Origin of the sequence: Streptomyces sp. NPDC057617, assembly GCF_042800555.1 — a bacterium.
In the GTDB taxonomy this organism is placed as follows: domain Bacteria; phylum Actinomycetota; class Actinomycetes; order Streptomycetales; family Streptomycetaceae; genus Streptomyces.
On the sequence record NZ_JBHVGV010000017.1, the window covers coordinates 88,683 to 136,650 of the forward strand.

Below are 47,968 nucleotides of genomic sequence, written 5' to 3' on the forward strand. Positions count from 1 at the left end.
GCGGTGGGGGGGCAGAGACCAACAACGACACCACAACACCCCCGCACCATGTCCCCTGCTGGGGGCCCTCCGCCTCCCCCCCCCCCCCCCGGGACCCCGTCCCTCAGTCCTCGTCCTCCAACTCCCCCTCCGTTTCGAGGAAGACCTCCCTCAGCGCCTCCAGGACCGCCGGGTCCGGCTTGGCCCACAAGCCCCGCGACTCGGCTTCCAGGAGGCGTTCCGCTATGCCGTGCAGCGCCCAGGGGTTGGCCTGTTGAAGGAAGGCGCGGTTTTCGGGGTCCAGGACATAGGTCTCGGTGAGCTTGTCGTACATCCAGTCGGCGACCACGCCTGTTGTGGCGTCGTACCCGAAGAGGTAGTCGACGGTCGCGGCGAGTTCGAAGGCGCCCTTGTAGCCGTGGCGCCGCATCGCCTCGATCCAGCGGGGGTTGACCACGCGCGCCCGGAAGACGCGGGACGTCTCCTCGACCAGGGTGCGGGTGCGGACGGTCTCCGGGCGGGTGGAGTCGCCGATGTACGCCTCGGGGGCCGTGCCCTTGAGCGCGCGTACCGTGGCGACCATGCCGCCGTGGTACTGGAAGTAGTCGTCGGAGTCAGCGATGTCGTGCTCGCGCGTGTCGGTGTTCTTGGCGGCGACGGCGATGCGCTTGTACGCGGTCTCCATCTCGTCGCGTGCGGGCCTGCCGTTGAGGTCACGGCCGTACGCGTAGCCGCCCCACACCGTGTAGACCTCGGCGAGATCGGCGTCCGTACGCCAGTCGCGGCTGTCGATGAGCTGGAGGATGCCCGCGCCGTACGTACCGGGGCGGGAGCCGAAGATACGGGTCGTGGCGCGGCGTTCGTCACCGTGCGCCGCGAGGTCGGCCTGCGCGTGGGCGCGGATGTGGTTGGCGTCGGCGGGTTCGTCCAGGGAGGCGGCCAGCCGTACCGCGTCGTCCAGCAGCCCGACCGCGTGCGGGAAGGCATCACGGAAGAAACCGCTGATACGGAGGGTGACATCGATACGGGGACGGCCCAGCTCGGACAGCGCGATCGGCTCCAGGCCGGTGACCCGGCGCGAGGCGTCGTCCCAGACCGGCCGGATCCCCAGCAGCGCGAGGGCCTCGGCGATGTCGTCCCCGGAGGTGCGCATCGCGCTCGTACCCCACAGGGACAGGCCGACCGAGGCGGGCCAGTCGCCGTTGTCGGTGCGGTAGCGGTCGAGGAGGGAGTCGGCGAGAGCCTGGCCGGTCTCCCAGGCGAGCCGGCTCGGGACGGCCTTGGGGTCGACGGAGTAGAAGTTACGGCCGGTCGGCAGGACATTGACCAGTCCGCGCAGCGGTGATCCGGAGGGACCTGCCGGTACGAATCCGCCGTCCAGCGCGTGTACGACATGGTCGATCTCGTCGACCGTACCGGCCAGCCGCGGTACGACCTCGCGGGCCGCGAAGTCCAGGATGGCGGCGACCTGTTCGGGGTCGGCGGCCGGGAGGCTCGCCCCGGCCGCGTCGCCGGACGCATGACCAGTCGCGCTCTCCGGCCCGGACGCGCTACCGGACTCATGACCGGTCGTGCTGTCCGGCCTAGATACGCCACCGGACTCATGACCGGCCGCGCCCTCCGGCCCAACCGCGCCGCCCAGCGCCGCCACCACCCCCGGCACCGCCGCCGGGTCCCATTCCGCGTCCTCCATCGCCTGGACCAGCGCGCGGGCCCGCGCCTCCGTCTCGTCGGCGCCGGTACGGGTCGCGGCCGACTCGTCCAGGCCCAGTGCCTCGCGCAGACCGGGGAGGGAGGCCGTACCGCCCCAGATCTGCCGGGCGCGCAGGATGGCGAGGACGAGATTCACCCGCGCCTCGCCGGCCGGCGCGCCGCCCAGCACATGCAGTCCGTCACGGATCTGCGCGTCCTTGACCTCGCACAGCCAGCCGTCGACATGGAGCAGGAAGTCGTCGAAGCCGTCGTCGTCAGGACGGTCGTCGAGCCCCAGGTCGTGGTCGAGCTTGGCCGCCTGGATCAGCGTCCAGATCTGCGCGCGGATCGCGGGCAGCTTCGCCGGGTCCATGGCGGCGATCGCCGCGTGCTCGTCGAGGAGCTGCTCCAGGCGCGCGATGTCGCCGTACGATTCGGCGCGCGCCATCGGCGGTACGAGATGGTCCACCAGCGTCGCGTGCACGCGCCGCTTGGCCTGCGTACCCTCGCCCGGGTCGTTGACCAGGAACGGGTAGATCAGCGGCAGATCGCCCAGCGCGGCGTCGGGGGCGCAGGCGGCGGAGAGCCCCGCGTTCTTGCCGGGCAGCCACTCCAGATTGCCGTGCTTGCCCAGGTGGATCATGGCGTCGGCGCCGAAACCGCCGTCCTCGCGGGCGGCCTGGATCCAGCGGTACGCCGCCAAGTAGTGGTGCGAGGGCGGCAGATCGGGGTCGTGGTAGATCGCGATCGGGTTCTCGCCGAAGCCGCGCGGCGGCTGGATGAGGATGAGGAGATTGCCGCGGCGGAGGGCGGCCAGGACGATGTCGCCGTCCGGGTCCCCGCCCGCGGCGGCCCGGCTGCGGTCCACGAACATCTCGCCGGGCGGCGGGCCCCAGTGCTCCTCGACGGACTCCCGCAGGGCGGCGGGGAGCTGCCCGTACCAGCGGCGGTAGTCGGAGGCGGGGATACGGACGGGGTTGCGGGCGAGTTGCTCCTCGGTGAGCCACTCCTGGTCGTGGCCGCCGGCTTCGATGAGGGCGTAGATCAGTTCGTCGCCGTCGCCGGATTCGAGCCCGGGGACGGCCTCCGTACCGAAGTCGTAGCCGGCGTCACGCAGTTCGCGCAGCAGGGCCACGGCGCTGGCGGGAGTGTCCAGGCCGACGGCGTTGCCGATACGGGAGTGCTTGGTCGGGTACGCGGACAGCACCAGCGCGATGCGCTTGTCCGCGTTCAGGCGATGGCGCAGCCGGCCGTGGCGTACGGCGATCCCGGCCACCCGTGCGGCCCGCTCGGGGTCGGCGACGTACACCGGGAGCCCCTCGGGGTCCAGCTCCTTGAACGAGAACGGGACGGTGATGAGCCTGCCGTCGAACTCCGGTACCGCCACCTGCGACGCCGCGTCCAGCGGCGACAGCCCCTCGTCTGAGGCCTCCCAGTCGGCGCGGCTGCTGGTGAGGCAGAGGGCCTGGAGGATCGGTACGTCGAGCGCGGCCAGGGCTCCGGCGTCCCAGGCCTCGTCGTCACCGCCGGCCGAGGCCTCGGCGGGCCGGGTGCCGCCTGCGGCGAGCACGGTGGTGATGATGACGTCGACGCCGCTCAGCGCCTTCAGCAACTCCGGCTCGGGGGCGCGCAGGGAAGAGACGAAGACCGGCACGGCCCGGCCTCCCGCCTCCTCGACAGCCTCGCTCAGGGCGTCGATGAAGGCGGTGTTGCCGCTGAGATGGTGCGCGCGGTAGTAGAGCACCGCGACGATCGGCCGGGCGGCGCTGACGAAGGTGAGGGTCTCCACCCTGCGGTGGACCCGGCCCCAGGTCGGCGCGGCGGCCGGCGGCTCGAAGCCGTGGCCGGTCAGCAGGACCGTGTCGGAGAGGAAGCGCGCGAGCTGCTCCAGATTGGCGGGACCGCCGTGGGCGAGATACGCGTGGGCCTCGGCGGCGATACCGATGGGGACGGTCGAGGCCTCCATGAGCTGCGCGTCCGGGGCCTGTTCGCCGGTGAGTACGACGACGGGGGGACGGGCGGGGGCGGCGCGCAGGGCGTCGGCGAGGGGGTTCTGACCGGGATCCTGGCCGGGCGAGGGGTGGCGGTCGGGCGAGGGGTGGCGGTCGGGGGCCGTGTTGCCGAGGAGGAGGTCGATCCCGTCCTGCCAGGCGCGCAGCCCGCCCAGGAGGCGTACGACCACGAGGTCCACGCCCTCCAGCAGTCCAGGCAGTTCGTCGAGCGCGAGCCGGGCGGGGTTGGCGTACCGGTATGGAACCGGCCCGCCCGCCGCACGGGCGCTGAGCAGATCGGTGTCGGACGTCGACAGGAGCAGAATCATGCGGCGTCTGCCTTCCTCGGGGTCCGCGCCCCGGGCGGTAGGGAGGACGGCGGGAGTTCCTGGCTCACCCGGCGGCATACGCATGCCGGGCTCACAGTGGCGGGACCGCGCCGGATTCGCACCGGGCTTCCTCCCCTGACGCCGTCACTGGCGTTGACGGGCACGGGACCCGCCGTCTGCATAGTAGGTGCAGCAGGTCACGGGCGGGGAGGGCGCCAGGACGGGCCGGAGGGGGTGCGGGGGTACGTGGGTATGCTCGCCGCCATGCCGCCCACCTCGCCAACACCCGCGAACCGGGACGAAGCCCACCCGCGGGACGGGGGGACCGCTTCGGCCCGGGATCCGCTACGGGATCCGCCGCCGGGACCTGCCGGGGGCCCGCTCGCGGATCCTGTCAGGGGCCCGCTCCCGGGCCCTCTTGGGGACCCTCTTCGGGGTTCTCTTCGGGGTCCAGTGACCGGTGTAGCTCTGGGGCCCGCGGGTCCCGTCCGGGAGGGCGGTGACGCCTGTCCCGGTGCGCTGCGGCTGCACACCGCGGACGACGGACGGCTGGCCCGACTGCGGCTGCCCGCAGGACTGCTGACGTACCGTCAGACCGAGGCACTGGCGAGCGCGGCCGAGCGCCTGGGCGACGGACATCTCGACATCACCTCACGGGGCAATGTGCAGCTCCGGGGCCTGGGCGCGGCCTGCGGCGATGAACTCGCGGCGCTGCTGCGCCAAGCCGGGCTGCTGCCCTCCGAACGGCACGAGCGCGTACGGAACATCGTCGCGTCACCGCTCTCCGGACTCGACGGACACGGCGAACTCCCCGCTGAGCGCTTGCAGTTGTGGGCGCGCGAACTGGACGGACTTCTCTGTGCCAGCGAGCCCGCGACCGCCCTCTCCGGGCGCTTCCTCTTCGCCCTGGACGACGGCCGCGGGGATGTCGTGGCGCTCGGCGCGGATGTGACGTTGCTCGCACGGCGGGACGGTACGGCGATGGTGCGTACCGGGGCGAACCGGGCGGGCCTCCTCGTACCCGCCGCCGACGCCCCGAGAGCCGCGCTGCTGGCTGCGGAGACGTTTCTCACGGTGGCGGAGGCGGGTGGTTCCGGTGCCTGGCGGGTACGGGAGCTGCCGCCCGGCCATGGACTGGACGAGGCGGTCGCGGCGCGGCTGGCGGACGCGGGGATCGCGGCCGAGTACGCGGCGGGGGTCCCCGTAGCCCCCGTAACTCCGGCGGCGGGCGCGGAACCCCCGGCTCCGGGGCTGATCCGCTCCCCCGACGGAACCGTTGCGCTGTCCGTGTACGCACCGCTGGGACGGCTCAGCGCGGCACAGTGGCGGTTGCTGACGACGGCGGGGGGCGAAGCGGCCGGGGGTGAACTACGGGTCACCCCCTGGCGCGGCGTCATCGTCCCCGGGCTCGAACCGGCCGCCGCCGATGACCTGCTGGACCGTCTCCGTACCGCCGGACTGATCACCGACCGCCACTCCCCCTGGTACGGCGTCGGCGCCTGCACCGGCCGGCCCGGGTGCGCGAAGGCGCTCGCGGACGTACGGGCGGACGCGGCCGGAGCGCTTCGCCCGGCGCCGACGGCGGACCATGGTGGGGCCCTGCCGGTCTACTGGTCGGGCTGCGCCCGCCGCTGCGGCCATCCACAGGGCGCGCACGTGGACGTGGTCGCTACGGCCGGGGCCGGCTATGTCGTATCCGTACGGGACATTGTCCCGGCTGATACGGCCAGTACAGCCGACGCGGTCGCTACAGCCGGTGCAGCCCATGCAGCCGGTGCAGCCGGTGCAGTCGGTGCAGCCGGTGCAGTCGGTGCAGCCGGTGCAGTCGGTGCAGCCGGTGCAGTCGGTACGGCCATGGATACGGCACCGCAGTCGGCAACGACCGCGACAGGACCCGAACTCGCCGGCGCGGTGGCGGCGGCACGAAGACCCCCAGTGACGAGATGAGCGAGCCCACAGTGCCCAACGAGCCCACGGTGAACCGGCACATGGTGTCCGACCCCATGGAGTCGGACACCATGTCGTCCGACCACACAGCGTCCAGCCACATGGCGTCCGGCCACACCGTGTTCGCGTACGAGAAGGACGGCGCGGCCATATACCGCCAGTCCTTCGCCACGATCCGCGCCGAGGCGGACCTCGCCGGGCTGCCCGCCGATGTGTCCCAGGTCGCGGTACGGATGATCCACGCCTGCGGGATGGTCGACCTCGTACGCGATCTGGCCTTCACTCCCGGCGTGGTGGCCCGAGCACGCGAGGCGCTGCGGGCAGGGGCGCCGGTGCTGTGCGATGTGGCGATGGTCGCCAGCGGGGTCACCCGCAAGCGGCTGCCCGCGGACAACGAGGTGATCTGCACCCTGTCCGACCCCGCCGTGCCCGCGCTCGCCGCCGAGCTGGGGACCACGCGCAGCGCCGCCGCCCTGGAGCTGTGGCGCGACCGGCTGGAGGGCGCGGTGGTGGCTGTCGGGAACGCCCCGACCGCTCTCTTCCGGCTGCTGGAGATGGTCGCGGCGGGGGCGCCGCGGCCGGCGGCCGTCATCGGCGTACCGGTCGGGTTCATCGGCGCGGCCGAGTCCAAGGACGCGCTCGCCGGAAATCCGGCCGGACTTGAGTATCTGGTCGTACGGGGCCGACGCGGCGGCAGCGCCCTCGCGGCGGCGGCCATCAACGCGATCGCGAGCGAGGAAGAGTGAACGCGAAGAGCACGCCGACCGGGAACGCCGACGTGAGCGCAGACATGAGCGCCGACAGCCCCACCACGGGCACGAGCACCCGTACCAGCACGAGCCCCGGCACCACCAACGACACCCCCCTCGGCAAGCTGTACGGAGTCGGGCTCGGGCCCGGCGATCCGGCGCTGATGACCGTACGGGCCGTCCAGGTCATCGCCGAGGCCGACGTCATCGCGTACCACAGCGCCCGTCACGGCCGTTCGATAGCCCGCTCCATAGCTGCCGACCACATAGGTCCCGACCACATAGAGGAGCCGCTGGTCTATCCGGTCACCACCGGGACCACCGACCATCCGGGCGGTTACCGGGGCGCGATGGAGGAGTTCTACGGCGAGTCGGCCGCCCGGCTCGCCGTCCATCTCGACGCCGGGCGCACCGTCGCCGTACTCGCCGAGGGGGACCCGCTCTTCTACGGCTCGTACATGCACATGCACAAGCGGCTGGCCGACCGCTATCCGACCGAGGTGATCCCCGGTGTCACCTCGGTCAGCGCCGCCGCGGCCCGGCTCGGCACCCCGCTCGTCGAGGGCGAGGAGACGCTGACGATCCTGCCCGGCACGCTGCCCGAGGAGGAGCTGACGGCACGGCTGGCCTCGGCGGACTCGGCGGTGGTGATGAAACTGGGCCGTACCTTCCCCGCCGTACGACGGGCCGTCGAGCGGGCCGGACGGCTCGCGGACGCGCGGTACGTCGAACGCGCCACGATGAGCGGCGAGCGCACCGGCCTCCTCGCCGACACCGACCCGGACTCCGTGCCGTACTTCTCGGTCGCGGTGCTGCCGAGCCGGGCGGACGCGCGGCCGACACCCCGTCCGGCCGACACCGGTGAGGTGGTCGTCGTCGGGACCGGACCGGCAGGGCCGCTGTGGCTCACGCCCGAGACGCGCGGCGCGCTCGCGGCGGCCGACGATCTGGTCGGGTACACGACCTATCTGGACCGCGTTCCGGTCCGGCCGGGCCAGCGGCGGCACGGTTCGGACAACAAGGTCGAGTCGGAGCGCGCGGAGTTCGCCCTCGAACTGGCGCGGCGGGGGCGGCACGTGGCCGTCGTCTCGGGCGGGGACCCGGGGGTGTTCGCGATGGCCACGGCCGTACTGGAGGCGGCGTCGGCCGATCCGTACACCGACGTCCCCGTCCGTGTGCTGCCCGGCGTGACCGCCGCCAACGCCGCCGCCGCGCGCGTGGGCGCCCCGCTCGGGCACGACTACGCCGTCATCTCGCTCTCCGACCGGCTCAAGCCCTGGGACGTCATCGCGGAACGGCTGCACGCGGCAGCGGCGGCGGATCTGGTGCTCGCGCTCTACAACCCCGGCTCGCGCAGCCGCACTTGGCAGGTCGGCAAGGCCCGCGAACTGCTGCTGGAGCACCGTGCCCCGGACACCCCGGTCGTCGTCGGGCGCGATGTGGGCGGGGCGGAGGAGAGCGTACGGATCGTGCGGCTCGGCGATCTCGATCCGGCACAGGTGGACATGCGGACGATCCTGCTGGTGGGGTCGTCGCAGACGGTCGCGGTACGGCGCGGGGGCGGCGGAGCCGGGGAGGCCGGGGTCGGAGAGGCCAAGGTCGGGGAGGCCGGAGTCGGGAAGGCCGGGGTCGGAGAGGCCGGAGTCGGGGAGACCGGGGTCGGGGACGGCTCGCGGGGCGTCGGCGAAGAGGTCGTCTGGACGCCGCGCCGCTATCCGCCGAGCTGACGCACCCACCGAACCGCCTCGTCGGGTGTGGCCGCCACACATACCCCCTCGGGCGCCGGCGGACGGTGTACGACCACCACGGGGATGCCGGCCTCGCGGGCCGCGGTGAGCTTGGGCGCGGTGGCGGCGCCCCCGCTGTCCTTGGTCACGACGGTGTCGATGCGATGGCGGCGCAGGAGTTCCCGCTCGCCGTCGAGCGTGAAGGGCCCCCGGTCGAGGACCGTCTCCATGCGGGCGGGGTACGGGGGTTCGGGCGCGTCCACGGACCGTACGAGGAACCACGGTCCGTCGAGACCGGCGAAGGCCGCCAGGCCCATCCTGCCGGTGGTGAGGAAGACCCGCCGGGCGCGCAGGGCGGTCAGTGCCTCGGCGGCACCGGCCAGCGAACCGACCGTATGCCAGTCGTCGCCTTCGGCCGGGACCCAGGACGGGCGGCGCAGGGCCAGCAGGGGAACATGGGCGTCGTCGGCGGCGAGGGCCGCGTTCCGACTGATCGTCGCGGCGAAGGGATGGGTGGCGTCGATGACCGCGTCCACATGGTGCGCGCGCAGGTGGTTCGCCAGCCCTTCGGCACCGCCGAAGCCGCCGATCCGTACGTCCCCGGGCGGGAGTACGGGGCGGGCGACGCGTCCGGCGAGGGAGGTGGTGACGTGGATGGCGAGGCCGTGGCGCGGTTCGCCGTGCAGCAGTCCGGCGAGGCGACGCGCTTCAGTGGTCCCGCCGAGAAGCAGCACACGGAACATCTCACTCATCGGCGTCGGGTCTCTCCATGGCTGAAAGCGGGGGCGGCGGGCGCAGCGCCCAACTCAAGCACACGGGCCTGCGGCACGGCTGGACGACCGGTGCGTGCGCGACGGCCGCAACGAAAGCGGCATATACCGCGCTGCTGACGGGCGAGTTCCCGGACCCGGTGACGATCACCCTCCCCAAGGGGCAGACGCCGGCGTTCGCGCTGGCACGCGAAGAGCTGACCGCGGATCGCGCGATGGCGGCGATCGTCAAGGACGCGGGCGACGACCCGGACGTCACGCACGGCGCGCTGATAAGGGCGACGGTACGGGCGCTGCTGCCCGGCTCGGGGGTCGTCTTCCGGGCGGGCCCGGGGGTGGGTACGGTGACGCGGCCCGGGCTGCCGCTGGCAGTGGGCGAACCGGCGATCAACCCGGTTCCGCGTCAGCTCATGCGCGCGCAGATCGCGGAGGTGGCGCAGCGCCACGGCGGTACGGGCGACGTCGAGATAACCGTCTCGGTGGACAACGGCGAGGAGATCGCCCGCTCCACCTGGAACCCGAGGCTGGGCATCCTGGGCGGCCTCTCCATCCTCGGTACGACGGGCATCGTGGTCCCCTACTCCTGCTCCGCCTGGATCGACTCGATCCGCCGGGGCGTGGACGTGGCACGCGCGGCGGGGCGTACGCATGTGGCGGGCTGTACGGGTTCGACGTCCGAGCGGACGGTACGCACGGCCTACGCCCTGCCCGAGGACGCGCTGCTGGACATGGGCGACTTCGCGGGCGCGGTCCTCACGTACCTCCGCCGCCACCCGGTCCCCCGCCTCACGCTCTGCGGCGGCTTCGCGAAACTCTCCAAACTGGCAGCGGGCCACCTGGACCTCCACTCGTCCCGCTCCCAGGTGAACAAGCCCTTCCTCGCGACCCTGGCGACTTCAGCGGGCGCGGACGCGGCACTGGCGACGGCAGTCTCCGAGGCGAACACGGGCCTCGCGGCACTGGAGTTGTGCCAGTCCCAGGGCATACGTCTCGGCGACGCGGTCGCCGAGCGCGCCCGGGACGAGGCACTGAGGGTCCTGCGGGGCGCGCCGGTGGCGGTGGACGTGATCTGCATCGACAGAGCGGGCGCGGTGGTGGGGCGGAGCGAGGTGAGGTAGGAGCCCCGCGGACGCGGGGAGCACACGTGGCTCAGGGCCGCGCAGCACGGTGAGACGGGACCAGCCCCGCACGCGCGGGAAACGCCCTTCCTGGCCCGGCAGTTTACGAGCCGATCGCGCCCCCCTCGGCCACCACCGCCGAATTAGCCTCGCACGGCCGCTCCCGCTCCGCCGAGTACAGATGGCCCAGGTGAAGAGAGTTCTGCAGGCGTGCGCGCACATCTCCAACCATCTGGACTACTCGGCGGGAGCACACGCCCGCGAGGACGCGGCCATCGCCGCGGCTCGACGACGCCCACACCGAACTGCGGGGGTTGCGGCGCCGGGCCGAGGATCTCACGGCCGAGGCGAGGAGGGCCGGTTTCCTGGTCTCCGACGGCGAGTGCGGGCGTGTCACGGTGATGGAGGCGCAGTGCACCCCGGAGGGCCCGGGTCAGGCGAGGCTCGATCTGATGCGGTGGTACGCCGACACCCTCACCGGCATGACCAACACCACGGGTGCGGTCACCGTGGTTCCCGGAGCGGACGGCCGGCCCCAAGTAACCCTCGATTACCAGGTGAACGTGTGGGACCGGTACAACTGGGACGCCGGCAAGGCCACTCCGATCGGCCCGACCACGGTGACCGACGCCGACATGGCCCGACTGCACACCACGGGTCTGGCCAGGGAGTTCGACATGAGGGGCAGCGGTTCGACGCAGCACCTCCAACTGGGCTCGGAACCCGCGCAGTTGCCCGACCCCCCGGACCCGGGCCGCGAGGGGACACGTCAGGACCCGGGGCGCGAAGGAATACGGTGAAGAACAACACTGTCGGAGGTCCGATGAAGGCCGGGTCCCGGGCGCGCGGCGCGTCGGCCCTTGGAGCGATCGTCCTCCTGTGGTCCGCGCTGGCCGCCTGCTCCACCGCCGCCCCGGCAGACCCCGCCGACGCACGCCGCCAGGTGCCCGACTGGGCCGAGGACGCGACCCCGGCGAGCGTCAGCCGACAGCTCGGCGTCAAGATCCCCGCCAAGGCCAGCGACCGACGGGCCGCGTACCAGAACGGCTTCCAGGACGACGGGCTGCTACTGGCCTTTACGTTGCCCACCCCGGACGTGGACGCTTTCATCGGCGAACTCGCCCCGGAAAACGCTCTGACACAGCGGGACAAACCGCTCCAGCAGTCCTACGCACCCACGACGCCCTTCTCCCATCTGGGCCTCGCGGAGCCCGAGACGCTTCCGGAGGTCCGGGAGGGGCAGGTCTGCGCTCCGTGCGAGGGACAGCTCAACTCTCTTCAGGTAGCGGTGCACCCGCTCGACGACCGGAACAGCCGTGTCTATCTCAGGGGAGTCGACTGACGCGGCTCGTCTCCGGGCGCCGGCCCCCGGCAGCGCTGCCCAGCGGAACACCATGCGCGTCCGGCCCGGCCGCGGTGTCCCCGCACGCCGCGGTGACACCGCGCCTTCATGCCGCGGCGATTCGGCATCAGCGGGCGACGTGCTGCCCCGGCGCGCAGTTCCTCTCCCGCTCCGCCGAGTACAGATGGCTGTCGCGGAACTGTTCCGCCGTCAGCGTCCGGCCCACCAGGATCACCGCCGTCCGTACCACCCCCGCCTCTTTCACCCGGTCCGCGATGTCGGCCAGCGTGCCGCGCAGGATCAGTTCGTCCGGGCGGGATGCCATGGCCACCACCGCGGCCGGGCAGGACGGGCCGTAGTGGGGGAGGAGTTCTCGTACCACGCGGTCCACGTACCGCGCCGCCAGGTGCAGGACCAGGAGGGCTCCGCTGCGGCCGAGTGTCGCCAGGTCCTCGCCGTCCGGCATGGGGGTGGCCTGCTGGGCGATACGGGTGAGGATGACCGTCTGGCCGACCGTCGGCACCGTCAGCTCGCGCTTCAATGCCGCGGCCGCCGCCGCGAAGGCCGGTACGCCCGGGATCACTTCGTACGGCACGCCCGCCGCGTCCAGCCGTCGCATCTGCTCGGCGACCGCGCTGAAGACCGACGGGTCGCCGGAGTGCAGCCGGGCCACGTCCTGGCCCTCCTCGTGGGCCCGGACCAGTTCCGCGGTGATCGCGTCCAGGTCCATGCGCGCGGTGTCGATCAGCCGGGCGCCCGGCGGGCACTCGGCGAGCAGTTCGCGCGGCACCAGGCTCCCCGCGTACAGGCACACACCGCAGGCGGCGAGTCTGCGGGCGCCGCGCAGGGTGATCAGATCGGCGGCACCGGGGCCGGCGCCGATGAAGTACACGGTCATCGTTGTTCTCCTGAATGAACGTTCAGAGGTCCTGCGTGCGGCCCCGGAGCCGCGTCCGGATCTGGATCTGAATCTGCACCCGCGCCCGCGCCCGGACTCGGACCCGCACCCGACCCCTTCGTCACCGCCCACTGCGTCACCGGCATCGCCTGCCGCCAGCCGGTGAACCCGCCCACCGGTACGGCGTGCGCGACGGCCAGCCGTACCAGTTCGCCGCCGAAGCGGCCGTACCACCGCGCCAGCAGCGCCTCGGACTCCAGCGTCACCGTGTTCGCGACCAGCCGGCCGCCCGTGGGCAGCGCGTCCCAGCAGGCGTCCAGCAGGCCCGGCGCGGTCAGCCCGCCCCCGACGAACACCGCGTCCGGCACCGGTAGTCCCGCCAGCGCGCCGGGCGCGGCGCCGGTGACGATCCGCAGGCCGGGGACGCCGAGCGCCCGCGCGTTGCGGCCGATGCGCTCCGCCCGTATGGGATCCCGCTCGACGGACACCGCCCGGCAGGACCGGTGCGTACGCATCCACTCGACCGCGATCGAGCCCGACCCGCCGCCGATGTCCCACAGCAGCTCCCCCGGCGCGGGCGCCAGCGCGGCCAGTGTGGCGGCGCGGACATGGCGCTTGGTGAGCTGGCCGTCGTGCTCGTACGCCGTGTCAGGCAGGCCCGGTACGGCGCCGAGCCGCAGCGCGTCCGGCGCGCGACGGCACTCGACGGCCACCACATTCAGCGGATCAAACGCAGGAACAGAGACAACCCCGCCCGCCCAGTCCTGCGCGAGGCCCTCCGTCCGCCGTTCCCGTTCCCCGCCGAGCTGTTCGAGTACGTGCATACGGCTCGGCCCGTACCCCCGGTCCCGCAGCAGCGCCGCCACCTCGGCCGGAGTCGCCGCGCCCGCGCTGAGCACCAGGACCCGGCGGCCGTCGTACAGCGCTGCGGCGAGCCGCTCGACGGGCCGGCCGACCAGGGTGACGACCTCCGTGTCCTCCACCGGCCAGCCGAGCCGGGCGCAGGCGTACGAGACGGACGACGGATGCGGCAGCACGCGCAGCGCCCCAGCCCCGGCCCCCGCCACAGCCCCCGCTGCCGCCTCCGCCCCCGTAACTTCCATGAGCGTCCGCCCGATCCCGTAGAACATCGGGTCCCCACTGGCCAGTACGCACAGCCGCCGCCCGGCATGAGCCGCGAGCACCCCCGGTACGGCGGGCCGCAGCGGCGAGGGCCACACCACCCGTTCCGCCGCGCACTCGTCGCGCGGCAGCAGCTCCAACTGCCGGGCGCCGCCCACGATCACGTCGGCCGCGCGCAGTGCCGCCCGACCGGGCGCGGAAAGTCCGGCCCAGCCGTCGGCACCGATCCCGACGACGGTCACGGGCGACACCGGTGTGCTGGGTCTCAACGCGCGCTGCCCACCGGCGGCGTCACCCCGTCAGCTCCCGTCCCCGGTCCCGTACCCGAGGCGGCCCGCGCGGCCCGCGGCGCGAGCACCCGCTCCGCCAGCGCCCCGAAGATCAGCCCGAAGGCCGTCCACAACAGCGCCTGTACACCCAGCGAGGCGAGCCGGAATTCCCAGAGGAGAGCCGCCGGGAAGGTTTCCCGTACGGCATCGGAGTTGGCGGGCAGGACAAGACACGCGACCGCCACGGCGGCCACATATCCGGCTCCGGCGACGACGGACGCGTTCCAGTTGCCCAGTCTCGGAGCGAGCCTCCGGCCCGCGATGACGGCGATGACGGCCAGCAGCACACTGAGCACGATCATCAGGAAGAAGAGCGTGGTGCGCTTGCCGATGGTGTCCGGGTTGCCCACCGCGGGCGGGGTCGCCGGATACTTCAGGAACGGCACCAGATAGACCGTGGTGAAGGCCGCGCCCGCGACCAGCGCCGCGGTCGCCCTCGGCCCGAACCGGCCGATCCTGCCCAGACAGACGGAGAAGACCAGCGAGGCGATGCCGCCGAGGGCCACTCCGTACACCAGGACACCGGTGGCCAGCCCGAACGTCGACTGGACCGGCCTGCTGACCAGCTCCTCTTCCTCCTCTGCCGGCTGCTCCGCCGCGGTGTGCCCGGCGTGCTCGTGCGCCGCCGGTGCGGACTGGGTCTCCTCCAGCGCGATGGAGTCCCGTACGGAGGGCTCACCGGCCACATACGCCAGCGCGAACGCGAAGAGTCCGGCCAGCACGCCCGCGACCATGCCGCGGACCAGGAGAGTTCTGACGGTGGAGGCATGCATGTGCGTGATCTCCGTCAGCCGTCAGTGACAGGGGAATCCGAGCAGATGACGGCCGTCATGCACCCACTCGTGCACGCCCTCCCCCGAGAACACCGAGGTGGCACCCTGTTCGGCGCCGACGAAGTAGAACAGGACCAGCATCAGGGTGCCCACGAACACGGCCCACGGCAGCACCGCGCGCAGTGGAAGCGGTGTCACCGGAGCGGTGGCGCCGGCACCGGTGGTGACGGACGGAACGACCGGCGGCGCGATGGACTCAGCCATGACGGAACCTCCTTGGGGAACTCGCGTCCCATTCAGTGGAGCTCGAACGACGGCCGTCGGGTCTGACTCACCGGGCTCCGCACCGCCACCGCGCTGTTACGCGGCGGCCGGCACCCGGCATACAGTGGCGCGACCGTGCCGGACTCTCACCGGACTTCCGTCTTGCCGTCGTATATACCGACGTGAAGGTACCGCGATCCGGCAGACCGGCCAAGAGGCCCTCGGCGCGGCCCCGACCGACGGCGGGCCCGCGAGGGAACCCCGACCGGCGGACCGGCCCGACTGGGCGCCCCGCCCGATCGGGAGACAGGCCCAACTGGCGGGCCGGGCAGGCTTGGAGGGCGGGCCCGGCAGGCCCGGAGCGAGGAGAGCCGTATGACGACCCGGGTGATGTTCATCTCACCGGCCATCAGCACAGCGCTGCGCGAGGCCCGTTTCGCCACGACGGAACCTACTGAGGCCGTTGAGCCCGACATCGAGACCTCCGGGACAGTCACCGACACCTCCGGAACCGCGACCGCGACCGACGCCCTGGATCCGCTGGACGCCCTCGATCCGCTCGGGCTCCGGCAGGCCGAAGCGGTACGGGAGAGCTTCCCCCGTACCGCCACCGCCACCCTGTACGTCTCCCCCTCGGCGCGCTGCCGCCGTACCGCCGAGGTCCTCGGCCTGGACGCCGCGCCGCTGCCGGACCTCGCGCCCTGTGCGATGGGCCGCTGGCAGGGCCGGACGCTCGACGAAGTGACCGCCGCGGAACCGGAGTCGGTCGCCGCGTGGCTCTCCGACCCGGCCGCCGCGCCGCACGGCGGGGAGTCCCTGCGTACCTTCCACACCCGCGTCGCCCACTGGCTGGACACGCTGGGTTCCGAATCAGCAGGCAGTAGGCACGTCATCGCCGTGGCCGAGCCGGACATCATCCGCGCCGCCGCGGTCCACGCCCTCGGCGCCGGCCCCCGGTCGTTCTGGCGGATCGACATACAGCCGCTGTCCGCCGTCGAGCTCAGCGGGCGCGGCGGCCGGTGGAATCTCCTCGGCGGCCGCCCCCTGCACACGACCGCCCCCTGACCGGCCGGCGCACCCGCTACGGCCGGGCCCAGCCCGGGTCTCGGCCCATCGCGGCCAGCAGCGCATCGAACGGACTCGCGTCCTCCGCCACCGGCACCGGCTCCCCGAACACCCCCATCTTCCGCCCCATCGGCGCCAGAGCCCTGAACTCCTCCCCGACCACATCCAGAAGCACCCCGGCCGGCTCGTACGGCTGCCCCGTCGCCCGTGCCAGATCCCACCCGTGCACGGTCAGATCGCCGAGCACCATCGCGCCGACCGTCCTGGCCGGAAACCCCATGGCCCCCGAGGTGCCCTCCTCGGCGCCCGGCGCGTCCCACGCGTCGATGAGCCGTACGGTCTCCTCCGCGAACCGCTCGCGCCACGCTCCCTCCAGAGGCTCGGGCGGGACCCCGAAGTCGGCTTCCTTCTTCGCCGCCAGCGCCTGGAAGTTCACGACGACCTGGAGGAGATGGGCCGCCAGCGCGCGTACGTCGTACTCGCTGCACGGCGTCGGCGCGCCGAGCTGCTCATCGGTGATGCCACGGACGACGGTGACGGTACGGTCCGCCGCCGCCTCCAACAGTCTGCTGATCTTGTCGCTCATGGCCCGACCGTACGAACCGCCGCCGTCGGCCGTCTTGAACAAACACGACAGCAAACACGACAGGCCGCGGCGGACAAACGCGGCATAGGATCCGGCCATGGCAGGTCCGCGGCGCGACACCCGGGGCATCGTCGACGCCCCCGGACTTTTCGCGCGCGTACGGTTCCGGCGCCGCGAACCGGCACCGCCCCTGCGGCCGTATCTGGAGCACTACTGGCTGATCGACTGGGATCTGGCCCAGCCGTATGTCTCGCAGGTGGTGCCGCACCCCTCGGTGAATGTGGTCTTCCAGCGGTTCGGGTACGGGCCCGGCGGCTCGTCCTTCGCGGAGGTGGCGGGCATCGGGCTGGAACTGTTCAACCAGCGGCTGGAGGGGCGGGGGCGCGTGTGCGGGGTGCAGTTCAGGCCGGGCGGTTTCCGGCCGTTCGCGCCGCGGTGGCCCGTATCGGAGTGGACGGGACGGCGGGTGCCGCTCGGCGAGGTCATGCCGACGACGGCCGCGGACATCGAGACGGTGCTCGGCAACGGTGAGGCCGGTGGGTCTGGCGGATCCGGTACGTCCGGTGAGGCGCGGGAGGCCTGTGTGCCCGGGGAGTCCGGTGTGTCCGGGGACTCCGGTGAGGACGCCCGGGTGGCCGCGCTCGACGCGTATCTCCTGGGGATCGGGCCGCGCCCGGATCCGCAGGCCGACCAGGCCATGGCGCTGGCCGACCGGATCAGAACGGACCGTACGATCCGGCGCGTGGACCAGCTCGCCACGGCGGAGGGGGTCTCGACACGCTCACTGCAACGGCTGTTCGCGGCGTATGTGGGGGTGGGGCCGAAGTGGGTGATCCTGCGCTACCGCATCCATGAGGCGCTGGAGCGCGCCGAATCGGACGCGGGCGCAGACCCTGGCAGCAGCGGCAGCGGCACCAGCTCAGCGGTCGACTGGGCCGAGCTGGCCTCCGAACTCGGCTACAGCGACCAGGCCCACCTCGTACGCGACTTCACCGCGACAGTCGGCGTCCCCCCGACGGCGTACGCCCGCCAGGGGCCGTAACAGCTCCGCCGCCCACTGCCCGACCCGTCCGGCGCCCTGGCTCATCCGGTGCCTTGGGTTGTCCGGCGTCCTGGGTTGTCCACAGCCCCGCGCCGCTCCCCCGCCGATTCGGGCCGAATGTCAGACCCCCGTCCTACAGTGCGTGGCATGGAGAGCAAAGCACCGCGCGTACGGCTCGAACCATGGTCGGAGTCCGATCTCGATCTTCTGCGCGCCACGAACGCGCCGGAGCTGATGACCCACCTCGGCGGCCCCGAGACCGAGGAGCAGGTGGTCAAGCGGCACAGACGGTATGTCGACCTGAGCGCCGACCGGACGGGCAAGGGCCGGATGTTCCGCGTCGTGCTGCTCCCGGGCGGCGAGGCGGTCGGCACGATCGGGTTCTGGGAGCAGACCTGGCAGGGGAGGCTGGTGTACGAGACGGGCTGGGGCGTCCTCGCCGCGTATCAGGGCCGGGGCATCGCGGCCGCGGCTGCCGCCGCCGTGATCGAGCAGGCGCGCGCCGAGAAGAAGCACCGCTATCTGCACGCGTTCCCGTCCGTCAGCAATCCGCCGTCGAACGCGCTGTGCCGCAGGGCGGGCTTCTCCTTCCAGGGCGAATGCGACTTCGAGTACCCACCGGGGCAGGTGATGCGCTGCAACAACTGGAGGCTGGACCTGGAGCGGCCCGAAGAGGACTGACACCGGGGCTTGACGCCGACCGGAACGGCGTGCGCTCAGCCGTGGCACCAGGTGCGCTCAGCCATGGCGCACGACCCGAGCGGCCCTGAATCCCCTGGCCCGTCCCCCTCGTCCAATGACATCCTGACGGCGTGAACGGACCGGAGATCCAGATCAGCTTCGCCCCTGAGCTGCGCCTCTTCGTCGCGGCGGAGCGGCGGCAGGGACGTACGGCCGTGCTCACCGACGGCTCGTCCACGCTCGGCCATGCCGTCGAATCGCTGGGCGTCCCGCTCACCGAGGTCGGCCGGCTGGTCGTCGACGGCCGTGACGTGTCCGTCGCGCACATCCCGGCCGCGGGCGAGTCGGTCGAGGTACGGGCCGTGAGCCGGCCGCAGCGGGTGCCGGGCGCGCCCCTGCGCTTCCTGCTCGACGTCCACCTCGGCACGCTCGCACGGCGGCTCCGGCTGCTGGGGGTCGACGCGGCGTACCAGAGCGAGGACCTCGGCGACCCGGCGCTGGCCACGCTCTCCGCCGGTGAGCGCCGGGTGATGCTGTCCCGGGACCGGGGGCTGCTGCGGCGACGGGAGATCTGGGCCGGGGCGTACATCTACAGCGACCGCCCCGACGACCAGCTCCGGGACGTGCTGGAGCGCTTCGCACCGGCCCTCGCGCCATGGACCCGCTGCACGGCCTGCAACGGCGAACTGGGCGCCGCGGACAAGGACTCCGTCCAGGAGCAGCTCGAACAGGGCACCCAGCGTTCGTACGACGTCTTCGCCCAGTGCCGGGCGTGCGGCCGGGTGTACTGGCGGGGCGCGCACCATGCCCGGCTGGCGGCGATCGTCGAGGAAGCGGTACGGGAATTCGGCGACGCGGCGGCGTGAGCGGGACGGGGCCCGCGCGCTGAGGCCAAGCCGCCGGAGCCGGGACCAGAAGGCGTACCAAGAGTCACAAGGCGTGATTCAGAAGGCGTACCGGGGTCAGAAGGCGGTACCGGGGTTCAGAAGGCGTACCGGTCGCCCGTGTCCGGGGCCAGGACCCGGTGCTCGTTGTTGCCGGGGTTGTCGTCGCTCGCGCCGCCGTTCCAGGCCGTGCCGATCCGTACGACCACTTCGTCCGGCCGCCCCGCGGTCCTGAGGTCGAGCATGATCTCCGTACCGCGCTGAAGCGCCCGGAGGCGCCCCGTACGGCACAGCACCGTCCGGTCGCCGGCCCAGACGCACGCGGCCGGGAGTTCCTGGCCGGGCGGCAGGGGTGCCGAGAAGTCGAGCCGTACGGTCGCGTCCGGCAGCGGGGACGGGCCGTGGTTCTCGGACTGGAGCCGGACTCTCAGCCCGCCGTTCGACAGCGACACATGCCCGTGGTGCGCCAGATCGGCCTCGGGTGCGGCAAAACGTGCGGCGGAACCGGGACCAGGGGCGTCGGAGGCCCCGACCCCCGGATCCGCACCCGTCACCACCGCCGCGGCGGCCGCGGTCCCGACCAGCAGCACTTTGCCCATGACGCGCATGGCACACATGACACCCATGGGTTGAACATACTGATCATCACACCGTAATACCGACAAACCATAGCCCCGGCGCACCCCCGGTCACCCACATGGCACGCTGTCGGGATGCTCGTGCTCCGCTCCGCCCTCCTCTTCGTCCTCGCCGCCGTCTTCGAGATCGGCGGCGCCTGGCTCGTCTGGCAGGGAGTGCGCGGCGACGGCTCCGGCGGCGGTGGCCGCGGCTGGATCTGGATCGGCGCGGGAGTGATCGCCCTCGGCGCGTACGGCTTTGTCGCCACGCTCCAGCCGGACGGCGAGTTCGGCCGGATCCTCGCCGCGTACGGCGGGATCTTCGTCGCCGGATCGATCGTCTGGGGCATGGTCGCGGACGGCTACCGCCCGGACCGCTGGGATGTCACGGGCGCGCTGGTCTGTCTGGCCGGTATGGCCCTGATCATGTACGCGCCCCGCGGCCACTGAAGGGACCTCCGCACCACGGCCCCGGGGGTCGCCCGCGCCCCGGACACCGCAAGCACCCGTAAGCAGCAGCCCGTTCCCCCTGCCTATCCTGGCCCCACATCGATCACACGCGCGAGGAGTACGTCATGACCGCCGCGGGGACCCCCATCGCCGTCATCACCGGAGCGAGCAGCGGCATCGGCGCCGCCACCGCGCGGCAGCTCGCCGCGGCCGGCCACCATGTCGTCGTCACCGCCCGCCGCAAGGACCGTATCGAGGCCCTCGCCGCCGAGATCAACGCCGCGGGCCACCGCGCCACCGCCTACGCCCTCGATGTCACCGACCGCGCGGCCGTCGACGCCTTCGCCACCGAACTCGCCGGCTACCCCTCCGTGAACGTCCTGGTCAACAACGCCGGAGGCGCGCTCGGCGCCGACCCGGTGGCCACCGGGGACCCGGCCGACTGGCGCCGGATGTACGAGACGAACGTCATCGGCACCCTCAATGTCACCCAGGCCCTGCTCCCGGCCCTCACCGCCAGCGGCGACGGAACGGTCGTCGTCCTCTCCTCCACGGCCGGCCACGGCACCTATGAGGGCGGCGCCGGTTATGTGGCCGCCAAACACGGCGCCCACGTCCTCGCCGAGACCCTCCGCCTGGAAATCGTCGGCACCCCGGTCCGCGTGATCGAGATCGCCCCCGGCATGGTCAAAACCGAAGAATTCGCCACCACCCGCTTCCACGGCGACACCGAACGCGCAGCCAAGGTCTACGCGGGCGTCGCCGCCCCCCTCACCGCCGACGACGTGGCCGACACCATCACCTGGGCAGTAACCCGCCCCAGCCACGTCAACATCGACCTCCTCATCGTCCGCCCCCGAGCCCAGGCCTCCAACACCAAAATCCACCGCGAGTTGTAGCCGGGGCCATGCGCGCGAAGGGCTGAGGCGCGTCCCCCGGGTCGCGCCTCAGCCCCTCGCCCTCAGCTCTCAGCCCTTCACACAGATGACCTGCTTCAGCTTCGCGACCACCTCGACCAGATCCCGCTGCTGGTCGATGACCTGCTCGATCGGCTTGTACGCCGCCGGGATCTCGTCCACGACGCCCGAGTCCTTACGGCACTCCACGCCCCGCGTCTGCTCCTCCAGGTCCCGTGTCGAGAAGCGGCGCTTGGCGGCGTTGCGGCTCATCTTCCGGCCCGCGCCGTGCGAGGCCGAGTTGAACGACGCCGCGTTCCCGAGGCCCTTCACGATGTACGAACCCGTGCCCATCGAACCCGGGATGATCCCGAAGTCCCCGCTGCCCGCGCGGATCGCGCCCTTCCGCGTGACCAGCAGATCCATGCCGTCGTACCGCTCCTCCGCCACATAGTTGTGGTGGCAGGAGATGACCGGCTCGAAGGTCACCCTGGCCTTCTTGAACTCCTTGCGTACGACGTCCTGGAAGAGCCCCATCATGATCGCGCGGTTGTACTTCGCGTACTCCTGCGCCCAGAAAAGGTCGTTCCGGTACGCCGCCATCTGCGGGGTCTCGGCGATGAAGACGGCCAGATCCCTGTCGACCAGGCCCTGGTTGTGCGGAAGCTTCTGGGCCTCGCCGATGTGGTGATCCGCCAGCTCCTTGCCGATGTTCCGCGATCCGGAGTGCAGCATCAGCCAGACCGAACCCGACTCATCGAGACAGAACTCGATGAAATGATTCCCCCCGCCGAGCGTTCCCATCTGCTTTGCGGCTCGGTCCTGGCGGAATTTGACCGCGTCCGCCACTCCCCCGAACCGCTCCCAGAAGTCGTCCCACCCCGCCGTCGGGAAGGCGTGCAGGCGCGCCGGGTTGACCGGGGTGTCGTGGAGGCCTCGGCCCACCGGGATGGCCTGTTCGATCTTGGAGCGGAGGCGGGAGAGGTCGCCCGGCAGGTCGTTCGCCGTCAGGGACGTCCTGACGGCCGACATACCGCAGCCGATGTCCACGCCCACCGCCGCCGGGCAGACCGCGCCGTGCATCGCGATCACCGAGCCGACCGTCGCGCCCTTGCCGTAGTGGACGTCCGGCATGACCGCCAGGCCCTTGATCCAGGGCAGGGTGGCAACATTGCGGAGCTGCTGCATCGCGCCGTCGTCGACCGTCGCCGGGTCCGCCCACATCCGGATCGGTACCTTCGCACCCGGCATCTCTACATACGACATAACCCCTCGATTTCCCCGAAAATCCGAATAGCGCAAAAACCGGAACCGGGGCCGTCAAAAGAGACAGCCGACCAGCGTCGACGGCAGTGCGTGCGATAGACATTGTGTCCACCGACCGTCATCCGGCGGCAAGCAGTTTTCGCGCGGAACCCCGCGCGGAACCCCGTACAGAAGGGAGCCCGGGACCGTGCAGCCCAAGGCGCGTCACGTGTACCTACCCGGCCTGGCGGCGCTCCTCGTGGCGGTCGTCGCGGGGTGCTCCGGAGGCGGCGGCGACGGCTCGGCCGCCGACCCCAAGCCGGGCGGCCCGACCACCGCGACCGCCGCCGCGCCCGGCAAGTACCGCACGCTCCGCGAGCCCTGCGGGACCGTGCCGCGCTCCATGCTCCAGGATCTCCTCCCCGGCGCCGCCTCGCTCCCCGAGGACCAGCAGGCGAAGGTGTACGAGGGCACGGCGTCCGTCACGTACGACACGGACCGGCGCGTCGGGTGCAGCTGGAAGGCGGACGGCACCGATGCCTCGCACCAGCTCATGATCGACCTGGAACGTGTGGTGTCGTACGACCCGGAGGTCAGCGACGACGACCGGGCGCAGGACGTGTACACGCAGAAGGAGACCGCCGCCGAGCTGCCGCCGCCGAGCACCAGCAGCGGAAGTCCGTCCGGTACGCCCGCCGGATCGCCGCCCTCCACTTCCGGCACAGGACCCGCAAACGGCACCGGGGCCACCACCGGCGCCGGCACCACCACCGGGACCACCACTGGCACCGGGACCGGCACAAACCCCAACACCACCACCCAAACCGGCTCCGCCGCCTCCCTCGCCCCGTCCGGAGGCCCGTCCGCCTCCCCCTCCGAGACCCCGCCCGCCGAAGGCCTGGAGCCCCGCGTCCTCGACGGTCTCGGTGACGCGGCCTTCCTGGACGATGTCCTCGCCCGCTCCGGTTCGGCCGCGCAGCACCGCACCGTGAGCGTGGTATTCCGCACATCCAATGTGATCGTCACCGTCCGGTACACCGAGCAGCCCGCGTTCCCCGCCCTCGTACCCGACAGCGGAGAACTGCAGGACAAGGCACAGGCGCTGGCCAAGCGGCTCGCCGAGGAACTCGACGAATAGCGGTCCCCGTCCGTCCGCCCGGCGGGCCCCGCGCCGGGCGCGGACTCCGGTTCCCGGCCCCGCGGGTCCCTCTCGCCGGTTACCGTGGCCGATCTGACCGTACGAAAAAACGACTGCCTGACTGTACGCAGCACGACCACACACCACGCGGCATGACGACCGACCGAGTGACCAGCGACCGACCGAGTGACCGACTGAAGGAACCATGCACCGATCAGCCTCGCGACTCCCCCGCATACTCGCCTGCGCAGCCGTTCCGGTGATGCTCGCCGTCGCCGGCTGCTCGTCCGACTCCGGCGGTACGAGCGACGCCAACGGCTCCTCGACGAGCCCCAGCGCCAAGCCGTCCCCGACCGTCGCCCCCGCCAAGTTCACCGGGCTGCCCGACGCCTGTGCGACGGTCGGCCGCAAGACGGTCGACTCGCTCGTGCCGAAGGCCAAGGTCAAGGGCGGTACGGCCGGCAAGTCCAGCGATGTCGCCGCACGCGCGAGCTGCTCCTGGAACGGCCTGGACGACAACGGCGTCAAGGGCTCGCAGTACCGCTGGCTCGATGTCTCCCTCACCCGGTACGACTCCGATGTGACGCTCGGCAGCGGCGCCGAGCGCGCCACCGAGTTCTACGCCAAGGAGGTCGCGGGCGCGCGGGCCACCGAGGGCGCCAAGCAGATCAAGGCGGCCCCGGGGAGCGGGATCGGCGACGAGGCGACGACCGTCACGTACTCGCTCACGAAGACGGACGCGGACTTCTCGTACGCCACGGTCGTGGCCCGTACGGCGAACGTCGTCGTGACCGTCAACTACAACGGCGCGGGGTACGCGGGCGCCAAGTCGCCCGGCATCTCCGAGGTGTCGGCGGACGCGGTGAAGGCGGCCAAGGAGGCGGTCGCGACGGTCGCGACCGGCTCGGGCCAGGCACCCGCCGCGATCGAGCCCGCCAGCCCCAAGGAATCCGCCGCCGAATAGGCGCGTGGCCGCGGGCGCGTGGCCGCAGGCGCGCGGGCGAGGAGGCCCGGGTTCCGGAACTCGCTTCACCGCAGGGCGTTTTCGTCGCTTTTCCACGGGGTCCGGCCCTTCTCCGAGGGGCCGGCTCCGCTCCCCGCGCCACGCCATGCGCACACATGTGCCAGGCTGTGCCCGCCAGATGTCGGGCCGTCGGGTATCGGTTGTCGAGTACCTGACCGAGCGCCCGGTGTCGCACACGGTGTCGCACGGCGTCGCACGGCGTCATAAAAGGGGTCGATTACGGGAGGGGATCGCGGGTGGCCGCGATGCAGCTCACACGCACGCACCGAATACTCGTCGGGGTCGTGGTCTTCGGAGCGGTCATCATCGCCGCGATCGGCTTCGCGGGCTCGTACGCCGCCGTACGCGTACTCGCGGAGGAGAAGGGCTTCGGGAGGTTCTCGCTCGTCTTCCCGATCGGTATCGACGCGGGCATCTGTGTCCTGCTCGCGCTCGACCTCCTGCTGACCTGGATCCGGATCCCCTTCCCGCTGCTGCGCCAGTCGGCGTGGATCCTGACGGCCGCGACGATCGCCTTCAACGGCGCGGCGGCCTGGCCGGACCCGCTCGGCGTCGGCATGCACGCGGTGATCCCCCTCCTCTTCATCGTCTCGGTCGAGGCCGCGCGGCACGCGGTCGGCCGGATCGCGGACATCACCGCCGACAAGCACATGGAGGGCGTGCGTCTGACCCGCTGGCTGCTGTCGCCGGGGCCGACGTTCATGCTGTGGCGCAGGATGAAGCTGTGGGAGCTGCGGTCGTACGAGCAGGTCATCAAGCTCGAACAGGACCGGCTCATCTACCAGTCGCGCCTCCAGGCGCGGTTCGGCCGCAACTGGCGGCGCAAGGCGCCCATCGAGGCGCTGATGCCGCTGCGGCTCGCCAAATACGGCGTACCGCTCGCGGACACCGCGGGCGCGGGCCTGGCCGCCGCCGGTATCGAACCGGTACTGCTGCCGCCCGCGCCCCCGGTCGCCGAACTCCCGCAGGCCCGGGCCGAGATACCTGCCGGCGCGCAGGCCGCCAACACCCAGGCGCCCGGCGCCCAGGCACCGGCGCAGCGGCAGGACCCGCAGGAGCACCAGCAGGAGCGGTACGAGCAACTCCCCGCGCACCAGCAGCCCGAGCCCCAGCAGCAGTATCAGCAGCCGCAGGGACAGGCCCAGCAGCACCCGCAGCCCGAGGCCGAGCCGCAGACACAGCAACAGCCCCCGACCCACACGAGCCCGTGGTTCGCCGCGCCGCCGGTACCGGAGAGCGCGTACGAGGGCGCCTACAACCCCACGTACGTGGAGGGCCTGGAGCCCACCCCGGTGATGATCCCCTCAGGGCCGGGCCGCAGCCGCCCGCTCGGCGGGGTCGGCGTCCCGGGTCCCCGGATGGACGGGCCGTACGGTCCGCAGGCCCAGGCACCGGCCGAGGCGCAGCCGTACCAGCAGCAGCCGTACCAGCAGCCGCAGCCGCAGTACGCCGACCAGGCGCAGCAGCAGGCGGCGGCCCCCGGCTCCGGCGGCCCCGCCCAGGGTCCGGTCCCGGGCCCCGGAGGCCCCGACGACCGGATCCCGGAACCGGCCGAGCCGGCCGACGACGAACTGCCCCCCGGCGTGCCCGACGACGTCTCCCGCGAGGAGCTGTACTTCGGCGCCTTCCGCAAGTACGTCAGTGAGCACGGGGACTTCCCCAACGGCCGCCAGTTCGCGCTCTACCTGATGGATCTGTACGGCATCAAGGGCCGCACCGGCGGTCCGCTGAGCGAGACGTCGCTCCGGACCTATCTGCGCGACTTCCGCGCCCGCTTCCAGGCCGAACTGGACGAGGCGGAGCACATCGCGTAAGCCGGAGCGTCACCGCGTAAGCCGCAGCGCACCGCTCGCGGAACCGGGCCCGCAGGCAGGCCATAGGCAGCCCGCAGGCAGGCCCCGCCCGCCCTACGCCCCCAGCAGTTTCCGTACCCGGTCCGTGCCCACCGCCAGCAGCAGCGTCGGCAGCCGCGGTCCGGTGTCCCGGCTTACCAGCAGCCGGTACAGCAGCGCGAAGAACTGGCGCTGCGCGGCCTTCAGCTCCGGCGTCGGCTTCGCGTCGGGCTCCAGGCCCTCCAGCACCTTGGGCACCCCGTACACCAGCGTGGTCAGCCCGTCGAGCGACCAGTGGCTGTCCAGGCCCTCCAGCAGCAGCCGCAGTGACTCCCGCCCCTGCTCGTCCAGCGAGGCAAGCAGCTCCTGGTCCGGCTCGGACCGTACGACGGTGCGCGCCTCGGCCGGGACCTGGCTGGTGATCCAGTTCTCCGCGCGGTCCAGCCGGGGCCGCGCCTCGTCCAGCGAGGTCAGCGGCCGGGCCGGGTCCAGGTCGCTCAGGATCCGCAGGGTCTGCTCCTCGGCTCCGGCCGTGATGTCCACGACCGAGGCCAGCGTGCGGTACGGCAGCGGGCGCGCCGTGCGCGGCAGCTCACCGGCGGCCGTGCTCGTGGCGCGTGAGTACGCGGCGGCGTCGGCCGGCAGCACCGAACCGTCCGCGACCTTGCGCTCCAGCGCGTCCCACTCGTCGTACAGCCGCTGGATCTCCTGGTCGAAGGCGATCTTGAACGACTGGTTGGGCCTGCGCCGCGCGTAGAGCCAGCGCAGCAGCGGCGCCTCCATGATCTTCAGCGCGTCGGCCGGGGTGGGCACGCCGCCCTTGCTCGACGACATCTTCGCCATGCCGGAGATCCCGACGAAGGCGTACATCGGGCCGATCGGCTGCACCCCGTCGAAGATCTCACGCACGATCTGCCCGCCGACCACGAACGAGGACCCCGGCGAGGAGTGGTCGACCCCGGACGGCTCGAAGATCACGCCCTCGTACGCCCAGCGCATCGGCCAGTCGACCTTCCAGACCAGCTTGCCGCGGTTGAACTCGCTCAGCCGCACGGTCTCGGAGAAGCCGCACTCCGCGCAGGTGTAGGTCAGCTCCGTCGTCTCGTCGTCGTACGCGGTGACGGTGGTCAGGTCCTTGCCGCAGCCGCCGCAGTACGGCTTGTACGGGAAATAGCCCGCGGAGCCGCCGCTGCCGTCGTCCTCGGAGGCCGCGCCCGAGCCCTCCTCGGCCGCCAGCTCGGCCTCCTCGGCCTTCTTCTGCCCGCCCTTGGCCTGAGCAGCCTGCGCGGCCGGGGCCTTGGCCTGACCGCCCGGGGCCTGGCCCTTCGCGGCGCTCTGGCCCGTCCCCTTGTCCTTGTCCTTCGTCCGGTAGCGGTCGAGGATCGCGTCGATCTCGGCGCGGTGCCTCATCGCGTGCAGGATCTGCTCGCGGTACGCCCCCGAGGTGTACTGCGCGGTCTGGCTGATCCCGTCGTACTCGACGCCCAGCTCGGCCAGCGACTCGGTCATCGCGGCCTTGAAGTGCTCGGCCCAGTTCGGGTACGGGGACCCCGCCGGGGCGGGTACGGACGTCAGGGGCTTGCCGATGTGCTCCGCCCAGGACGAGTCCGTACCGGGCACACCCGCGGGCACCTTGCGGTACCGGTCGTAGTCGTCCCAGGAGAGCAGGTGCCTGACCTCGTACCCCCGCCGGCGGATCTCGTCCGCGACCAGGTGCGGGGTCATGACCTCACGCAGATTCCCCAGATGGATCGGGCCGGAGGGGGAGAGCCCGGACGCGACGACGACCACCGGAGCGGTGCCGGGTGAATGTTTCGCGCCAGACGCACGCCGCTCCGACTCGGCGATGACATCGTCCGCGAAACGGGAGACCCAGTCGGTCTCGGTGCTCTGAGCCACGATCGGCACGTCCTTCTTTCTGCTACGCCCTGCCTGAGAAACCGGCGGACCGGTGGTCATCCGGGTGGACCGGTGGTCATGAGGAACCGGTGCCCCTCATTGTCCCAGGTCCCTCGGACAGAGCGAAAACGCTTTGCGGCCCCATGGGATACTGGGGATTACTCACCGCACTCGACAGGAACGGCACCAGCCCATGGCCCCGGTCTCTTCCCTCGCTTCGACCGTCGATCAGCGCATCGCGGACGCCCTCTCGGCAGCCCTGCCGGAGGCCGGTTCCGCCGTTCCGCTGCTGCGACGCAGCGACCGGGCCGACTTCCAGGCCAATGGCATCCTCGCGCTCGCGAAGCAGCTCAAGGGCAATCCGCGCGAGCTGGCGGCCCAGGTCGTGTCGAAGGTCGCCGCCGGTGATGTGATCAAGGAGATCGAGGTCTCCGGACCCGGCTTCCTGAACATCACCCTCACCGACCAGGTGATCATCGAGACCCTCGCGGCCCGCGCCGCGGACACCCGGCTCGGTGTCCCGTACGCGGAGCAGCCGGGCACGACCGTGATCGACTACGCGCAGCCGAATGTCGCCAAGGAGATGCACGTCGGGCATCTGCGGTCGGCGGTGATCGGCGCGGCGATGGTCGAGATCCTGGAGTTCACCGGCGAGAAGGTGATCAGGCGCCACCACATCGGCGACTGGGGCACCCAGTTCGGCATGCTCATCCAGTATCTGATCGAGCACCCGCACGAGCTGGACCACAAAAGCAGCCGGGACAACCAGAGCACCGGCGTCGACGGCGAGACCGCGATGTCGAACCTGGACCGGCTCTACAAGGCCTCGCGCGCCCTCTTCGACTCCGACGAGGAGTTCAAGGCGCGCTCACGGGACCGGGTGGTGGCCCTCCAGGCGGGCGACGAGGAGACCCTCGCCTTCTGGCAGCGGTTCGTGGACGAGTCGAAGATCTACTTCTACTCGGTCTTCGACAAGCTCGACATGGAGATCCACGACGCCGACATCGTGGGCGAGTCCGGCTACAACCACATGCTGGAGGAGACCTGCCGGATCCTGGAGGAGACGGGCGTCGCCGTCCGCTCCGAGGGCGCGCTCTGTGTCTTCTTCGACGATGTGAAGGGCCCGGACGGCAAGCAGGTCCCGCTGATCGTCAAGAAGAGCAACGGCGGGTACGGATACGCCGCCACGGACCTCTCCGCGATCCGCGACCGGGTGCGGAACCTGGACGCGACGGCCCTGCTGTATGTGGTGGACGTGCGCCAGTCGCTGCACTTCAAGATGGTCTTCGAGACCGCGCGGCGGGCCGGCTGGCTGGACGACCGGGTGCACGCCTTCCAGTTGGCCTTCGGCACGGTCCTCGGCAAGGACGGCAAGCCGTTCAAGACGCGTGCCGGCGAGACCGTACGGCTGCAGGACCTGCTCGACGAGGCGGTCGAGCGGGCGACGGCGGTCGTACGGGAGAAGGCCGAGAAGGCCGGTCTCAGCGAGCCGGAGATCGTCGAGAACGGACGGTACGTCGGGATCGGTGCCGTGAAGTACGCGGACCTGTCGACGTCGGCCGTACGGGACTACAAGTTCGACCTGGACCAGATGGTCTCGCTGAACGGCGACACCTCGGTCTACCTCCAGTACGCGTACGCCCGTATCAAGTCGATCCTGCGCAAGGCGGGCGACACCGGGCCCGCCGCCCACCCGGAGCTGGAACTGGCCCCGGCCGAGCGGGCGCTGGGTCTGCACGTGGACGAGTTCGGGCAGGTCCTGGCCGAGGTCGCGTCCTCGTACGAGCCGCACAAGCTGGCCGCGTATCTGTACCAGCTCGCGTCGCACTTCACGACGTTCTACGACCAGTGCCCGGTCCTGAAGGCGGACACCCCGGCCCAGGTCGAGAACCGTCTGTTCCTGTGCGACCTGACGGCCCGTACGCTCCAGCAGGGCCTGGCCCTGCTCGGCATCCGCGCCCCCGAGCGCCTCTAGGTCCTGTGCGCAGTGCTCGCCCGCTGACCAGGCCGGACAGCGGGCGAGCACAGCGGGCGGGCATCAGCGGGCGAGCACTTCAGCAGGCGTTCAGCGGGCGAGTTTCCGCGCGACCTCCGTCGCCCAGTACGTCAGGATCATCCCGGCGCCCGCGCGCTTGATCCCGGTCAGGGTCTCCATGATCGCCGCGTCGCGGTCGACCCAGCCCTTCTCCGCCGCCGCCTCGACCATCGCGTACTCACCGGAGATCTGGTACGCCGCGACCGGCACGGCCACCTCGGCGGCGATCCGCGCCAGGACGTCCAGATACGGGAGGGCCGGCTTGACCATCACGATGTCGGCGCCCTCTTCGAGGTCGAGCGCCAGCTCACGCAGGGACTCCCGGACATTGGCCGGGTCCTGCTGATACGTCTTGCGGTCGCCCTTGAGCGAGGAGCCCACGGCCTCGCGGAAGGGCCCGTAGAACGCGGACGAGTACTTCGCGGTGTACGCGAGGATCGACACGTCCTCCTTGCCGATCCCGTCCAGCGCCCGGCGGATCACCCCGATCTGGCCGTCCATCATGCCGCTGGCGCCCACGACATGGACGCCCGCGTCTGCCTGGACCCGGGCCATCTCGGCGTACCGTTCCAGCGTCGCGTCGTTGTCGACACGCCCCTGGTCGTCCAGCACTCCGCAGTGGCCGTGGTCGGTGTACTCGTCCAGGCACAGGTCGGACATGACGACCAGTTCGTCGCCGGTCTCCTCCTTCACCGCGCGGATCGCGGTCTGGAGGATGCCGTCGGGGTCCGTGCCGGCCGTGCCCGCCGCGTCCTTCTTGGTGTCCTCGGGGACGCCGTAGAGCATGATCCCGGAGACGCCCGCGGAGGCCGCCTCCACCGCCGCCTTCCGCAGGGTGTCCAGCGTGTGCTGGACGACGCCGGGCATCGCGGTGATGGGCGCGGGGCGGGCGATGCCCTCCCGTACGAACGCGGGGAGGATGAGGTCCGCCGGGTGCAGCCGGGTCTCCGCGACCATGCGGCGCAGCACCGGGTTCACCCGCAGCCGCCGGGGCCGCGCGCCGGGAAAGGATCCGTACTGAGTCATCGTCTGTCGCCTCTTGAGTGTTCTCTCGGTGTCCGTGTTCGTCCGGGGTCCGTGTTCCGCTCGTGTTCGCGCTTCGCCGGGCGCCGGGCGGACCACCTTCGACCATAGCCCCGGGCGCCCCACTGCCTTACCGACACAGCGACCGGAAACACCGCCCCCAGGGCCGGACACAGCGATGGGGGCCCGGCCGTCGAGACGGCCGGACCCCCACCACACACCACGCTCGGCTCAGGTGGTCGTACGCCGCCTGCGACTTCCCGGCCTGCGCTCGCTCGGCCGTGTCACCGGATCACCGGCCTCCCGCGCCGACTCCCGGCGCTGCGTGCCGAACGCGGCCAGCGCCTCGGCCAGCTTGTGCACCGACGGCTCCGGCGCGAGGACATCGACCCGCAGGCCATGCTCCTCCGCTGTCTTCGCCGTGGCCGGGCCGATACAGGCGATCACCGTCACATTGTGCGGCTTGCCCGCGATACCGACGAGGTTCCGCACGGTCGAGGACGAGGTGAACAGCACCGCGTCGAAGCCGCCGCCCTTGATGGCCTCCCGGGTCTCGGCCGGCGGCGGCGAGGCACGCACGGTGCGGTACGCCGTGACGTCGTCGACCTCCCAGCCCAGCTCGATCAGCCCCGCCACCAGCGTCTCGGTGGCGATATCGGCGCGCGGCAGGAACACCCGGTCGATCGGGTCGAACACCGGGTCGTACGGCGGCCAGTCCTCCAGCAGCCCCGCGGCCGACTGCTCGCCGGAGGGCACCAGATCGGGCTTCACCCCGAAGTCGACCAGGGCCGCGGCGGTCTGCTCGCCCACCGCCGCCACCTTGATCCCGGCGAACGCGCGGGCGTCGAGACCGTACTCCTCGAACTTCTCCCGCACCGCCTTGACCGCGTTGACCGAGGTGAAGGCGATCCATTCGTACCGTCCTGTGACCAGGCCCTTGACCGCGCGCTCCATCTGCTGGGGCGTACGCGGCGGCTCCACCGCGATGGTCGGGACCTCGTGCGGGACCGCGCCGTACGACCTGAGCTGGTCGGAGAGCGAAGCGGCCTGCTCCTTCGTCCGCGGCACGAGCACCTTCCAGCCGAACAGCGGCTTGGACTCGAACCACGCGAGCTGGTCGCGCTGCGCGGCCGCGCTGCGCTCGCCGACCACGGCTATGACGGGCTGATGTCCCTCCGGGGAGGGCAGCACCTTGGCCTGCTTCAGCGTCTGCCCGATGGTGCCGAGGGTGGCCGTCCAGGTGCGCTGGCGCGTGGTCGTACCGGCGACGGTGACCGTCATCGGCGTGTCGGGCTTGCGGCCCGCCGCGACCAGCTCGCCCGCGGCGCCCGCGACCGACTCCAGGGTGGTGGAGACGACGACCGTGCCGTCGCTCGCGCCGACCTCGGTCCAGCAGCGGTCGCTGGCGGTCCTGGCGTCCACGAGGCGTACGTCCGTACCCTGCGCGTCGCGCAGCGGCACCCCGGCGTACGCCGGCACCCCGACGGCGGCGGCGATCCCGGGGACGACCTCGAAGGGAATCCCGGCGGAGGCGCAGGCGAGCATCTCCGTGCCCGCATCACCGTCGAGACCGGGGTCCCCGGTGACCGCACGGACGACCCGCTTGCCGCCCCGCGCGGCCTCCATGACAAGATTGGCCGCATCCCGGATCGCGGGAATTCCGGCGGCTGTTGACGCATCGTCGACAACCGTCAGTGCAGGGGTGCTCACTCCCGCCCTGGCATGGCTGCGTACCACAGCGAGCACATCCGGCTCGGCGATCAGTACATCCGCTCCCGCGAGCGCCTCGACGGCGCGGAGTGTCAGCAGACCCGGATCTCCGGGTCCTGCACCGAGGAAGGTGACGTGCCCCGATGCGGCGAAGGCTGGAAGGTCAGTGGTGGTGGGGCTCAATGTGCTCGCTCCCCCATAAGACCGGCCGCACCCTTGGCGAGCATCTCGGACGCGAGTTCGCGACCGAGCGCGATGGCGTCGCCGTGCGACGTGGGTACGGGACCGGTGGTGGACAGCAGCACCAGCGTCGAGCCGTCGAGCGTGCCGACGGCGCCGCGCAGGCGCATTTCGTTGACAACCTGTCCGTCGGCCAGCAGGTCGGCCAGGGCACCCACAGGTGCGCTGCAGCCGGCCTCCAGGGCGGCGAGCAGGGATCGCTCGGCGGTCACGGCGGCCCTGGTGTGCGGGTCGTCGAGTCCGGCGAGCAGGGCGGCGAGGTCCACGTTGACCGCGGCGCACTCGACGGCGAGGGCCCCCTGGCCGGGGGCGGGCAGGACGGTGTCGACCGGAAGGAGGTCGGTCACCTCGCCGGTTCTGCCGATCCGGTGCAGTCCGGCGGCGGCGAGCACGACTGCGTCGAGCCGGCCTCCGTGGACATGCCCGATCCGCGTGTCGATGTTCCCGCGGATCGGTACGGTCTCGAAAGCGAGGCCGTGGCTGCGTGCGTACGCGTTGAGCTGGGCCCTGCGGCGCGGCGACCCCGTACCGACGCGGGCGCCGGCCGGGAGCCGGTCGAGGGTCAGCCCGTCCCGTGCGATCAGCGCGTCCCTCGGGTCCTCGCGGCGCGGCACAGCGGCCAGCGTCAGCTCGTCGGGCTGGGCCGTCGGCAGGTCCTTGAGGGAGTGCACGGCGAAGTCGATCTCGCCGCTGAGCAGCGCGTCGCGCAGCGCGGTGACGAAGACGCCCGTACCGCCGATCTGTGTGAGGTGCTCACGCGAGGTGTCGCCGTACGTGGTGATCTCGACCAGCTCCACCGGCCGGCCGGACAGCTCGCGCACCGCCTCCGCCACCAGCGCGGACTGGGCCCTGGCGAGCGTGCTGCGCCTGGTGCCGAGTCTCAGTGCCTTCTCGGGCCTCAATGCCTTGTCGGTCATACTCGCCCTCTGCCTACACCGTCGGTGTCATTCAGGTCGGCCCGGCTGACGGCGGCGACCGTCTGCGGGTCGAGGTCGAAGAGTTCACGCAGCGCGTCCGCGTACCCGGCGCCGCCGGGCTCGCTGGCGAGCTGCTTGACCCGCACGGTGGGCGCGTGCAGGAGTTTGTCGACGACACGGCGCACGGTCCTCGTGACCTCGGCGCGCTGTCTGTCGTCGAGATCGGGGAGCCGGCCTTCGAGCCGCGCGACCTCGCTGCTCACCACATCAGCGGCCATGGCGCGCAGCGCGACCACGGTGGGCGTGATGTGCGCGGCGCGCTGGGCGGCGCCGAAGGCGGCGACCTCGTCGGAGACGATGGTGCGCACCTGATCGACATCGGCGGCCATCGGGGCGTCGGCCGAGGCCTCGGCCAGCGACTCTATGTCCATCAGTCTGGCGCCGCCGAGGCGGTGCACACCGGAGTCGATGTCCCGGGGCATGGCCAGGTCGAGCAGCGCCTGCGGAGCCGTACGGTCCCGGAGCGCGGTCCCGACGACCTCGGCGGTCAGCACCAGGCCGGTGGAGCCGGTGCAGGACACGACGATGTCGGCGTGTGTGAGCTCGGCGCCGACGGCCGCCATGGTCACGGCGCGGGCCCGGACGCCCGTGCCGCCGGGCTGGTTGAGGATCTGTACGAGCCGGTCGGCGCGGGCGGCCGTGCGGTTGGCGATGACGATCTCGGCGACCCCGGCGCGGGCGAGGGTGGCGGCGGCCAGGGAGGACATCGAGCCGGCGCCGATCACCAGCGCCCGCTTGCCTCCGGCCCAGTCCTCGACCGGCCGGCCCTCGGCGAGCTGCTCCAGACCGAAGGTGACGAGGGACTGCCCGGCCCGGTCGATACCGGTCTCGCTGTGGGCGCGCTTGCCGACGCGCAGCGCCTGCTGGAAGAGGTCGTTGAGGAGGCGGCCCGCGGTGTGCAGCTCCTGCCCCAGGGCCAGCGCGTCCTTGATCTGGCCGAGGATCTGGCCTTCGCCGACGACCATGGAGTCCAGTCCGCAGGCCACCGAGAAGAGGTGGTGGACGGCGCGGTCCTCGTAGTGCACATAGAGATACGGGGTGAGCTCGTCCAGTCCCGCGCCGCTGTGCTGGGCGAGGAGCGTGGTCAGCTCGGCGACCCCGGCGTGGAACTTGTCGACGTCGGCGTACAGCTCGATCCGGTTGCAGGTGGCGAGGACGGCGGCCTCGGTCGCGGGCTCCGCGGCGAGCGCGTCCTGCAACAGCTTGATCTGCGTGTCGGTGGGCAGCGACGCCCGCTCCAGCACACTCACCGGCGCGCTGCGGTGGCTCAGTCCGACGACCAGAAGACTCATGCCGGCATCACCGCCGGAACGTCCCCGTCGGGTCCCTTCCGGCTCGCGGCGCCTTCCACCGCGCCGTCCGCCGGGGCCTCGGCGGCGGTGTCGCGCTCGGCCGCCGCGGCCAGCGCGGCTTCGGTGGCGGCTTCCTCACCGGCCTTGCGCTGCTCGTGGAAGGCGAGGATCTGGAGCTCGATGGAGAGGTCGACCTTCCGTACGTCCACCCCGTCGGGAACGGAGAGCACGGTCGGCGCGAAGTTCAGGATCGAGGTCACTCCGGCGGCCACCAGCCGCTCACAGACCTGCTGGGCGGCGCCCGCGGGGGTCGCGATGACCCCGATCGAGACGCCGTTGTCACTGATGATCTTCTCCAGCTCGTCCGAGTGCTGGACCGGCATCCCGGCGACGGGCTTGCCCGCCATCGCGGGGTCGGCGTCTATCAGCGCGGCGACCCGGAACCCCCGGGAGGCGAACCCGCCGTAGTTGGCGAGCGCGGCGCCGAGGTTACCGATACCGACGATGACGACCGGCCAGTCCTGGGTGAGCCCCAGCTCGCGGGAGATCTGGTAGACGAGGTACTCGACGTCGTACCCGACGCCCCGCGTCCCGTACGAGCCGAGGTACGAGAAGTCCTTGCGGAGCTTGGCGGAATTCACCCCGGCCGCGGTCGCGAGCTCCTCGGAGGAGACCGTGGGGACGGAACGCTCGGACAGAGCGGTCAGCGCCCGCAGATACAGCGGAAGCCGGGCGACGGTGGCCTCGGGGATTCCTCGGCTGCGAGTCGCCGGTCGGTGAGTTCGGCCAGTTGCCACGGTGCTCCTGCGGGATGAGCGAGGCTGCAGGCGGCCGTATGTCCCAGGACCGCCCCGTCGAATGCAGGCTATGTCTTTGTGAACGCGTGCACAAAGATTGTGTCCACTTTGTCCGAGCAAAGTGACCGGGGTCACGCATCCCGATCGAGCAGTCCCGGAACCGGCGACCGCATCGAGCCGTTGCACACACGAAGGGGGCAAAACCGCACACACTCCTTACCCAGCAAAGCGCCCACGATGGTAACCGTCTTTTCGGTCAGCCCCCCAGTTCCCGTCGCAGCCGATCGGCGTCCACCCGCCAGAACGTGTGCTGTTCGCCGTCCACCAGCACCACCGGAATCTGCTCCCAGTAGGCGCGATACAGCGCCTCGTCCTGAGTGATGTCCTTTTCCTCCCAGGATGCTCCTGCCTCTGCGCACACGGCCGCGACCACCGCACGCGCATCGTCACAGAGATGACACCCCGGCTTCGAGAGAAGTGTCACCACCCGCTCGTCGGCTTTCCCGTGCGCATTCTTCGATTCCTTCGATTTCTTCTTCGGCGCATCGCCCGGCTCCGCCTTCGCCGTACGCCGCAACAGAGGACTCATGCGGCCCATTCTGCTCCCGGGCGGCCCCGGAGACGGCCCGCTGTCCACAGGCAACCCCTGATCGTCCGATTAACGCACCGGTCGGACAGAGTTCACCCCATGGCATCCCCACCCGTCAGGCAGTTCCGAACAGACTGGCTATGCTCACGCTATGGCCGCACTGGGATGGCTCACCCCTCGCAAGCGCTCCGCGACGGCGCGGAGCGTGCTCGCGGGCGAGGCCGCAGCCGAGGCAGGACTGAAGTCCACGCAGGAGACCCCGGAGCCGCGGGAGTCCCGCGAGGAGACCCCGGAATTCCCGGTTGTCGGGGACGCGCGCGCCGCCGCGTTCTTCGACCTCGACAACACCGTGATGCAGGGCGCCGCGCTCTTCCACTTCGGCCGCGGCCTGTACAAGAGGAAGTTCTTCCAGCGCCGCGAGCTGGCCCGGTTCGCGTGGCAGCAGGCCTGGTTCCGGGTGGCCGGGGTCGAGGACCCCGAGCACATGCAGGACGCCCGCGACAGCGCCCTGTCCATCGTCAAGGGCCACCGGGTCGCCGAGCTGATGTCCATCGGCGAGGAGATCTACGACGAGTACATGGCCGACCGCATCTGGCCCGGCACCCGCGCACTGGCCCAGGCCCATCTCGACGCCGGCCAGCAGGTCTGGCTGGTGACGGCCGCGCCCGTCGAGACCGCGACGATCATCGCCCGCAGGCTCGGTCTGACCGGCGCCCTCGGCACGGTCGCCGAATCGGTCGACGGCGTCTACACCGGCAAGCTCGTCGGCGAGCCGCTGCACGGCCCGGCGAAGGCCGAGGCCGTCCGCGCCCTGGCCGCCAGGGAGGGCTTCGACCTGGACCGCTGTGCGGCCTACAGCGACTCGCACAACGACATCCCGATGCTCTCGCTGGTCGGCCACCCGTACGCCATCAACCCGGACACCAAGCTCCGCAAGCACGCGCGCCGGCTCGACTGGCGACTGCGCGACTACCGGACCGGCCGCAAGGCGGCCAAGGTCGGCATCCCGGCGGCAGCCGGGGTGGGCGCCCTCGCGGGCGGCACGGCCGCCGCGGTCGCCCTGCACCGCCGCCGCCGCTGACGCCGGACCGTACCCCGCGGCCCGTATCCCCGCCGCTCCCGGACGCCTCGGCCGTGCCCGTACAAGGCCGAACCGGCCGTTCTCCCGCGCGCCCGGGCCGCCGGTCCCCGGGACCCGCCCGAGGCGCGACTCAGGTCATCACCCGCCACAACCCATCACGACACCAGGCAGATCTTGACGCAATCCGATCAATAAACGGTCACGATGTGCTACTTGATACGCCGCCTAGGCGTCACGGAAGCGACGTAATCGATGATTTGAGCAACTGGGTGTAGCACTGCCTGTACGAAGCGTTATTCTCCTCAGACGCATACCGGACCCCACACGTCGCCACGACGAGTGAACGGTCCCGCACTGCACGTGATGGAAGCTCTGCCTCTGGGAGTCCCGTGTACCCACACGTCGGGGTTGACGCCTCGGGCCTGGCTACGCTGCGCGCAACGGTCCTCGACCACTTGCGCGGCTTCGTCCCCACCGCGTACGCCGTCCCCGCCCTCGCCGCACCGGCCCCTGCCGTGAGCGGCCCTATCGGTCCTTGTTATGCCCTGGCGAACGGCGGTGCGGCGGTCGGCAGACGGGGAAGCCGCAGCGCCACCGCCGCCTCGACCCCCGCACGCCGCCCCACCGCCGACAGCGACAGCGCCCGCATGATGGAACTCGTCGAGCGCGCCCAGGCCGGCGAGGCCGAGGCCTTCGGCCGGCTGTACGACCAGTACAGCGACACTGTCTACCGCTACATCTATTACCGCGTGGGCGGAAAGGCGACCGCGGAGGACCTCACCAGCGAGACATTCCTGCGCGCCCTGCGCCGTATCTCCACCTTCACCTACCAAGGGCGCGACTTCGGCGCCTGGCTGGTCACCATCGCCCGCAACCTGGTCGCGGACCACTTCAAATCGAGCCGATTCCGGCTCGAAGTGACCACAGGCGAAATGCTCGACGCCAATGAGGTCGAGCGCAGCCCCGAGGACTCGGTCCTGGAGTCCCTGTCGAACGCGGCGCTGCTGGAAGCCGTACGGAAACTCAACCCGCAGCAGCAGGAGTGCGTCACCCTGCGCTTCCTCCAGGGCCTCTCGGTCGCGGAGACGGCCCGGGTCATGGGCAAGAACGAAGGAGCGATCAAGACCTTGCAGTACCGGGCAGTCCGTACGCTGGCCCGGCTCCTCCCGGAAGACGCCCGCTAGGTCCTGTCCGGGCCGCCTCCGGACATCAACTCACCCTCGGTGACGGCTTGATGACGCGCTGGTCGGATCATCCTTCGCGCGTAACCCATGTGCCGCGACGCTCGTTGTGCGAGATGCAGGCTCCCTGCGGTCACGCCATGCCCGCAGCCACTCACTCAATCGTGTGGATGTGCTCAAGGCGTGCAACCTTCCGGACCCCCAGGGGAGTCGATCGTCATGACGAGAGGAGGTGCCGCCAGTGATCGCGAACGTTTCGGCACACCGGCGGGCGAACGCCTTCGCCCAGGCCCTGGAAGACCAGACGGTCCAGGGCGCGGCGGCCGGACAACAGCCCGCCGAGTCGGCCGAACCGGCCGAACAGGGGCGGCTGTTGGCTCTGGCGAAGAGCCTCGGCGAACTGCCGAAACCCACGCTGGACCCCGAGGTCAAAGTGGTGCAACGGGCCCAGCTCGTGGCGGCCATGGAGGCCATGCTGCTGGAGGGCACGGCGGCCGGGGCGGTGTCCCCGGGCCCTACGGTCCCTGAGCAGCGGACCTCCGGCCGGGGCGCCCACCGGGCCTCCCGGTTCCGGAAGCTGCGCCCCAGATCCCGCTGGTCCAAAGGGCTCGCGGCCGGCGGGCTCACGGTCGGCGTGGCGGCAGGCGCGTTCGGCGGGGTGGCCGCGGCCAGTTCCGACGCCCTGCCCGGCGACTCGCTGTACGGGCTGAAGCGCGGCATGGAGGACTTCAAGCTCAATCTCGCGGACGGCGAGTCCGACCGCGGCGAGCTGTATCTCGACCATGCCTCGACCCGGCTCGGCGAGGCCCGGCGGCTGATGGAGCGCGGCCGCTCAGGCCGGCTCGACCATGAATCCCTGACCGAGATCCGGCGCACCCTCAGCGGGATGAAGCACGACGCCTCCGAGGGCCACCGCCTGCTCCATCAGGCATACGAACGGGACGGCTCGCTCGGCCCGATCGCCACGCTCTCCTCGTTCTCCACCTCGCACCGCGAGACCTGGAACGGACTCCGCGACCGGCTCCCCGTACAGCTCACGGATGTCGGGGACGAAGTCAGTTCGGTGTTCGACGCCATAGACGAAGAGGTCGCCCCGCTCCAGTCGCTGCTGCCCCGCGCCCCCGAGACACAGCAGGACACCACCCGCCCCGGCGCCACCCAGGACTCGGCCGCCGCCGACCGCCCCGACCGCCCCTCGCCGTCCTCACCGAGTACGAGCGGCGCGGGCTCGCACCCCAGCGAGGAGGCACCGCACCCGCCGGGCCAGCACTCGGAAAGCTCCTCCGAGGAAGGGCTCCTCGGCGGCAGTACGGGCGGACTGCTCGACCCGCCGTCGAACAGCGCCAGCCCGTCCCCGACCGAGAACCAGAGCGGTACGGACCGCCCGGGCCCGGATGTCACCATCCCGCCTCTGCTGCCGGATCTGCTGCCAGGACTGGGCATCAGGGCCGAGGACGCCGACTGACACGGCCGACACGCCGACTCGCGAGGCGTGGTGCTCCCCCGGCCCGACATGGGAGCACCACGCCTCGCAAGGGCAGCAGCAGCCTCAGAAGAACACCGAGCGGCGCTGCACCAGCAGCTTGTACAGCGTGTGCTGGATCTGCTCCCGTACCTGATCCGTCAGATTGAACATCAGCATCGGATCGTCCGCCGCCTCCGGCGGATAGCCGTCCGTCGCGATCGGCTCGCCGAACTGGATCGTCCACTTCGTCGGCAGCGGCAGCACGCCCAAGGGCCCCAGCCAGGGAAACGTCGGTGTGATCGGGAAGTACGGAATGCCCAGCAGCCGCGCCAGCGTCCGCGCGTTGCCGATCATCGGATAGATCTCTTCCGCCCCCACGATCGAGCAGGGCACGATCGGCACCCCCGCCCGCAGCGCCGTGGACACAAACCCGCCGCGCCCGAAGCGCTGGAGCTTGTAGCGGTCACCGAACGGCTTCCCGATGCCCTTGAACCCCTCCGGCATCACCCCGACGACCTCGCCACGCACCAGCAGCCGTTCCGCGTCCTCCGCGCACGCCAAGGTGTGCCCGGCCTTCCGCGCCAGCTCATTGACCACCGGCAGCATGAAGACCAGATCGGCCGCGAGCAGCCGCAGATGCCGCTCCGCCGGATGGTTGTCATGGACGGCGACCTGCATCATCAGCCCGTCCAGCGGCAGCACCCCCGAGTGATTGGCCACCACGAGCGCCCCGCCCTCCGACGGGATGTTCTCGATGCCCTTCACCTCGACCCGGAAGTAGTTCTCGTAGAACGGCCGGATCAGCGACATCAGGACCTGGTCGGTGAGTTCCTTGTCGTAGCCGAACTCGTCGACCTCGTACTCCCCCGTGAGCCGGCGGCGCAGAAACGCCAGCCCGCCCGCGATCCGCCGCTCCCAGCCGTCTCCGCCGCCCTGCTCCGGCTCGCGCTCCTGGTCCTGCTCGCGCACATCCCGCTCCCGTACGTCGTGCTCCGGTACGGGCTTCAGCGGACCCGCCGTACGCCCCGCACCCGATCCCGCCCCGGCCCCCGAAGCCGTACCGCCGCCCGCGCCCTGGCCCGCGCGCTTCGCCGCCGCCTCCTTGGCGTGTTGCGCGTGCTGCCGCCGGCCGCTGCCGGAGCCACGCCTCGACCGCGGCTCATCACCGAAGGGGATGACCTTGGCATCAGGCATGTCAGGTGCGCTCCTTGCTGACGAGACGGGCGAGATGGTCAAGCCGGTCGACCGTACGGGCCACCGCCTCCGGCGGCAGCAGCCCGGCGCCCCGGCCGCGCGCGAAGTCCGTGAAGGCCTCCATGGTCGAGTACGTCGGTTCAAAACCCAGTGTCTCGCGCATCTGGTCCGTACTCACCACCCGGCCATGGGTCAGCAGCCTGATCTGCTCCGGCGAGAAATCCGTCATCCCCACCGTGCGCAGCGCCGTACCGACCCAGGTCACCGCGGGCAGCGGCACCGGCACCGTCGGCCGCCCCAGCCGCCGCGAGCACTGCGACAGCAGCAGCACCCCCTCCCCGGCGACATTGAACGTCCCGCTGTTCAGCGTGCCGCGCCGCGGCTCGTCCGACGCGATCATCAGTACGTCGAGGACATCGTCCTCATGGACGAACTGGAGCCGCGGGTCATAACCGAAAACCGTCGGCAGAACCGGCAGCGACAAATACTCGGCGAGCGGGGAATCGGCCGCGGGCCCCAGGATGTTCGCGAAACGCAGTACGCAGACCGCCACATCGGGCCTGCGCCGCGCAAAGCCCCGTACATACCCCTCGACCTCCACCGCGTCCTTCGCGAAGCCGCCGCTCGGCAGCGACTTGGGCGGGGTGGTCTCGGTGAAAACCGCCGGATCGCGGGGCGCCGATCCGTACACACTCGTACTGGACTTGACGACCAGCCGTTTCACGGACGGCGACTTCTGACAGGCGCCCAGGAGCTGCATCGTGCCGATGACATTGGTCTCCTTGACCGTGGCCCGGCCGCCCGTGCCCAGCGGAGTACCCGTCACATCCATATGCACGACCGTGTCGACGGGATGCTCGGCCAGCACCCGGGCGATGGCGGGCCGGCGGATATCGGCACGGACGAATTCCGCGTCGCCCAGCTCATGAGCGGGCTCGACCGCGTCCACCGCGATCACCCGCTCGACACCGGGGTCGCGTTGAACACGCCGTACGAAACGGCCTCCGAGCTGCCGGGCCGCTCCCGTCACGAGCACGACCTTGCCCACGAATCAGCGCCTTCCGCTAGAAAAGCTCTCCCTGAAGGACTCCCCGAAGGTCTCCCTACGCGTCACCGTAGCGGGTCGGTATAACGCGGCGACGACCGTACGACGCGTCGCACAGTACTTTTACCGGCAAACACCACGGCCCTCCCACCGAGCCGGTGGAAGGGCCGCGAATGCGCGAACAGCTGCCGCTACTTCTTGTTGCGACGCTGAACACGGGTGCGCTTGAGCAGCTTGCGGTGCTTCTTCTTGGCCATCCGCTTGCGCCGCTTCTTGATAACAGAGCCCACGACTACCCTCGCTCACTTCTCTTCACTCGGTGCGGGGCGTCTGGGCCCACACGACCTACGTCGGCCCAGCCTACCCGTCACCGAGTGAGAGACGTAATCCGAGCCCTAGGCGGACTCAACCCCCACAAAGGACTCGCGGAGATACTCGTGAACCGCTTGCTCCGGAACCCGGAATGACCTGCCCACCCGGATCGCCGGCAGATGACCGCTGTGCACCAAGCGGTACACGGTCATCTTCGACACTCGCATCACCGAGGCGACTTCCGCCACGGTAAGGAACTTGACCTCGTTGAGAGGCCTCTCGCTGCCAGCAGCCATGACCCACCTGTACCTTCCGCACCCGACGGCCACCGGCTTCCCCTCCGGTAACTCTTCGTCGCTGTGCGCTCACATCCAGACTAGGGGCGGGTGATACGAGTGGGGAAGAGGAGCAGCCTCCGGCCGCCTACTGTGACAGACACGCCCGATTGAGTACATAGCGCGTCAGCGGCAGGTAGTAGGGCGACCGCGCGCCTCCCCAGAGCGGAACGGCCACCGACACGCGCCCCTCGGCCTCTCCGACGAACAGCGCTGGATCATCCGTATCGGCAGGACCGATGGCCTCAATGCCGAGCTGACCTGCTCCGCAGACCCATCCGTGATCCCCGACGACCAGTCCGGGAAGCGGCCCGCCGGACCGCGCCAGACCGTCCAGAGCGACCCGAACCGGCAGCGGCGAGCGGGTATGTGCGCCGGTCTCACGCCCGCCACTCCGCACGCCCGCCTTCCGCACCAGCGCGACGCCTCGTACGTAGTCCAGGCGGTACGTGCGTACGCCGAACCGGGTCGTTATGTCGATACATCGCCCCTGCGCCGGGGTGAGTACGAGACATCCCGCCGCCGACAAAGCGTCTGCCAGGGCCGCGTAGAAACCGAGCAGCCGGCCCGGGTGCCCCGTCCCCAGCAGCACCGGAGCCCCGCACTCCACGGCCGCGCGCAGCCGCCCCGCGAACGCGTCCAGCGCACACAGCGTCAGCTCGGGGTCGATCGCGTCAGTGCCCGTCACCCGGCCGGGATCGCGCGACACCCCGCACCTGTCGGCCATCAGACCGAGCACATCCCGCTCGCCCCATGCCCCTTCGGGATCGAGACCGAGCATGACACGCGGATCCCTCGCGGCGAAGAGACGGTAGCTGCGCAGGCTGTCCTCGCGCGAGGTCGCCACGGGCCCGGCCAGACCGGCCGCCAGCAGATGCGCCCGCAGCGCTCCGGTGCTCAACACCCTGCCGATGCTTCCGCGTCCGGCGCCCGCCCGGGCCGGAACCCCGCGTACACCCCACAGTTGGCGTAACGGACGGACGGGCCACCGAACGCCGGGCGGGCCGTTCCCCCGGCCTCTTGTCCCGCCTTTTCGCCCGCCATTTCTCCGGAGGAGCCGCGCCTACGGCAGCAGCCCCCGCAGCGGGAACACCGCCTTCCGAGTCGCCAGCACCGCCTGATCCAGCCGGTCCGCCGGATCGTACCCGGCCTCCCACGGCTGCCAGGTCGGCGTCCGCCCGTCCGTCATCCGCCCGGGCCCCAACTGCCGTGTCCGCGCGTACACCTGGCTCTTCCACGACTCCGGCACCTCGGACTCGGGGTCGACGGGCGCGTGCGCCGCGATCCCCACAAGATGCGTCCAGGAACGCGGCACCACATCCACCACCGCGTAACCGCCGCCGCCGAGCGCCACCCACCGCCCGCCTTCGACATACTCGTGCGCCAGCTCATGGCACGACGCCTGCACCGCGCGCTGCGCGTCCAGCGACACCGCGAGATGCGCCAGCGGATCGTCGAAGTGCGTGTCCGCGCCGTGCTGGGTGACCAGCGCCTCGGGCCGGAAGTCCGCCAGCAGTTCGGGCACCACCGAGTGGAACGCCCGCAGCCAGCCCTCGTCCCCGGTCCCGGCCGGCAGCGCCACATTCACCGCGCTGCCCTCGCCCGCACCGCCGCCGGTCTCCTCCGCCCAGCCCGTCTGCGGAAACAGAGTCCGCGGATGCTCGTGCAGCGAGATCGTCAGAACCCGCGGATCGTCCCAGAACGCCGTCTGGACCCCGTCGCCGTGGTGCACATCCACATCGATGTACGCGACACGCTCCGCGCCCAGCTCCAGCAGCCGGGCCACCGCCAGGGCCGCGTCGTTGTAGATACAGAACCCGGACGCCGACCCCGGCATGGCGTGGTGCAGCCCGCCCGCGAAGTTGACGGCGTGCGCCGCCTCCCCGCGCCACACCGCCTCGGCCGCGCCGACCGACAGCCCGGCGATCAGCGCCGAGGCCTCGTGCATCCCCTCGAAGGCCGGATCGTCCATCGTGCCGAGCCCGTACGATCCGTCAGCGGCCCGCGGGTCGAGCGAGACCCGCCGTACCGCGTCCACATACTCCTGGTCGTGGACCAGCCGCAGTGTCGAGTCCCCGGCCACCGGCGCGGAGGTCACCTCCACCGCTCTGTCCAGTTCGTACGCCCGCACCAACCCCATGGTCAGCGAGAGCCGTACCGGATCCATCGGATGGCTGGACCCGAAGTCGTATCCCGTTACCCCGTCATCCCACATCAACCGCGCGCGAACGCTCATGCCCGCCACCGTATCGGGCCGGATCCGCCCCGAACGAGCGGGCGTACGCCAGAGTCACCAGAACCATCACCATCGGTACGAGCATCGCGCCGCGGTAGCTCCACGCGTCCCCGACCGCTCCCACCAGCGGCGATCCCACCAGAAACCCCACATAGTTGAAGACATTGAGCCGCGCGACAGCGGCGTCGCTGGAGGCGGGAAACAGTCGCCCGGCCGCCGCGAACGTCTGCGGCACGATCACACACAGCCCGAGCCCCAGCACCGTGAACCCCAGGATCCCCACCCAGGCACCGGACGCCAGCGCCACCAGCCCGAACCCGGCCCCGGCCAGCAGCGACCCGCACCGCACAACAGCCACAGGACCGAACCGCCGCACCCCCAGATCCCCCACCGCACGCCCCAGCAGTGTGGTGACCATATAGGCGTTGTACGGAACGGTCGCCAGCTCCTCCGAACCGCCCAGCACATCCTGAAGGTATTTGGCACTCCAGTTGGACACGGTGGAGTCGCCGATATAGGCGAAGGCCATCACCAGACAGAGCGGCAGCAACAGCCGGAACACCACCGGCCTGGCGGCACCGCCACGATCGCCTTCCGCCTTTTCGGCTCCGGATTCACGGGCGGCGTCCGCGTACCAGCGGCTTCCGGCCAGCGCCGCCGGCAGCAGCACCGCCACCACCGGGAGGTACGACACGAGCAGCGGCAGATGCCAGTGCGCCCCCGCCCATGCCAGCGAGGCCCCGGCGATACCGCCCAGGCTGTACGCGGCGTGAAAACCCAGCATGATGCTGCGCCCGTACGCCCGCTGAAGGCTCACCCCGAGCATGTTCATGGACGCGTCGAGCGCCCCGACCGCGAGACCGAACACCCCAAGAGCGATGGCGAGCTGCCACACCGCGTCGCCGGCCCCGACGCCGAGCAGCGCGAGCAGGACAACGGGCTGGGCCCACCGCAGCACCACCGTCGGCCGCACCCGCGCGACCAGCTTCTCTGTGGCGACACTGCCGACGCCGGCGAGGACAGGAACGGCGGCGAGAAACAGGGGGAGCAGCCCGTCGGACACCCCGTACCGGTCCTGGATGGCAGGGATACGGGTCACGAGCAGGGCGAACGTCGCGCCCTGGACGAAGAAGCTCAGCGCCAGCGAGACCCGGCCGCGCCGCAGCCGAGCAGGCCCCTCCGCGTCCGCCGTGTCTGTCATGGCCGGACAGCGTAGGGCGCTCCCCTACCCGTGAATAGATGGATCGGCCCCTGGATCAGGCAATGGATCGGCCAAGGAGGCCGGGCAGTTCCGCCATGGCGGAGAAGTACGCGGTGGCGCCGGCGAGCTTCTCGGCCGGCGTCATCGCCGTGAACGCGTACACATCCATACCGGCCGCCCGGGCCGCCGCGACTCCGAGCGGGCTGTCCTCCACGACGGCACAGCGCCCGGGGGCAACACCCATCCGCTGGGCGGCGTACAGGAAGAGATCCGGCGCCGGCTTGCCCCGCCCGACATCCTGCGCACTGAAGACGACCCGGTCCTCGAACCAGCGGTCGAGCCCGGTCTTGCGATGCCCTACGCGGATACGTTCATGGCTCCCCGACGAGGCGACGCAGTACGGCGCACCGTCCGCGGCAAGCTTCCCCAGCACCTCGACCACCCCTTCGACGGGCTCCAACTCCCGCTCGAAAGCCGCGAAAACGCGGGCGTGGAGGGTGTCGTCGAAGTCCGCGGGAAGAGAGCGGCCGGTGCGCTCCTCGATGAGGTCGTGGACGCGATGGACGGCGGCTCCCATGTAGTCGCGGAGGGAGTCCTCGTACGAGGTGGGGTGCCCCAGCTCGGTGAGATAGGCGGCGAGGATGGTGTTGGAGAGGGGCTCGCTGTCGACGAGGACGCCGTCATTGTCAAAAATGATCAGTTCGTAGCGCATACTTCGACCTTAGACGCAGGCCGTAAACGCAGAAATGCCCTGTACCAGAGTCCTGGTACAGGGCATTCCTTATAAAGTTTGTTCGGCGGCGTCCTACTCTCCCACAGGGTCCCCCCTGCAGTACCATCGGCGCTGTAAGGCTTAGCTTCCGGGT

43 protein-coding genes and 2 riboswitches are annotated in these 47,968 nt (G+C 71.3%); of the genes, 19 read left to right on the forward strand and 24 right to left on the reverse strand.

Annotation, left to right across the window (positions count from 1 at the left end):
- Positions 1-103: 103 nt before the first annotated feature.
- Positions 104-3,991 (reverse strand): cobaltochelatase subunit CobN, encoded by a 3,888-nt coding sequence (cobN, locus tag ACFU9P_RS31610; RefSeq protein ID WP_384087463.1) that lies wholly within the window; start codon positions 3,989-3,991, stop codon positions 104-106.
- 33 nt (positions 3,992-4,024) lie between these two features.
- Positions 4,025-4,180, reverse strand: a riboswitch (cobalamin riboswitch).
- Between the two features lie 63 nt (positions 4,181-4,243).
- On the opposite strand from cobN, the gene cobG reads away from it, so the two are divergent.
- The 3 genes from cobG to ACFU9P_RS31625 all read left to right on the forward strand — a co-directional run bounded on the left by cobG (position 4,244) and on the right by ACFU9P_RS31625 (position 8,414).
- Positions 4,244-5,938 carry a precorrin-3B synthase gene (gene cobG, locus ACFU9P_RS31615; RefSeq protein WP_384087569.1) on the forward strand — a complete coding sequence of 565 codons (1,695 nt, stop codon included), beginning with the start codon at positions 4,244-4,246 and terminating at the stop codon, positions 5,936-5,938.
- A gap of 119 nt (positions 5,939-6,057) precedes the next feature.
- On the forward strand, positions 6,058-6,684 hold the full coding sequence (locus tag ACFU9P_RS31620; RefSeq protein ID WP_384087573.1) for a precorrin-8X methylmutase: 627 nt from the start codon (positions 6,058-6,060) through the stop codon (positions 6,682-6,684).
- Positions 6,685-6,716: 32 nt separating this feature from the next.
- Positions 6,717-8,414, forward strand: a complete 1,698-nt coding sequence (locus ACFU9P_RS31625; RefSeq protein WP_384087466.1) for a precorrin-2 C(20)-methyltransferase — start codon at positions 6,717-6,719, stop codon at positions 8,412-8,414.
- Here ACFU9P_RS31625 and ACFU9P_RS31630 read toward each other — a convergent pair.
- The gene (locus ACFU9P_RS31630) at positions 8,399-9,166 is read right to left on the reverse strand and encodes a cobalt-precorrin-6A reductase (protein WP_384087469.1); all 768 of its coding nucleotides are present in this window, start codon (positions 9,164-9,166) and stop codon (positions 8,399-8,401) included. The two genes, ACFU9P_RS31625 and ACFU9P_RS31630, sit on opposite strands and share 16 nt — an antisense overlap.
- Before the next feature lie 17 nt (positions 9,167-9,183).
- On the opposite strand from ACFU9P_RS31630, the gene ACFU9P_RS31635 reads away from it, so the two are divergent.
- The 3 genes from ACFU9P_RS31635 to ACFU9P_RS31645 all read left to right on the forward strand — a co-directional run bounded on the left by ACFU9P_RS31635 (position 9,184) and on the right by ACFU9P_RS31645 (position 11,644).
- Positions 9,184-10,302, forward strand: a complete 1,119-nt coding sequence (locus tag ACFU9P_RS31635; RefSeq protein WP_384087473.1) for a cobalt-precorrin-5B (C(1))-methyltransferase — start codon at positions 9,184-9,186, stop codon at positions 10,300-10,302.
- Between the two features lie 314 nt (positions 10,303-10,616).
- Positions 10,617-11,102, forward strand: coding sequence for a hypothetical protein (locus ACFU9P_RS31640; RefSeq protein ID WP_376377719.1), 486 nt, complete (start codon positions 10,617-10,619; stop codon positions 11,100-11,102).
- Positions 11,099-11,644 carry a hypothetical protein gene (locus tag ACFU9P_RS31645; RefSeq protein ID WP_384087577.1) on the forward strand — a complete coding sequence of 182 codons (546 nt, stop codon included), beginning with the start codon at positions 11,099-11,101 and terminating at the stop codon, positions 11,642-11,644. The genes ACFU9P_RS31640 and ACFU9P_RS31645 overlap by 4 nt, the downstream gene beginning before the upstream one ends.
- A gap of 127 nt (positions 11,645-11,771) precedes the next feature.
- Here the strand turns inward: ACFU9P_RS31645 and cobM are convergent, their stop codons facing one another.
- Genes cobM through ACFU9P_RS31665 form a run of 4 tightly spaced genes read right to left on the reverse strand, consistent with a single transcriptional unit; the run spans position 11,772 to position 15,030 of the window.
- Complete coding sequence (cobM, locus tag ACFU9P_RS31650; RefSeq protein ID WP_384087475.1) at positions 11,772-12,542, reverse strand: precorrin-4 C(11)-methyltransferase; 771 nt, start codon at positions 12,540-12,542, stop codon at positions 11,772-11,774.
- Positions 12,539-13,906, reverse strand: a complete 1,368-nt coding sequence (gene cbiE, locus ACFU9P_RS31655) for a precorrin-6y C5,15-methyltransferase (decarboxylating) subunit CbiE (protein ID WP_384087478.1) — start codon at positions 13,904-13,906, stop codon at positions 12,539-12,541. The genes cobM and cbiE overlap by 4 nt, the downstream gene beginning before the upstream one ends.
- 23 nt (positions 13,907-13,929) lie before the next feature.
- Positions 13,930-14,766: a CbtA family protein gene (locus ACFU9P_RS31660; RefSeq protein WP_376377711.1), complete on the reverse strand. Its 837-nt coding sequence runs from the start codon at positions 14,764-14,766 to the stop codon at positions 13,930-13,932.
- A gap of 21 nt (positions 14,767-14,787) precedes the next feature.
- Positions 14,788-15,030, reverse strand: coding sequence for a CbtB-domain containing protein (locus ACFU9P_RS31665; protein ID WP_384087481.1), 243 nt, complete (start codon positions 15,028-15,030; stop codon positions 14,788-14,790).
- A 39-nt stretch (positions 15,031-15,069) separates the two neighbouring features.
- Positions 15,070-15,228, reverse strand: a riboswitch (cobalamin riboswitch).
- Between the two features lie 177 nt (positions 15,229-15,405).
- Between ACFU9P_RS31665 and ACFU9P_RS31670 the strand changes: the two genes are divergently transcribed.
- Positions 15,406-16,095 (forward strand): histidine phosphatase family protein, encoded by a 690-nt coding sequence (locus ACFU9P_RS31670; protein WP_384087484.1) that lies wholly within the window; start codon positions 15,406-15,408, stop codon positions 16,093-16,095.
- Between the two features lie 16 nt (positions 16,096-16,111).
- On the opposite strand, the gene ACFU9P_RS31675 is transcribed toward ACFU9P_RS31670, so the two are convergent.
- Entirely contained in the window at positions 16,112-16,681 is a 570-nt protein-coding gene (locus tag ACFU9P_RS31675) for a TIGR03086 family metal-binding protein (RefSeq protein ID WP_384087486.1), read from the reverse strand.
- Between the two features lie 97 nt (positions 16,682-16,778).
- On the opposite strand from ACFU9P_RS31675, the gene ACFU9P_RS31680 reads away from it, so the two are divergent.
- From ACFU9P_RS31680 to ACFU9P_RS31690, 3 genes are all read left to right on the forward strand, one after another.
- Positions 16,779-17,723 (forward strand): DUF6597 domain-containing transcriptional factor, encoded by a 945-nt coding sequence (locus ACFU9P_RS31680; protein WP_384087489.1) that lies wholly within the window; start codon positions 16,779-16,781, stop codon positions 17,721-17,723.
- Between the two features lie 147 nt (positions 17,724-17,870).
- On the forward strand, positions 17,871-18,404 hold the full coding sequence (locus ACFU9P_RS31685) for a GNAT family N-acetyltransferase (RefSeq protein ID WP_384087492.1): 534 nt from the start codon (positions 17,871-17,873) through the stop codon (positions 18,402-18,404).
- A 131-nt stretch (positions 18,405-18,535) separates the two neighbouring features.
- Entirely contained in the window at positions 18,536-19,270 is a 735-nt protein-coding gene (locus tag ACFU9P_RS31690) for a Mut7-C RNAse domain-containing protein (RefSeq protein ID WP_376377698.1), read from the forward strand.
- Positions 19,271-19,386: 116 nt separating this feature from the next.
- Here ACFU9P_RS31690 and ACFU9P_RS31695 read toward each other — a convergent pair whose 3' ends face one another.
- A complete protein-coding gene (locus ACFU9P_RS31695) occupies positions 19,387-19,914 on the reverse strand; it encodes a hypothetical protein (RefSeq protein WP_376377696.1) in 528 nt (175 codons plus the stop codon).
- Positions 19,915-20,001: 87 nt separating this feature from the next.
- Here ACFU9P_RS31695 and ACFU9P_RS31700 point away from each other — a divergent pair, with 87 nt between their 5' ends.
- Positions 20,002-20,355 (forward strand): YnfA family protein, encoded by a 354-nt coding sequence (locus ACFU9P_RS31700; protein WP_384087495.1) that lies wholly within the window; start codon positions 20,002-20,004, stop codon positions 20,353-20,355.
- A gap of 125 nt (positions 20,356-20,480) precedes the next feature.
- Positions 20,481-21,254 (forward strand): SDR family NAD(P)-dependent oxidoreductase, encoded by a 774-nt coding sequence (locus tag ACFU9P_RS31705; RefSeq protein WP_384087498.1) that lies wholly within the window; start codon positions 20,481-20,483, stop codon positions 21,252-21,254.
- Between the two features lie 69 nt (positions 21,255-21,323).
- Here ACFU9P_RS31705 and ACFU9P_RS31710 read toward each other — a convergent pair whose 3' ends face one another.
- On the reverse strand, positions 21,324-22,517 hold the full coding sequence (locus tag ACFU9P_RS31710; protein ID WP_384087501.1) for an RtcB family protein: 1,194 nt from the start codon (positions 22,515-22,517) through the stop codon (positions 21,324-21,326).
- A 208-nt stretch (positions 22,518-22,725) separates the two neighbouring features.
- On the opposite strand from ACFU9P_RS31710, the gene ACFU9P_RS31715 reads away from it, so the two are divergent.
- The 3 genes from ACFU9P_RS31715 to ACFU9P_RS31725 all read left to right on the forward strand — a co-directional run bounded on the left by ACFU9P_RS31715 (position 22,726) and on the right by ACFU9P_RS31725 (position 26,472).
- The gene (locus tag ACFU9P_RS31715) at positions 22,726-23,634 is read left to right on the forward strand and encodes a DUF3558 domain-containing protein (protein ID WP_384087504.1); all 909 of its coding nucleotides are present in this window, start codon (positions 22,726-22,728) and stop codon (positions 23,632-23,634) included.
- Between the two features lie 205 nt (positions 23,635-23,839).
- Entirely contained in the window at positions 23,840-24,598 is a 759-nt protein-coding gene (locus ACFU9P_RS31720) for a DUF3558 domain-containing protein (RefSeq protein WP_384087507.1), read from the forward strand.
- A 296-nt stretch (positions 24,599-24,894) separates the two neighbouring features.
- The gene (locus tag ACFU9P_RS31725; protein ID WP_384087511.1) at positions 24,895-26,472 is read left to right on the forward strand and encodes a DUF2637 domain-containing protein; all 1,578 of its coding nucleotides are present in this window, start codon (positions 24,895-24,897) and stop codon (positions 26,470-26,472) included.
- 93 nt (positions 26,473-26,565) lie between these two features.
- Here the strand turns inward: ACFU9P_RS31725 and lysS are convergent, their stop codons facing one another.
- Entirely contained in the window at positions 26,566-28,398 is a 1,833-nt protein-coding gene (gene lysS / locus ACFU9P_RS31730; RefSeq protein WP_384087514.1) for a lysine--tRNA ligase, read from the reverse strand.
- Positions 28,399-28,582: 184 nt separating this feature from the next.
- Here lysS and argS point away from each other — a divergent pair, with 184 nt between their 5' ends.
- A complete protein-coding gene (gene argS, locus ACFU9P_RS31735; RefSeq protein WP_384087517.1) occupies positions 28,583-30,364 on the forward strand; it encodes an arginine--tRNA ligase in 1,782 nt (593 codons plus the stop codon).
- A 90-nt stretch (positions 30,365-30,454) separates the two neighbouring features.
- Here argS and hemB read toward each other — a convergent pair whose 3' ends face one another.
- The 6 genes from hemB to ACFU9P_RS31765 all read right to left on the reverse strand — a co-directional run bounded on the left by hemB (position 30,455) and on the right by ACFU9P_RS31765 (position 37,052).
- Positions 30,455-31,450, reverse strand: coding sequence for a porphobilinogen synthase (gene hemB, locus ACFU9P_RS31740; protein WP_376386510.1), 996 nt, complete (start codon positions 31,448-31,450; stop codon positions 30,455-30,457).
- A 228-nt stretch (positions 31,451-31,678) separates the two neighbouring features.
- The gene (locus ACFU9P_RS31745; RefSeq protein ID WP_376386508.1) at positions 31,679-33,340 is read right to left on the reverse strand and encodes a uroporphyrinogen-III synthase; all 1,662 of its coding nucleotides are present in this window, start codon (positions 33,338-33,340) and stop codon (positions 31,679-31,681) included.
- Positions 33,337-34,314 (reverse strand): hydroxymethylbilane synthase, encoded by a 978-nt coding sequence (gene hemC, locus ACFU9P_RS31750; RefSeq protein ID WP_384087522.1) that lies wholly within the window; start codon positions 34,312-34,314, stop codon positions 33,337-33,339. The genes ACFU9P_RS31745 and hemC overlap by 4 nt, the downstream gene beginning before the upstream one ends.
- Entirely contained in the window at positions 34,311-35,666 is a 1,356-nt protein-coding gene (locus ACFU9P_RS31755) for a glutamyl-tRNA reductase (protein ID WP_384087525.1), read from the reverse strand. The genes hemC and ACFU9P_RS31755 overlap by 4 nt, the downstream gene beginning before the upstream one ends.
- A complete protein-coding gene (locus tag ACFU9P_RS31760; RefSeq protein WP_384087528.1) occupies positions 35,663-36,463 on the reverse strand; it encodes a redox-sensing transcriptional repressor Rex in 801 nt (266 codons plus the stop codon). Before ACFU9P_RS31760 ends, ACFU9P_RS31755 begins: the two co-directional genes overlap by 4 nt.
- Before the next feature lie 256 nt (positions 36,464-36,719).
- Complete coding sequence (locus tag ACFU9P_RS31765) at positions 36,720-37,052, reverse strand: glutaredoxin family protein (protein WP_384087531.1); 333 nt, start codon at positions 37,050-37,052, stop codon at positions 36,720-36,722.
- A gap of 151 nt (positions 37,053-37,203) precedes the next feature.
- On the opposite strand from ACFU9P_RS31765, the gene ACFU9P_RS31770 reads away from it, so the two are divergent.
- The 3 genes from ACFU9P_RS31770 to ACFU9P_RS31780 all read left to right on the forward strand — a co-directional run bounded on the left by ACFU9P_RS31770 (position 37,204) and on the right by ACFU9P_RS31780 (position 40,779).
- Positions 37,204-38,133 carry an HAD family hydrolase gene (locus ACFU9P_RS31770; RefSeq protein WP_376386498.1) on the forward strand — a complete coding sequence of 310 codons (930 nt, stop codon included), beginning with the start codon at positions 37,204-37,206 and terminating at the stop codon, positions 38,131-38,133.
- Between the two features lie 389 nt (positions 38,134-38,522).
- The gene (locus ACFU9P_RS31775; RefSeq protein ID WP_376386497.1) at positions 38,523-39,317 is read left to right on the forward strand and encodes an ECF subfamily RNA polymerase sigma factor, BldN family; all 795 of its coding nucleotides are present in this window, start codon (positions 38,523-38,525) and stop codon (positions 39,315-39,317) included.
- A 238-nt stretch (positions 39,318-39,555) separates the two neighbouring features.
- Positions 39,556-40,779 carry a DUF5667 domain-containing protein gene (locus ACFU9P_RS31780; protein ID WP_384087536.1) on the forward strand — a complete coding sequence of 408 codons (1,224 nt, stop codon included), beginning with the start codon at positions 39,556-39,558 and terminating at the stop codon, positions 40,777-40,779.
- Positions 40,780-40,863: 84 nt separating this feature from the next.
- Here the strand turns inward: ACFU9P_RS31780 and ACFU9P_RS31785 are convergent, their stop codons facing one another.
- The 8 genes from ACFU9P_RS31785 to ACFU9P_RS31820 form a co-directional block, all read right to left on the reverse strand.
- Positions 40,864-41,973, reverse strand: coding sequence for a lysophospholipid acyltransferase family protein (locus ACFU9P_RS31785; protein ID WP_384087539.1), 1,110 nt, complete (start codon positions 41,971-41,973; stop codon positions 40,864-40,866).
- A 1-nt stretch (position 41,974) separates the two neighbouring features.
- Positions 41,975-43,021 carry an NAD-dependent epimerase/dehydratase family protein gene (locus ACFU9P_RS31790; protein WP_384087541.1) on the reverse strand — a complete coding sequence of 349 codons (1,047 nt, stop codon included), beginning with the start codon at positions 43,019-43,021 and terminating at the stop codon, positions 41,975-41,977.
- A 188-nt stretch (positions 43,022-43,209) separates the two neighbouring features.
- Positions 43,210-43,308 (reverse strand): 30S ribosomal protein bS22, encoded by a 99-nt coding sequence (locus ACFU9P_RS31795; RefSeq protein ID WP_003948845.1) that lies wholly within the window; start codon positions 43,306-43,308, stop codon positions 43,210-43,212.
- 105 nt (positions 43,309-43,413) lie between these two features.
- Positions 43,414-43,626, reverse strand: coding sequence for a helix-turn-helix domain-containing protein (locus ACFU9P_RS31800; RefSeq protein ID WP_014046653.1), 213 nt, complete (start codon positions 43,624-43,626; stop codon positions 43,414-43,416).
- A gap of 127 nt (positions 43,627-43,753) precedes the next feature.
- Positions 43,754-44,569 carry a phosphatase gene (locus ACFU9P_RS31805; protein WP_384087544.1) on the reverse strand — a complete coding sequence of 272 codons (816 nt, stop codon included), beginning with the start codon at positions 44,567-44,569 and terminating at the stop codon, positions 43,754-43,756.
- Positions 44,570-44,728: 159 nt separating this feature from the next.
- The gene (locus tag ACFU9P_RS31810; RefSeq protein WP_384087547.1) at positions 44,729-45,901 is read right to left on the reverse strand and encodes an acetoin utilization protein AcuC; all 1,173 of its coding nucleotides are present in this window, start codon (positions 45,899-45,901) and stop codon (positions 44,729-44,731) included.
- Positions 45,870-47,102 (reverse strand): MFS transporter, encoded by a 1,233-nt coding sequence (locus tag ACFU9P_RS31815; protein WP_384087550.1) that lies wholly within the window; start codon positions 47,100-47,102, stop codon positions 45,870-45,872. The genes ACFU9P_RS31810 and ACFU9P_RS31815 overlap by 32 nt, the downstream gene beginning before the upstream one ends.
- A gap of 55 nt (positions 47,103-47,157) precedes the next feature.
- A complete protein-coding gene (locus ACFU9P_RS31820) occupies positions 47,158-47,814 on the reverse strand; it encodes an HAD family hydrolase (RefSeq protein ID WP_384087553.1) in 657 nt (218 codons plus the stop codon).
- Positions 47,815-47,968 lie beyond the last annotated feature (154 nt).

Excerpts from the sequence above, each read along its gene's own strand:
- cobN (WP_384087463.1), bottom strand. The coding sequence starts at position 3,991 with ATGATTCTGCTCCTGTCGACGTCCGACACCGATCTGCTCAGCGCCCGT.
- cobG (WP_384087569.1), top strand. The coding sequence starts at position 4,244 with ATGCTCGCCGCCATGCCGCCCACCTCGCCAACACCCGCGAACCGGGAC.
- ACFU9P_RS31630 (WP_384087469.1), bottom strand. The coding sequence starts at position 9,166 with ATGAGTGAGATGTTCCGTGTGCTGCTTCTCGGCGGGACCACTGAAGCG.
- ACFU9P_RS31635 (WP_384087473.1), top strand. The coding sequence starts at position 9,184 with ATGGCTGAAAGCGGGGGCGGCGGGCGCAGCGCCCAACTCAAGCACACG.
- cobM (WP_384087475.1), bottom strand. The coding sequence starts at position 12,542 with ATGACCGTGTACTTCATCGGCGCCGGCCCCGGTGCCGCCGATCTGATC.
- ACFU9P_RS31660 (WP_376377711.1), bottom strand. The coding sequence starts at position 14,766 with ATGCATGCCTCCACCGTCAGAACTCTCCTGGTCCGCGGCATGGTCGCG.
- ACFU9P_RS31665 (WP_384087481.1), bottom strand. The coding sequence starts at position 15,030 with ATGGCTGAGTCCATCGCGCCGCCGGTCGTTCCGTCCGTCACCACCGGT.
- ACFU9P_RS31670 (WP_384087484.1), top strand. The coding sequence starts at position 15,406 with ATGACGACCCGGGTGATGTTCATCTCACCGGCCATCAGCACAGCGCTG.
- ACFU9P_RS31675 (WP_384087486.1), bottom strand. The coding sequence starts at position 16,681 with ATGAGCGACAAGATCAGCAGACTGTTGGAGGCGGCGGCGGACCGTACC.
- ACFU9P_RS31680 (WP_384087489.1), top strand. The coding sequence starts at position 16,779 with ATGGCAGGTCCGCGGCGCGACACCCGGGGCATCGTCGACGCCCCCGGA.
- ACFU9P_RS31685 (WP_384087492.1), top strand. The coding sequence starts at position 17,871 with ATGGAGAGCAAAGCACCGCGCGTACGGCTCGAACCATGGTCGGAGTCC.
- ACFU9P_RS31695 (WP_376377696.1), bottom strand. The coding sequence starts at position 19,914 with ATGGGTGTCATGTGTGCCATGCGCGTCATGGGCAAAGTGCTGCTGGTC.
- ACFU9P_RS31700 (WP_384087495.1), top strand. The coding sequence starts at position 20,002 with ATGCTCGTGCTCCGCTCCGCCCTCCTCTTCGTCCTCGCCGCCGTCTTC.
- ACFU9P_RS31705 (WP_384087498.1), top strand. The coding sequence starts at position 20,481 with ATGACCGCCGCGGGGACCCCCATCGCCGTCATCACCGGAGCGAGCAGC.
- ACFU9P_RS31710 (WP_384087501.1), bottom strand. The coding sequence starts at position 22,517 with ATGTCGTATGTAGAGATGCCGGGTGCGAAGGTACCGATCCGGATGTGG.
- ACFU9P_RS31720 (WP_384087507.1), top strand. The coding sequence starts at position 23,840 with ATGCACCGATCAGCCTCGCGACTCCCCCGCATACTCGCCTGCGCAGCC.
- argS (WP_384087517.1), top strand. The coding sequence starts at position 28,583 with ATGGCCCCGGTCTCTTCCCTCGCTTCGACCGTCGATCAGCGCATCGCG.
- hemB (WP_376386510.1), bottom strand. The coding sequence starts at position 31,450 with ATGACTCAGTACGGATCCTTTCCCGGCGCGCGGCCCCGGCGGCTGCGG.
- hemC (WP_384087522.1), bottom strand. The coding sequence starts at position 34,314 with ATGACCGACAAGGCATTGAGGCCCGAGAAGGCACTGAGACTCGGCACC.
- ACFU9P_RS31755 (WP_384087525.1), bottom strand. The coding sequence starts at position 35,666 with ATGAGTCTTCTGGTCGTCGGACTGAGCCACCGCAGCGCGCCGGTGAGT.
- ACFU9P_RS31765 (WP_384087531.1), bottom strand. The coding sequence starts at position 37,052 with ATGAGTCCTCTGTTGCGGCGTACGGCGAAGGCGGAGCCGGGCGATGCG.
- ACFU9P_RS31770 (WP_376386498.1), top strand. The coding sequence starts at position 37,204 with ATGGCCGCACTGGGATGGCTCACCCCTCGCAAGCGCTCCGCGACGGCG.
- ACFU9P_RS31785 (WP_384087539.1), bottom strand. The coding sequence starts at position 41,973 with ATGCCTGATGCCAAGGTCATCCCCTTCGGTGATGAGCCGCGGTCGAGG.
- ACFU9P_RS31800 (WP_014046653.1), bottom strand. The coding sequence starts at position 43,626 with ATGGCTGCTGGCAGCGAGAGGCCTCTCAACGAGGTCAAGTTCCTTACC.
- ACFU9P_RS31810 (WP_384087547.1), bottom strand. The coding sequence starts at position 45,901 with ATGAGCGTTCGCGCGCGGTTGATGTGGGATGACGGGGTAACGGGATAC.
- ACFU9P_RS31815 (WP_384087550.1), bottom strand. The coding sequence starts at position 47,102 with ATGACAGACACGGCGGACGCGGAGGGGCCTGCTCGGCTGCGGCGCGGC.
- ACFU9P_RS31820 (WP_384087553.1), bottom strand. The coding sequence starts at position 47,814 with ATGCGCTACGAACTGATCATTTTTGACAATGACGGCGTCCTCGTCGAC.